Annotated in this window: 59 protein-coding genes and 1 tRNA gene (2 of these 60 running past the window's edge); 40 read left to right on the plus strand and 20 right to left on the minus strand. The window is 67.2% G+C overall.

The window, feature by feature from the left end; all coding sequences use genetic code 11:
* Positions 1–110, plus strand: partial view of an ABC transporter ATP-binding protein gene (locus ACF8ML_RS23640; RefSeq protein WP_034363473.1) — the 3' end only. The gene continues 649 nt to the left of window position 1, outside the view; only the last 110 of its 759 coding nucleotides appear in the window; the start codon falls outside the window, past its left edge; its stop codon occupies positions 108–110.
* Between the two features lie 81 nt (positions 111–191).
* On the opposite strand, the gene queA is transcribed toward ACF8ML_RS23640, so the two are convergent.
* Positions 192–1292 carry a tRNA preQ1(34) S-adenosylmethionine ribosyltransferase-isomerase QueA gene (gene queA, locus ACF8ML_RS23645; RefSeq protein WP_016449150.1) on the minus strand — a complete coding sequence of 367 codons (1101 nt, stop codon included), beginning with the start codon at positions 1290–1292 and terminating at the stop codon, positions 192–194.
* A 97-nt stretch (positions 1293–1389) separates the two neighbouring features.
* Entirely contained in the window at positions 1390–2643 is a 1254-nt protein-coding gene (locus ACF8ML_RS23650; RefSeq protein ID WP_209669997.1) for an HD-GYP domain-containing protein, read from the minus strand.
* 184 nt (positions 2644–2827) lie between these two features.
* Here ACF8ML_RS23650 and recG point away from each other — a divergent pair, with 184 nt between their 5' ends.
* From recG to ubiA, 6 genes are all read left to right on the plus strand, one after another.
* Positions 2828–5092: an ATP-dependent DNA helicase RecG gene (recG, locus tag ACF8ML_RS23655; protein WP_061287265.1), complete on the plus strand. Its 2265-nt coding sequence runs from the start codon at positions 2828–2830 to the stop codon at positions 5090–5092.
* A 342-nt stretch (positions 5093–5434) separates the two neighbouring features.
* Positions 5435–6208 (plus strand): MHYT domain-containing protein, encoded by a 774-nt coding sequence (locus ACF8ML_RS23660; protein WP_043789162.1) that lies wholly within the window; start codon positions 5435–5437, stop codon positions 6206–6208.
* Between the two features lie 226 nt (positions 6209–6434).
* The gene (locus ACF8ML_RS23665) at positions 6435–7400 is read left to right on the plus strand and encodes a LysR substrate-binding domain-containing protein (RefSeq protein WP_016449154.1); all 966 of its coding nucleotides are present in this window, start codon (positions 6435–6437) and stop codon (positions 7398–7400) included.
* A gap of 120 nt (positions 7401–7520) precedes the next feature.
* Entirely contained in the window at positions 7521–8108 is a 588-nt protein-coding gene (locus tag ACF8ML_RS23670; protein WP_392408157.1) for a Dps family protein, read from the plus strand.
* 47 nt (positions 8109–8155) lie between these two features.
* Complete coding sequence (locus ACF8ML_RS23675; protein WP_126311171.1) at positions 8156–8953, plus strand: phosphatase PAP2 family protein; 798 nt, start codon at positions 8156–8158, stop codon at positions 8951–8953.
* A gap of 126 nt (positions 8954–9079) precedes the next feature.
* Complete coding sequence (ubiA, locus tag ACF8ML_RS23680) at positions 9080–9949, plus strand: 4-hydroxybenzoate octaprenyltransferase (RefSeq protein WP_047326327.1); 870 nt, start codon at positions 9080–9082, stop codon at positions 9947–9949.
* A 73-nt stretch (positions 9950–10022) separates the two neighbouring features.
* Here ubiA and proC read toward each other — a convergent pair whose 3' ends face one another.
* The 4 genes from proC to ACF8ML_RS23700 all read right to left on the minus strand — a co-directional run bounded on the left by proC (position 10023) and on the right by ACF8ML_RS23700 (position 14504).
* Entirely contained in the window at positions 10023–10862 is an 840-nt protein-coding gene (proC, locus tag ACF8ML_RS23685; RefSeq protein ID WP_047326326.1) for a pyrroline-5-carboxylate reductase, read from the minus strand.
* 32 nt (positions 10863–10894) lie between these two features.
* The gene (locus ACF8ML_RS23690) at positions 10895–11686 is read right to left on the minus strand and encodes a VOC family protein (protein ID WP_047326325.1); all 792 of its coding nucleotides are present in this window, start codon (positions 11684–11686) and stop codon (positions 10895–10897) included.
* A gap of 38 nt (positions 11687–11724) precedes the next feature.
* Positions 11725–12741, minus strand: a complete 1017-nt coding sequence (locus ACF8ML_RS23695; protein WP_016449160.1) for a tripartite tricarboxylate transporter substrate binding protein — start codon at positions 12739–12741, stop codon at positions 11725–11727.
* A gap of 65 nt (positions 12742–12806) precedes the next feature.
* Positions 12807–14504: a thiamine pyrophosphate-binding protein gene (locus tag ACF8ML_RS23700; RefSeq protein WP_017406108.1), complete on the minus strand. Its 1698-nt coding sequence runs from the start codon at positions 14502–14504 to the stop codon at positions 12807–12809.
* Positions 14505–14599: 95 nt separating this feature from the next.
* On the opposite strand from ACF8ML_RS23700, the gene ACF8ML_RS23705 reads away from it, so the two are divergent.
* Positions 14600–15295 (plus strand): GntR family transcriptional regulator, encoded by a 696-nt coding sequence (locus ACF8ML_RS23705; RefSeq protein ID WP_016449162.1) that lies wholly within the window; start codon positions 14600–14602, stop codon positions 15293–15295.
* A gap of 7 nt (positions 15296–15302) precedes the next feature.
* On the opposite strand, the gene ACF8ML_RS23710 is transcribed toward ACF8ML_RS23705, so the two are convergent.
* From ACF8ML_RS23710 to ACF8ML_RS23720, 3 genes are all read right to left on the minus strand, one after another.
* Positions 15303–16460 carry an esterase-like activity of phytase family protein gene (locus ACF8ML_RS23710; protein ID WP_047326323.1) on the minus strand — a complete coding sequence of 386 codons (1158 nt, stop codon included), beginning with the start codon at positions 16458–16460 and terminating at the stop codon, positions 15303–15305.
* Between the two features lie 11 nt (positions 16461–16471).
* A complete protein-coding gene (gene glpK / locus ACF8ML_RS23715; RefSeq protein WP_047326322.1) occupies positions 16472–17968 on the minus strand; it encodes a glycerol kinase GlpK in 1497 nt (498 codons plus the stop codon).
* Between the two features lie 73 nt (positions 17969–18041).
* Entirely contained in the window at positions 18042–18806 is a 765-nt protein-coding gene (locus ACF8ML_RS23720; RefSeq protein WP_016452008.1) for a DeoR/GlpR family DNA-binding transcription regulator, read from the minus strand.
* Between the two features lie 278 nt (positions 18807–19084).
* Between ACF8ML_RS23720 and ACF8ML_RS23725 the strand changes: the two genes are divergently transcribed.
* The 25 genes from ACF8ML_RS23725 to ACF8ML_RS23845 all read left to right on the plus strand — a co-directional run bounded on the left by ACF8ML_RS23725 (position 19085) and on the right by ACF8ML_RS23845 (position 36955).
* Positions 19085–20164, plus strand: coding sequence for an ABC transporter ATP-binding protein (locus tag ACF8ML_RS23725; protein ID WP_047326321.1), 1080 nt, complete (start codon positions 19085–19087; stop codon positions 20162–20164).
* A gap of 1 nt (position 20165) precedes the next feature.
* The gene (locus ACF8ML_RS23730) at positions 20166–21248 is read left to right on the plus strand and encodes an ABC transporter ATP-binding protein (RefSeq protein ID WP_016449167.1); all 1083 of its coding nucleotides are present in this window, start codon (positions 20166–20168) and stop codon (positions 21246–21248) included.
* The gene (locus ACF8ML_RS23735) at positions 21245–22138 is read left to right on the plus strand and encodes a carbohydrate ABC transporter permease (protein WP_047326320.1); all 894 of its coding nucleotides are present in this window, start codon (positions 21245–21247) and stop codon (positions 22136–22138) included. Before ACF8ML_RS23730 ends, ACF8ML_RS23735 begins: the two co-directional genes overlap by 4 nt.
* A gap of 76 nt (positions 22139–22214) precedes the next feature.
* Positions 22215–23030 carry a carbohydrate ABC transporter permease gene (locus ACF8ML_RS23740; RefSeq protein WP_013804448.1) on the plus strand — a complete coding sequence of 272 codons (816 nt, stop codon included), beginning with the start codon at positions 22215–22217 and terminating at the stop codon, positions 23028–23030.
* A gap of 174 nt (positions 23031–23204) precedes the next feature.
* Complete coding sequence (locus tag ACF8ML_RS23745; RefSeq protein WP_392408158.1) at positions 23205–23513, plus strand: DUF2160 domain-containing protein; 309 nt, start codon at positions 23205–23207, stop codon at positions 23511–23513.
* A 100-nt stretch (positions 23514–23613) separates the two neighbouring features.
* A complete protein-coding gene (locus ACF8ML_RS23750) occupies positions 23614–25347 on the plus strand; it encodes an ABC transporter substrate-binding protein (RefSeq protein WP_016449170.1) in 1734 nt (577 codons plus the stop codon).
* A gap of 344 nt (positions 25348–25691) precedes the next feature.
* A complete protein-coding gene (locus ACF8ML_RS23755; protein ID WP_043789181.1) occupies positions 25692–27281 on the plus strand; it encodes a glycerol-3-phosphate dehydrogenase/oxidase in 1590 nt (529 codons plus the stop codon).
* Between the two features lie 679 nt (positions 27282–27960).
* A complete protein-coding gene (rplN, locus tag ACF8ML_RS23760; RefSeq protein ID WP_016449173.1) occupies positions 27961–28329 on the plus strand; it encodes a 50S ribosomal protein L14 in 369 nt (122 codons plus the stop codon).
* Positions 28330–28339: 10 nt separating this feature from the next.
* Entirely contained in the window at positions 28340–28660 is a 321-nt protein-coding gene (gene rplX / locus ACF8ML_RS23765; protein ID WP_016449174.1) for a 50S ribosomal protein L24, read from the plus strand.
* Between the two features lie 10 nt (positions 28661–28670).
* Complete coding sequence (gene rplE / locus ACF8ML_RS23770; RefSeq protein WP_016449175.1) at positions 28671–29210, plus strand: 50S ribosomal protein L5; 540 nt, start codon at positions 28671–28673, stop codon at positions 29208–29210.
* Positions 29211–29218: 8 nt separating this feature from the next.
* The gene (rpsN, locus tag ACF8ML_RS23775; protein WP_012202967.1) at positions 29219–29524 is read left to right on the plus strand and encodes a 30S ribosomal protein S14; all 306 of its coding nucleotides are present in this window, start codon (positions 29219–29221) and stop codon (positions 29522–29524) included.
* Positions 29525–29544: 20 nt separating this feature from the next.
* Positions 29545–29940: a 30S ribosomal protein S8 gene (rpsH, locus tag ACF8ML_RS23780; RefSeq protein ID WP_016449176.1), complete on the plus strand. Its 396-nt coding sequence runs from the start codon at positions 29545–29547 to the stop codon at positions 29938–29940.
* Positions 29941–29964: 24 nt separating this feature from the next.
* A complete protein-coding gene (gene rplF / locus ACF8ML_RS23785) occupies positions 29965–30498 on the plus strand; it encodes a 50S ribosomal protein L6 (protein WP_016449177.1) in 534 nt (177 codons plus the stop codon).
* Between the two features lie 11 nt (positions 30499–30509).
* The gene (rplR, locus tag ACF8ML_RS23790; protein WP_012202970.1) at positions 30510–30875 is read left to right on the plus strand and encodes a 50S ribosomal protein L18; all 366 of its coding nucleotides are present in this window, start codon (positions 30510–30512) and stop codon (positions 30873–30875) included.
* 15 nt (positions 30876–30890) lie between these two features.
* The gene (gene rpsE / locus ACF8ML_RS23795) at positions 30891–31412 is read left to right on the plus strand and encodes a 30S ribosomal protein S5 (protein WP_016449178.1); all 522 of its coding nucleotides are present in this window, start codon (positions 30891–30893) and stop codon (positions 31410–31412) included.
* A 14-nt stretch (positions 31413–31426) separates the two neighbouring features.
* Complete coding sequence (gene rpmD / locus ACF8ML_RS23800) at positions 31427–31609, plus strand: 50S ribosomal protein L30 (protein WP_012202972.1); 183 nt, start codon at positions 31427–31429, stop codon at positions 31607–31609.
* An 11-nt stretch (positions 31610–31620) separates the two neighbouring features.
* Positions 31621–32052, plus strand: a complete 432-nt coding sequence (rplO, locus tag ACF8ML_RS23805; protein WP_016449179.1) for a 50S ribosomal protein L15 — start codon at positions 31621–31623, stop codon at positions 32050–32052.
* 24 nt (positions 32053–32076) lie between these two features.
* Positions 32077–33396 (plus strand): preprotein translocase subunit SecY, encoded by a 1320-nt coding sequence (gene secY, locus ACF8ML_RS23810; RefSeq protein WP_012202974.1) that lies wholly within the window; start codon positions 32077–32079, stop codon positions 33394–33396.
* 132 nt (positions 33397–33528) lie between these two features.
* Positions 33529–33642, plus strand: a complete 114-nt coding sequence (gene rpmJ / locus ACF8ML_RS23815; RefSeq protein WP_003050535.1) for a 50S ribosomal protein L36 — start codon at positions 33529–33531, stop codon at positions 33640–33642.
* 22 nt (positions 33643–33664) lie between these two features.
* Complete coding sequence (gene rpsM / locus ACF8ML_RS23820) at positions 33665–34030, plus strand: 30S ribosomal protein S13 (protein WP_012202975.1); 366 nt, start codon at positions 33665–33667, stop codon at positions 34028–34030.
* An 18-nt stretch (positions 34031–34048) separates the two neighbouring features.
* The gene (gene rpsK / locus ACF8ML_RS23825) at positions 34049–34453 is read left to right on the plus strand and encodes a 30S ribosomal protein S11 (protein ID WP_012202976.1); all 405 of its coding nucleotides are present in this window, start codon (positions 34049–34051) and stop codon (positions 34451–34453) included.
* 90 nt (positions 34454–34543) lie between these two features.
* A complete protein-coding gene (rpsD, locus tag ACF8ML_RS23830; protein ID WP_012202977.1) occupies positions 34544–35167 on the plus strand; it encodes a 30S ribosomal protein S4 in 624 nt (207 codons plus the stop codon).
* Between the two features lie 112 nt (positions 35168–35279).
* Positions 35280–36278: a DNA-directed RNA polymerase subunit alpha gene (locus ACF8ML_RS23835; protein ID WP_012202978.1), complete on the plus strand. Its 999-nt coding sequence runs from the start codon at positions 35280–35282 to the stop codon at positions 36276–36278.
* A 186-nt stretch (positions 36279–36464) separates the two neighbouring features.
* The gene (rplQ, locus tag ACF8ML_RS23840; protein WP_012202979.1) at positions 36465–36857 is read left to right on the plus strand and encodes a 50S ribosomal protein L17; all 393 of its coding nucleotides are present in this window, start codon (positions 36465–36467) and stop codon (positions 36855–36857) included.
* Positions 36858–36878: 21 nt separating this feature from the next.
* A tRNA-Met gene (locus ACF8ML_RS23845) sits at positions 36879–36955 on the plus strand.
* Between the two features lie 82 nt (positions 36956–37037).
* Here the strand turns inward: ACF8ML_RS23845 and ACF8ML_RS23850 are convergent.
* Positions 37038–37355, minus strand: coding sequence for a hypothetical protein (locus tag ACF8ML_RS23850; protein WP_016449180.1), 318 nt, complete (start codon positions 37353–37355; stop codon positions 37038–37040).
* 294 nt (positions 37356–37649) lie between these two features.
* Between ACF8ML_RS23850 and ACF8ML_RS23855 the strand changes: the two genes are divergently transcribed.
* Positions 37650–39155 (plus strand): DASS family sodium-coupled anion symporter, encoded by a 1506-nt coding sequence (locus tag ACF8ML_RS23855; protein WP_016449181.1) that lies wholly within the window; start codon positions 37650–37652, stop codon positions 39153–39155.
* A gap of 12 nt (positions 39156–39167) precedes the next feature.
* Here the strand turns inward: ACF8ML_RS23855 and ACF8ML_RS23860 are convergent, their stop codons facing one another.
* The 7 genes from ACF8ML_RS23860 to ACF8ML_RS23890 are packed head-to-tail and all read right to left on the minus strand — an operon-like array spanning position 39168 to position 46857.
* Positions 39168–39755: an alkylhydroperoxidase domain protein gene (locus ACF8ML_RS23860; protein WP_016449182.1), complete on the minus strand. Its 588-nt coding sequence runs from the start codon at positions 39753–39755 to the stop codon at positions 39168–39170.
* The gene (locus ACF8ML_RS23865) at positions 39752–40447 is read right to left on the minus strand and encodes a CMD domain protein (RefSeq protein ID WP_392408161.1); all 696 of its coding nucleotides are present in this window, start codon (positions 40445–40447) and stop codon (positions 39752–39754) included. The genes ACF8ML_RS23860 and ACF8ML_RS23865 overlap by 4 nt, the downstream gene beginning before the upstream one ends.
* Positions 40444–41556 (minus strand): putative FMN-dependent luciferase-like monooxygenase, encoded by a 1113-nt coding sequence (locus ACF8ML_RS23870; RefSeq protein ID WP_392408162.1) that lies wholly within the window; start codon positions 41554–41556, stop codon positions 40444–40446. The genes ACF8ML_RS23865 and ACF8ML_RS23870 overlap by 4 nt, the downstream gene beginning before the upstream one ends.
* Entirely contained in the window at positions 41537–43228 is a 1692-nt protein-coding gene (locus tag ACF8ML_RS23875; RefSeq protein WP_392408163.1) for a dipeptide ABC transporter ATP-binding protein, read from the minus strand. Before ACF8ML_RS23875 ends, ACF8ML_RS23870 begins: the two co-directional genes overlap by 20 nt.
* Positions 43225–44211, minus strand: a complete 987-nt coding sequence (locus ACF8ML_RS23880) for an ABC transporter permease (RefSeq protein WP_392408164.1) — start codon at positions 44209–44211, stop codon at positions 43225–43227. The genes ACF8ML_RS23875 and ACF8ML_RS23880 overlap by 4 nt, the downstream gene beginning before the upstream one ends.
* A complete protein-coding gene (locus ACF8ML_RS23885) occupies positions 44208–45155 on the minus strand; it encodes an ABC transporter permease (protein WP_012202987.1) in 948 nt (315 codons plus the stop codon). Before ACF8ML_RS23885 ends, ACF8ML_RS23880 begins: the two co-directional genes overlap by 4 nt.
* A 28-nt stretch (positions 45156–45183) precedes the next feature.
* Positions 45184–46857: a TIGR04028 family ABC transporter substrate-binding protein gene (locus ACF8ML_RS23890; protein WP_392408166.1), complete on the minus strand. Its 1674-nt coding sequence runs from the start codon at positions 46855–46857 to the stop codon at positions 45184–45186.
* Positions 46858–47074: 217 nt separating this feature from the next.
* Between ACF8ML_RS23890 and ACF8ML_RS23895 the strand changes: the two genes are divergently transcribed.
* The 3 genes from ACF8ML_RS23895 to ACF8ML_RS23905 all read left to right on the plus strand — a co-directional run bounded on the left by ACF8ML_RS23895 (position 47075) and on the right by ACF8ML_RS23905 (position 49897).
* The gene (locus ACF8ML_RS23895) at positions 47075–47659 is read left to right on the plus strand and encodes an OsmC family protein (protein WP_016450733.1); all 585 of its coding nucleotides are present in this window, start codon (positions 47075–47077) and stop codon (positions 47657–47659) included.
* A 25-nt stretch (positions 47660–47684) separates the two neighbouring features.
* The gene (locus ACF8ML_RS23900) at positions 47685–48524 is read left to right on the plus strand and encodes a VOC family protein (protein ID WP_126311194.1); all 840 of its coding nucleotides are present in this window, start codon (positions 47685–47687) and stop codon (positions 48522–48524) included.
* 116 nt (positions 48525–48640) lie between these two features.
* Positions 48641–49897: an Hsp70 family protein gene (locus ACF8ML_RS23905; RefSeq protein WP_151021309.1), complete on the plus strand. Its 1257-nt coding sequence runs from the start codon at positions 48641–48643 to the stop codon at positions 49895–49897.
* 167 nt (positions 49898–50064) lie between these two features.
* Here ACF8ML_RS23905 and rsmI read toward each other — a convergent pair whose 3' ends face one another.
* Complete coding sequence (gene rsmI / locus ACF8ML_RS23910) at positions 50065–51006, minus strand: 16S rRNA (cytidine(1402)-2'-O)-methyltransferase (RefSeq protein WP_012202992.1); 942 nt, start codon at positions 51004–51006, stop codon at positions 50065–50067.
* Here rsmI and ACF8ML_RS23915 point away from each other — a divergent pair.
* From ACF8ML_RS23915 to ACF8ML_RS23925, 3 genes are all read left to right on the plus strand, one after another.
* Complete coding sequence (locus tag ACF8ML_RS23915) at positions 51006–51422, plus strand: YraN family protein (protein ID WP_017406037.1); 417 nt, start codon at positions 51006–51008, stop codon at positions 51420–51422. The two genes, rsmI and ACF8ML_RS23915, sit on opposite strands and share 1 nt — an antisense overlap.
* 73 nt (positions 51423–51495) lie before the next feature.
* Positions 51496–52104 carry an SIS domain-containing protein gene (locus ACF8ML_RS23920; protein ID WP_016451992.1) on the plus strand — a complete coding sequence of 203 codons (609 nt, stop codon included), beginning with the start codon at positions 51496–51498 and terminating at the stop codon, positions 52102–52104.
* The gene (locus ACF8ML_RS23925) at positions 52101–52832 is read left to right on the plus strand and encodes a BON domain-containing protein (RefSeq protein WP_016451991.1); all 732 of its coding nucleotides are present in this window, start codon (positions 52101–52103) and stop codon (positions 52830–52832) included. The genes ACF8ML_RS23920 and ACF8ML_RS23925 overlap by 4 nt, the downstream gene beginning before the upstream one ends.
* A 214-nt stretch (positions 52833–53046) precedes the next feature.
* On the opposite strand, the gene ACF8ML_RS23930 is transcribed toward ACF8ML_RS23925, so the two are convergent.
* Together ACF8ML_RS23930 and ACF8ML_RS23935 are read right to left on the minus strand one after the other, a co-directional pair.
* On the minus strand, positions 53047–53958 hold the full coding sequence (locus ACF8ML_RS23930) for an NAD(P)-dependent oxidoreductase (protein ID WP_016450726.1): 912 nt from the start codon (positions 53956–53958) through the stop codon (positions 53047–53049).
* 100 nt (positions 53959–54058) lie between these two features.
* Positions 54059–54704: the 3' portion of a PilT/PilU family type 4a pilus ATPase gene (locus ACF8ML_RS23935; RefSeq protein ID WP_016450725.1), read on the minus strand. Its footprint extends 491 nt past the window's final position; 646 of the gene's 1137 nt are visible here — the last part of the coding sequence; its start codon lies beyond the right edge, outside the window; it ends in the stop codon at positions 54059–54061.

The following is a 54704-nucleotide window of genomic DNA, read 5'->3' on the forward strand; positions in this document are numbered from 1 at the left end:
CGGGCACGCCGGCCGAGGTCGTGCAGGACGAGGTCCTCAGCACCCTCTACGGCATCCCCGTCAGCGTGCACGAGGTCAAGGGCCGCAGGCTCTGCCATTACTTTGGCTGAACATGCGGTGTTTCGGGCTTGGCGCTTGAACCTGGCGCGGCCTGAGGCGAGGGACACCAAGCAAGGGCCTAAGCCGGCCGCTCAGGGGGTGCTTTTCTTCTTCAACAGCATGGAGTCGCCATAGCTGAAGAAGCGGTACTCCTGCGCGATCGCATGGCGGTACAGCGCCATCACCTGCTCGTAGCCGGCGAAGGCGCTGACCAGCATCATCAGCGTGCTCTTGGGCAGGTGGAAGTTGGTGATCAGCAGATCGACCACCTGGTACTCGAAGCCCGGTGTGATGAAGATGCGCGTATCGCCTGAGAAGTTGCCCGTCTGGGCCCAGGACTCCAGCGTGCGCACCGTGGTCGTGCCCACGGCGATGATGCGGCCGCCGCGCTGGCGGCAGCGTTCCAGCGCGGCCAGGGTGGCCAGCGGGATTTCGTACCACTCGCTGTGCATCTGGTGGTCGGCCAGGTTCTCGGTCTTCACGGGCTGGAAGGTGCCGGCGCCCACGTGCAGCGTGACGCTGGCGCGTTCGATGCCGCGCTCGGCCAGGCGGGCCAGCACGGCGTCGTCGAAGTGCAGGGCGGCCGTGGGTGCGGCCACGGCGCCGGGGCGGGCCGCGAAGACGGTCTGGTAGCGCTCGCTGTCTTCGGCGGCATCGGGGTCGTTGCCGGTTTCCTGGTGGCGCTCGATGTAGGGCGGCAGCGGCAGATGGCCGAAGCGCTCCATCAGCTCATGGGGCGTCTCGCCGCGCGGGCCTTCAAAGCTCAGGTGGAACAGCGGGCCGTTCTCGTCGGGCCAGCGGCCACGCAGCACGGCGTCGAAGCCGCCACCGTTCTTGCCGCCGCACAGGTGGATGCGCGAGCCGGGCAGGGGCTTCTTGCTGACGCGCATGTGGGCCACGACGTCGTTGCCTTCCAGTACGCGCTCGACCAGCAGCTCCAGCCGGCCGCCGCTGGCCTTCTCGCCGAAGATGCGCGCCTTGATCACGCGCGTGTCGTTGAACACCAGCAGGTCGCCGGGCTGCAGCAGATCGGGCAGCTCGTGGAAGATGCGGTCGGCGGGCGGGTTGGCATCGTCGCGGCCGTCGAGCAGGCGCGAGGCACTGCGCTGGGCGGCAGGATGCTGGGCAATCAGCTTCTCGGGAAGCTCGAAGTCGAAATCGCTGAGCGAGAACACACGGGACAGGGAGGACATGCAGTGCTTGAGGGCCGGACATGGCCCGTTCCAAGTTCGTTGAACGGAAGCTGGCAATTGTCGCAAACCCTGGGGTCATCCCCGGAATTGCCGGCGATCACCTGGCCATGGCGGCCTGGGGCTGGCGCTCGAACTCCAGCCACAGCGATTCCAGATCGGGGAAGTCCCAGTCCGCAGGGTCTTCGCGCGCGATGATGCGGTCGTTGCCCTGGCTTTCGGACAGGTCCTCGATCTCCGGCGTGATGCGGCAGGACTGGCGCAGCGAATAGAAGACCTTGACGCGCGGCGCCAGCAGGCTGGCCGGCGAGGCATCGACCACCACCGCCAGACGCTGCGAATGCAGGCGCACCAGCGAGCCCAGCGGGTAGATGCCCACGGTCTGCACGAACTGCTCGAACAGCCGCTTGTCGAAATGGCGCGGACTCCACTCGGCCATGCGACGCAGCGCCTCCGAAGGCGGCCAGCCCTTCTTGTAGGGCCGGTCCGAGGTGATGGCATCGTAGACGTCGCAGATCGCCGTCATGCGCGCCAGCAGGCCGATGTCGCCCTGCTGCAGCCCGTCGGGGTAGCCGCTGCCGTCCACCTTTTCATGGTGGTGCAGGCAGGCATCGATGACCTCGTCGTCCAGGCCCAGCGGGCGCAGCAGCTGCTCGCCGTGGCGTGGATGGGCGCGCATCAGCGCCCATTCGGCGTCGTCCAGCGGGCCGGGCTTGTTGAGCACGGCTACCGGAATGGCGGTCTTGCCCAGATCGTGCATGAGGCCGGCCATGCCGGCCTTGCGCAGGCTGTGGTCGTCCAGGCCCATGCGCTTGGCCAGGGCCACCATCAGCGCGCACACGGCCAGACTGTGCATGTAGGTGTAGTCGTCGGCGGTCTTCAGGCGGGCCAGGCCGATCAGCGCATGGGGATTGCGTGCCACGGAGGCCGTCACATCGTCCACCAGCTGTCCGGCGGCCGAGGCGTCCACGGGCCGGCCCAGCCGCGCATCGCTGAACAGGCGGCTCAGCAATTGCCTGGCCTGGGCGCAGGTCTGGGCCGCGCGGCGCAGCTCGGTGGCGGTGGAGATGGGGGCCGTGCTCTGCTCGGACGCAGGGCGGGCGTTGTCGGGGATCTGGTGGCGAAGCTCGTCCTGCGGGTCGAAGCGCAGGCAGGGCACCTGCACGCCCACGTCCAGGCCTTTGCGCACATCGATCCAGACCTCCTGGATGGAGGTGGCGCGCAGACGCTGGAGATCGGCCTCGGAGCGAAGCAGGAAACGGGTTCGCCAAAAGGGATGCTCCATCCAGGAGCCGCAGAACTCGTGCAGGAACATGCCCAGAGTGACATGCTGGACATTGATACGCTTCAACATGGCATTCGGTGGCGGGGTAACACTACGTAACGTCAGCGTGCATGGTAGCGGCTTCCCCAGAGACCCGGGGCGTCAAGGGTGCTTTGGGCAGGGCCGGCCGGCATGAACGTGGCGTGTTGCCTACACCTGTATATTCATACACTATGCTGCCAGCCAACGCGCATGTTCTGAAACAGGAAAGCCCATGCCCCTGAACGTCTCCTCTGCCTTTCCCGACCTGGGGCGCGACGCCCCTGGTGGCAAGGCCGCGCGCGCCGGCAAGGCAAAGGCTGGCGCAGGCAAGGGCGGCGCCAGGAAGGCCGGCAAGGCCTCGGCCACTTCGGGCGACAAGGCCGCCACGCCTGCACAGTCCGCTGCCAGGCCTGCCGCCAGTCCCGCGCAGAAGGCGCTGCAGAAAATGGGACTGGTGCGCGACATCGACCTGGCGCTGCACCTGCCGCTGCGCTATGAGGACGAGACCCGCATCACCGCGCTGCGCAATGCGCGCGAAGGCGATACGGTGCAGATCGAGGCCACGGTCACCCACAGCGAAGTGCAGCTGCGCCCTCGCCGCATGCTCAAGGTCACGGTGGACGACGGCACGGCCGAATGCGTGCTGACCTTCTTCAGCTTCTACCCTTCGCACCAGAAAACCCTGTCCGTGGGCGCGCGGCTGCGCATACGCGGCGAGGTCAAGGGCGGCTTCTGGGGACGGCAGATGCTGCACCCCGCGTTCCGCGCGGCCGGGGGGGATCTGCCCACGGCGCTCACGCCCGTCTATCCGGTGGCGGCAGGACTGCCCCAGGCCTATATCCGCCGCGCAGCGGCCACGGCGATGCTGCGGGCCGACCTCTCCGATACGCTGCCCGCAGGAGAGCACCCGCCCGTGGCCCATTTCCACGGCAACGGCGGGCTGCCGCCGCTGTTCAGCCTGCGTGACGCGCTGCAGTTCCTGCACCATCCCACGCCCGATGTGGCCCTGGCCACGCTGGAAGACCATTCGCATCCGGCCTGGCAGCGCCTGAAGGCCGAGGAACTGCTGGCCCAGCAACTGTCGCAATACGAGGCCAAGCGCGAGCGCGCGCGGCTCAGGGCGCCCGTGCTGCGCGCATTGCCCATGGACAGCGCCCAGGGACTGGCGCGCCAGTTTCTCGACCAGTTGCCCTTTGGCCTGACCGGTGCCCAGCAGCGCGTGGTGGGCGAGATCCTCGCCGACATGCAGCGCCGCATGCCCATGCACCGGCTGCTGCAGGGCGATGTGGGATCGGGCAAGACGGTGGTGGCGGCGCTGTCGGCCGTGGCCTGCATCGAGGCCGGCTGGCAGTGCGCGCTGATGGCGCCCACCGAAATCCTGGCCGAGCAGCATTTCGGCAAGCTGGTCGGCTGGCTGGAGCCGCTGCTGGCTCCGCTGGGCAAGCGCGTGGCCTGGCTGGCCGGCGCGCAGAAGAAGAAGGAGCGCACCGCCATGCTGGAGCTGGTCCGCAGCGGCGAGGCGGCCCTGGTGGTGGGCACGCATGCCGTCATCCAGGACCAGGTGGAGTTCAAGAACCTGGCGCTGGCGGTCATCGACGAGCAGCACCGCTTCGGCGTGGCCCAGCGGCTGGCGCTGCGCCAGAAACTCGCAGCCTCGGGCATGGAGCCCCATCTGCTGATGATGAGCGCCACCCCGATCCCGCGCACCCTGGCCATGAGCTACTACGCCGACCTGGATGTCTCCACCATCGACGAGCTGCCGCCTGGGCGTACGCCCATCGTCACCAAGCTCATTGCCGACAGCCGCAAGGACGAAGTCATCGAACGCATCGGCGCCCAGGTCGCCCAGGGGCGCCAGGTCTACTGGGTGTGTCCGCTGATCGAGGAAAGCGAGGCGCTGGACCTGTCCAACGCCACGGCCACCCACGCCTACCTCAGCGAGATGCTGCCCGATGTCATGGTCGGCCTGCTGCATTCGCGCATGCCCACGGCCGAGAAGAAGGCGGTGATGGAGCTGTTCTCGGCCGGCGTCATGGGCGTGCTGGTCTCCACCACGGTGATCGAAGTGGGCGTGGATGTGCCCAATGCCTCGCTCATGGTGATCGAGCATGCGGAGCGCTTTGGCCTGTCGCAGCTGCACCAGCTGCGCGGGCGCGTGGGACGGGGCGCTGCAGCTTCGGCCTGCGTGCTGCTGTATTCGGTGGGAGACAGCGGCCGCCTGGGCGAGACGGCCAAGGACCGGCTGCGTGCCATGGCCGAAACCAACGACGGCTTCGAGATCGCGCGGCGCGACCTGGAGATTCGCGGTCCGGGCGAATTCCTGGGTGCGCGCCAATCAGGCGCTCCCATGCTGCGCTTTGCCGATCTGGAGCAGGACCTGATGCTGCTCGACTGGGCCCGCGAGCTGGCGCCTCGCATGCTGGAGCAGCACCCGCAACTGGCCCAGCGGCATGTGGACCGCTGGTTGGGCGGCAAGGCCGAATTCCTCAAGGCCTGATGGGCCGGCCCCTGCTTGCGGGATGTTCCTGTTACGTATTTTTACGCGCACGGGCGCTGCCTGGTGGCGGCCTGCTCCGCAGGCCCGCAGCCCGCGCCAGGCAAGGTTTGCGTGTGCGTTGTAGCTGTCGGTAGGGAGCGCTTTATGCGGTCCTGGCGGTGACATCTGCGCGCGGCGACGGCATTGAGTATTTGTGACATTTTGGTACATTGAGTCGCAAAAAACAGGGTAGGTCCATCCGGGAGGGATGGCCTGCCACTCCTCCCCACGCTTCCCCACGGGGAGGACGGCCGTGATCACTCTTGTGTTGTCCCATCTTTCTGAGAATGAGGAGCCGTCCACATGAATGAAGCCGTTCAAGCGAATGAACTCGTCGAGACCTCCTGGCGCATGGGCCTGGTGGCCCTGTCCTATGGCATTGCCGTGCTGGGCTCCTTCGTGGCCCTCACGGCGGCGCAGCGCATTCGCGGGCGCACGGGAATCAGCTGGCTGAATCTGCTGGCGGCCGGCACGGCGCTGGGCGGCATAGGCGTGTGGTCCATGCATTTCACGGGCATGCTGGCGCTGAACCTGGGCATGGGCTCGGGCTACTCCATGGTCGAAACCCTGGTGTCCCTGGTGGCTGCCGTCGCTGCGACCTCGGTGGCGCTGGCCTTTGTCGCGCGGCGGCCCGAAAGCGGGTTGCGCGTGCTGGGCGCCGGCACCCTGCTGGGCCTGGGCGTGGCCTTCATGCATTACCTGGGCATGTACGGCATGCGCTTTCCGGGCTTCATCGTCTGGTCCGTTCCCACCGTGGTGCTGTCCGTGGCCATTGCCGTGGTGGCGGCCAGCGCCGCTCTTTGGCTGTCGTTTCGCACCGGCTCGCTGGGCATGCGGGCGCTGGCGGCTGCCGTGATGGGGGCGGCAGTATGCTCCATGCATTACACGGGCATGGCCGCAGCAGACTTTGTATGCATTTCCGAGACACAGCGGTATGCTCGGCCGCAAGGTTTTGCCGTGATCAGCGCTTTGGACCTTCCCGTCTTTACCGTGATCGTGGCCATAGGCCTGGCAGCATTGATAGGCATGGACCAGCTCATGCAGCAGCGCGACCGGATGCGCCGGCCGCTGCACTAGGTGGATAAATGCAAAAAGCCGGCAGGTCGGGGAGCGCGCAGTGGTCATGCGTGGACGAGGACTGGCACAATCGAAATAGGACAAATCCTAGAGTCTGCACAGGAACTTTTGAGGGGAGCACCCCGGCAACCGGGCCGCAAGGCCTGGTTACACAAAGGTTTCGGCCCAGGTTCCAGGTCTAAGACCATCGTATTTCCCGAGGTTCCCTCCCAGACACAGCTCGCCAATGACACTTACCGAACTCAAATACATCGTGGCCGTGGCACGTGAAAAGCATTTTGGCCGCGCCGCCGAAGCCTGTTATGTGTCCCAGCCCACGTTGTCCGTGGCGATCAAAAAGCTGGAGGAGGAGCTCGATGTCAAGCTCTTCGAGCGCAGCGCCGGCGAAGTGTCGGTCACGTCGCTGGGAGAGGAGATCATCCGGCAGGCGCAAAGCGTGCTGGAGCAGGCCGCCGAGATCAAGGAAATCGCCAAGCGCGGCAAGGACCCGCTGTCGGGCGTGCTCACGCTGGGCGTGATCTACACCATCGGCCCCTACCTGCTGCCCGATCTGGTGCGCAACTCCATCCTGCGCACGCCGCAGATGCCGCTGATGCTGCAGGAGAACTACACCATCAAGCTGCTGGAGATGCTGCGCACGGGCGAGATCGACTGCGCCATCGTCGCCGAGCCCTTCCCCGACACCGGCCTGGCGCTGGCGCCGCTGTACGACGAGCCCTTCATGGCTGCCGTGCCCAGCACCCATGCGCTGGCCCAGAAGGACCATGTCTCCACCAGCGATCTCAAGAACGAGACCATGCTGCTGCTGGGCTCGGGCCACTGCTTCCGCGACCATGTGCTCCAGGTCTGCCCCGAGTTCGCACGCTATGCCAGCAATGCCGAAGGCATTCGCCGCACCTTCGAAGGTTCGTCGCTGGAGACCATCAAGCACATGGTGGCCGCCGGCATGGGCGTGACCCTGGTGCCGCGCCTGTCCGTGCCCGCCGATGCGCTGGAGACCACGGCGCGCCGCCGCAAGACCGACGAGCCGCACATCCGCTACCTGCCCATCCTCGAGGACGACGGCTCGGCCCCGCCCACGCGCCGCGTGGTCCTGGCCTGGCGCCGCAGCTTCACGCGCTACGAGGCCATCGCCGCCCTGCGCAACGCGGTCTACGCCTGCGCCTTGCCCGGCGTCAAACGCCTGTCCTGATGACTGCACCGCTGCGCGGGCCGTGCCTCCAGGGCCACCGCGCTTGCGTTATCGTTGCTTTCGGTCTCCGGGCGGTCTGCCCGGGGCATATTCCATCCGTACGAAGTTGAAAGGGATCCCATGGCCAAAAATGCCAGCAAAGACAAGTCCGGTGCAAAGAAGCCAGAGGCCGTGCAGGCCGCCAAGACCGTGCAGGCAGCGACGGCCGATGTCGCACCGGTGTCCGTGCGCTCCAGCGCCATCCACATCGGCATCAGCGACAAGGACCGTGCCGCCATCTCCAAGGGCCTGTCGGCCCTGCTGGCCGACACCTACACGCTCTATCTGACAACGCACAACTTTCACTGGAACGTCACGGGCCCGATGTTCAACACACTGCACACCATGTTCATGGGGCAGTACACGGAACTGTGGAACGCCGTTGATCCCATCGCCGAGCGCATCCGCGCCCTGGGCCATTTCGTACCGGGCTCCTATGCCGACTTCGGCAAGCTCACCAGCCTGGCCGACGTGCCCCACGATCCGCCCAAGGCCCTGGAGATGGTGCGCATCCTGGTGGCAGGCCATGAAGCCGTGGCACGGACGGCGCGCAGCCTCTTCCCGCTGGCCGACAAAGCCAGCGACGAGCCCACGGCCGACCTGCTGACCCAGCGCCTGACCGTGCATGAGCAGACCGCCTGGATGCTGCGTGCCCTGCTTGAAGAGTGATGCTGCACATGCCCCAAGCACCTACGGCCCGGGAGTGATGACCGCGCATGCTCCGGACCTGGATTGACGCACACGCCGCCACGAGCGGCCTGTGCCTGGTACTGGCCGCCTTGGGCGGCCTTTTTTTCTACCTGCGCCTGCCCGCCGCCGCGCGGCTGCGCCATGCAGGCCTGCCGATGCCACGCGCCGCATGGCAGGGCCTGGTTGCGGCGGGCCTGCTGGCCGCGCTGGCCCTGGGCGTGATGGTGCGCGACATGCTGGGCCTGGGCCAGCCCGCAGGCTGCGACTCCTGCACCGACTGGCCGGTGCTGGACGATGCCCTGCACCAGTGGCTTGCTGGCCATGCCACCGATGCCTGGGTGCGCCCCGTGGTCGCCTTCACCCAGCTGGGCCATGTGGGCTGGATGGTGTCGCTGTCTGTTGCCGTGCTGGCGCTGCTGCTGTGGCGCCGCGACTGGCTGCATGCGGCCGCCTGGGTGGTGGCCACGGCGGGAGTCGGCCTGTGGATACGCGCCATCAAGACCAGCGTGGGCCGCCCGCGCCCCGTGGGCGGCTGGGTGCCCGAGGGCGGCTTCAGCTTCCCCAGCGGCCACAGCGCCGGCACCTTCGTGCTCTATCTGATGCTGGCCTGGCTGCTGCTGCCGTACCTGCGGCCTGCCTGGCGCTGGTGCGTGGGCCTGGCGGCCCTGGCCGTTGCCCTGGGCGTGGGCGCCAGCCGCGTCGTGCTGCGCGTGCACTATGCCAGCGATGTGCTGGCTGGCTGGCTGCTGGGCCTGGCCTGGATGGCGCTGGTGATCTGTGCCGTGGAGTGGGCGCAAACCCGCGTTGCCGGCAGGCGCTGCTGAGGCGCGCCGCCGAGCCCGCCCGCCCAGCGGCGACAATGCGGGCATTTTCGAATGTGATGCGTGCGATGGTCGGCCCACGGCCGCCATCGGCGCCCAGACGCCATGCCTACCTCCTCCTCTACGCCCATGCCTGCGCCCCGGCGCAGCAAACTGTCGCTCTACCTGGACCTGGTCCGCTTCAACCGGCCGGCCGGCTGGCTGGTCCTGGTCTGGCCCACGCTGGCCGCACTGTGGGTGGCGGCGGGCGGGTTTCCGGGCTGGCATCTGCTGGTGGTCTTCGTGCTGGGCACGGTGCTGATGCGCAGCGCCGGCTGCTGCATCAATGACATCGCCGACCGCGACTTCGACCGCCACGTCAAGCGCACCACGCAGCGCCCCATCACCTCGGGACTGGTCTCGGTGAAGGAGGCCGCGCTGCTGGGCGCGGCCCTGGCCCTGGTCTCGCTGGGCCTGGTGCTGACCACCCGCTGGGAGGCCGTGGCCTGGTCCGTGCCCGCCGTGCTGTTCACCATCCTCTACCCGTTCACCAAGCGCTTCTTCGCCATGCCCCAGGCGTTTCTGGGCATCGCCTTCAATTTCGGCATCGTCATCGCCTTCGCCGCCGTGCAGGGGCAGGTGCCCGCCACGGCCTGGATTCTGTGGTTGGCCAACATGTTCCTGGTGCTGGCCTATGACACCGAATACGCCATGGTGGACCGCGACGATGACCTCAGGATCGGCATGAAGACCTCGGCCATCACCCTGGGCCGCTTCGACGTGGCGGCCGTCATGGGTTTCTTCGTGCTCTGCGGCCTGCTCACGGTCTGGGCGTTGGCGCCCTTCGGCCTGGCCTGGCCTTTCTGGCTGGGCCTGGCCGTGGCTGCGGCCCAGGTGATCTGGCACTTCACCCTGATCCGCCACCGCACGCGCGAAGGCTGCTTCGTCGCCTTCAGCAAGAGCCACTGGATCGGTGCCAGCCTGTTCGCGGGCGTGGCGCTGGGGTTTGCGCTGCGCTGAGGGCTCAGCGCTGAAAAAACAAGGGAGGCCGGTGCCTCCCTTTTGCATGGTGCCTGGGCGCGCTGCGTCGGGCTCAGCGGCCGAACTCGGCGGCCAGCTCCTTGGCCCGTGTTTCCGCCGCCCGCATGGCGGCCACGAAATGCTCGGGCACCTGTTGCGCCTGCATGTGGGTGATGGCGGCGTGGGTGGTGCCGCCCTTGCTGGTCACGCGCTGGCGCAGCACGTCGGCGCTTTCAGTGGAGCGGGCGGCCAGTTCCGATGCGCCCTGGAAGGTGGCCACGCCCAGGCGGTAGGACTGCTCGGCCGTGAGGCCCATGTCCACGCCGGCCTGTGTCATGGCTTCGAGGAACAGGAAGACATAGGCTGGGCCCGAGCCCGACAGTGCGGTCACGGCGTCCAGGTGCGCTTCCTGGTCGACCCAGACGAACTGGCCCGTGGTGGCAACGACCTGCTCGATGGCGCTCTTGCCTGCGGCATCGACCTGGGCGCATGCGAACAGGCCCGTCATGCCCTTGCCCACCAGGGCCGGCGTATTGGGCATGGCGCGCACGATGCGGCCCGTGCCAAGCCACTGGGCGATGGAGTCCGTGGGAATGCCGGCGGCAACGCTCAGGTGCAGGGCCTGGGCGGTGTGCGGCGCCACGGCCTGGGCGGCTTCCTTGAAGGTCTGGGGCTTGACGGCCCAGACCACGATGCCGGCACCGTCCAGCGCGCTGGCGGCGGCCGCGGCATCGGCATGTGCCGTGATGCCGAAGTTCGTGCGCAGCGCGTCGCGTGCAGCCTCGAAGGGTTCGACGACGACGATGCGGTCTGCGGATTGGCCCTGGCCGATCAGTCCGCCGATGATGGCGCTGGCCATGTTGCCGCCACCGATGAAGGCGATGACAGGGGAGGCTGTGGAAACGGTGTTCATGCTGGTGGCGGTGGAGAAGGAAAACGAAGAGTTTAGAGCGTGTTCCCACCGTGCCAGCGCATGTCCACGCCATGGCTGGCGGCCAGGTCCAGGGGCTGTGCCGGGGCGCCGGGCCGCTGGCGCAGGGTGAGCGTGCAAGGGCCCTCTCCGCGGGTGGCAAGGCGCTGGCGCAGTGCGTCGCAGGCCGCCAGTGCCTGCGCGCCTTGCAGCAGCAGGTCGAACCCCGGCAATGCCAGCCGCGCGCCCTGGTTGTCCAGCTTCTCCAGCGGCAGGCCCGGGCCCAGCAGCGCCCGGTAGCGGTCCAGGCTGGCGTCCAGATCGTGCACGGCGACGGTCAGCGAGGCTACGCCCAGCGCGCCGTTGGGATGCTCGCGCACGCTGCCTTCGGGCACGCGCAGCGCGCGCGGCGTGACGTCGCCGCACAGGAAGGGCAGGTCGGGCGTGGCGTGGCGCGCCGTCTGCCACAGCAGTTGCGCGCCATCGGGGCGCACGCGGCCTCCGTCCACGGGGCCGATCAGGGTGTCCAGCCCCCGCCCGCGCGCCTCGGCCAGGGCCTGGGAGGTGCTTTGGGGCAGCAGGGCGAAGTCCACCAGCCCTTCGCCATGGTCGCGCAGCGTGCGGTACCAGCGCTCTTCGGGCGCCGGGGCGGTCCAGGCAATGATCTCCAGGTAGGCGCCATCGGCAAACACGACCAGCGCGTTGTGCGAGGTGCGGCCCGGATGGCGGCCGCCGATGGCGACCTGGAAGCCCAGCGCGCGGTAGTCCGCCACGGCGGCCTCGAGGTCCTGCACGGCGATGACGATGTGGTCCAGCGGAAGTGCCATGAATGCTCCTGTGTTGTAAGGGGGTGCCGTCCGGATTCTCAGTCTTCGAGCTGGATCTTGTTGTCCCGCACGAAGCGGCCCCAGCGCTCATATTCCTGGCGCACCCAGCGGTCGAGGGCGGGTCCGTCCGTGGCCATGACTTCGAAGCCCGACTGCATGAGCTTGCTGCGGATGTCGGGCGTGTTCAGCGTGGCCTGGAAGTCTTCGGTGAGCTTGTGCACCGTGGCGGCCGGCGTGGCGGAAGGCGCGAAGACGCCGATCCACGAATAGGCCTCGAAGCCCGCAAAGCCCGATTCGGCCACGGTGGGCACGTCGGGCAGCTCGGGCAGGCGCTTGAGGCCGGTCACCGCCAGCGGCTTGATCTTGCCCGCCGAAATCTGGCCGCGCAGCGCCGCGTAGCTGAGCAGGGTGAGGTCGGACACATTGCCGAGCACGGCCTGCACGGCCGGGCCGCCGCCGCCGTAGGGCACATGCAGCACGTAGGTGCCCGAGCGGCGCTTGATGTCCTCCATCACCAGGTGGTTCATGGACCCCAGGCCGGTCGATGCGTAGCTGTATTTGCCCGGGTTGCGGCGCGCCAGCTCCAGGAAGCCGGCCAGGTCCTTGGCGGGCACCGAGGCCGAGGCGCCGATCACCAGCGGAAAGCGCAGCGCCAGCGACACGCCCGTGAAGTCCTTGAAGGTGTCGTAGGGCAGCCGGGACTTGGCGATGGGATTGATGGCATGGGTGTCGAAGCTGAACAGCAGGGTGTTGCCGTCCGGGGCCGACTTGGCCACGTACTGGGTGGCGATCTGGCTGGCGGCGCCGGGGCGGTTCTCCACGATCACCGACCGCCCGGCCACCTCGCCCAGGCGCGGCTGCAGTATGCGCGCGGCGATGTCGGTGCTGCCCCCTGGCGGGAAGGTGATGACCAGCTTGAGCGGGGCGGCACCCTGCGCGAACGCCGTGCCCGCCGGCCCCAGCAGGGATGCGGCGGCCATGGCCAGCAGCAGCTGGCGGCGGTAGAGGTGGCGTGAAGGGCTGCGTGAAGGGCTGCGTGTAGGGCGGCAGGGCATGGAAACTCCTTTTCAAGCGCATTGACGGGCAGAGGGGAGAGGGGGTCTGTGCGTGGGGCCTGGCGTCAACCCATCCATTGGCTCACCGGCACGGCCGTGTCCTGGAGCTCTTGCGAGATCACATCCACCAGCGCCGGGCCGTCGTGCATCAGCGCAGCCTTGAGCGCGGCTTCGAGGTCTGCCGGGTCCTCCACGCGCCATGCCTTGACGCCGAAGGCCTCGGCCACGCGGGCATGGTGGGTGCGGTTGAAGTCGACGGAGAAGTAGCGTTCATCGTAGCCGGACTTCTGGCTGGCCTTGATCCAGCCGAACACGCTATTGGAGAACACGATCATCTTCAGCGGCACGTTGCGGCGCACGATGGTTTCCAGCTCGCCGCAGGTGAAGCCGAAGCTGCCGTCGCCCATGACCGCGACCACCACGGAATCGGGCTGGCCGATGGCTGCGCCAAAGCCGGCGGACATGGCAAAGCCCAGCGCCCCGTGCGCGCGGTTGGTGATGAAGTGCCGGCCGGCCTGGGGCGCGTCGAAATAGGCCGTGAAGTAGGGGCAGGGCGTGCCGGGGTCGGCCACCACGATGGCGCGCGCGGGCAGCAGGCGGTTGAGCGTGTCCACCACGCGCTCGGGCTTGATGGGGCGCTCCAGCGAGGCGGCCAGTGGCGCGAAGAAGGCCTGCTTGGCGGCGCGCGCGGTGGCCGCCAGCGCGGCGCCGTCCGCGGCATCGGCGGGGCGGCGGGCGATGCGCTGCTGCACGGCCGCGTGCAGCGCCTGCAGGCCCAGCAGAGCGTCGCCCACCAGGGCCACGTCGGTGCGGTAGTTGGTGCCTATGGTCATGGCGTCCACGTCCAGATGGACGATGGTCACCTTGCGCGAGGGCATCTGCCAGTGCTCGGTGGTGGTGGAGCCGGCGCGTGCGCCGATGAACATCACCAGATCGGCCTGCGCCACCACGGCGCGCGTGGCCTCGACGCCGCCATTGGTGCCCACCACGCCGGCATTGAGCGGATGGCTGCCGGCAAGACTGCCCTGGCCGCTGACGCTGGAGCACACGGGCGCGTTGAGCAGGGTGGCCAGCGCATCCAGCGCGGCGCCGGCGCCCGCGATGAGCACGCCGCCGCCGCAGATCAGCACGGGGGAGCGTGCCGCCACCAGGCGGTCGGCTGCCTCGGCCACGGCCGCCGGATCGGGCGCGGACCGGTAGGCGGGATAGCGGTCATGGCCGGGCTGGGCCCAGACATCGGCCGGATCCAGCGCGTGCTTTTGCACGTCATAGGGCAGGCAGATATGGGTGGCGCCCGGCCGGCCCGTGGTCATGGCGCGAAAGGCGCTGCGCACGGCGTGCGGAATCTGGTCCACGCGGTCGATGGTGGTATTCCACTTGGTCAGCGGCCTGTACAGCGCCTGCTGGTCCAGTTCGGTCAGCGGGAACTTGCCGCGTGCGCCCACGGAGACGTCCGAGGTGATGCCCAGCACGGGCACCGAGGATTCGTTGGCCTCGGCCAGGCCGGGCAGCAGGTAGGTGGCGCCGCCGCCGCTGGGGCCTTCGCACACGCCCACCTTGCCTGTGACGCGCGCATAGGCGTCGGCCATGTAGCCGGCGCTGCGCTCGTCCCGCGTGAGGATGTGGTCCATGCCGTGGTCCAGCCGCGCCATGGCGTCGTAGAAGGGCAGGCTGGTGTCGCCGCACAGGCCGAAGATGTGCTTGACGCCGTTGAGCTGAAGCATGCGGACCATGGCGTCGGCGCCATTGAAAGCGGTGGTCATGTCGGGAGTCTCCGGGCAGGTTGGATGAGGGGTTTTTAAGAATCCATTTCAGTATACTTAAAAGTATCCAAAGCGCCAGAGGGCACAATGGCGCCATGAAAATCTCCAACATCCGCCACGAACGGGGCTCCAGCGTCTACAGCACGCTGCGTGACATGGCCATTTCCTACGAGTTCAAACCGGGCGAGCGCCTGAGCGAGAGCGAACTGGCGCTGCGCCTGGGCGTGAGCCGCACGCCCGTGCGCGAGGCACTGACGCGGCTGGTGGCCGACGGTTTTCTGCTGCCCGCCAGCCGCGGCTACATGCGGCGCGAACTGGACGTGAAGGAGTCACTGGACCTGTACGAGGCCCGCGTGGCCGTGGAGCGCGAATGCGTGCGCTTGGCCGTGGAGCGCGCCACCGATGCCCAGATCGACGAGGCGCGGGCCTATCTGGAGCAGAGCCAGCGCGTGGCCTCCGACACGCCGGTGCGGCAGCTGGTGGACCTGGACGAGGGATTCCATCTGCGCATTGCCGACATGGCTGGCAATGCCGAGCTGCGGCGCATGCTGGTGAGCCTGAACGAGCGCATCCGCTTCATCCGGTGGATCGACATGGAGAACGTGGGGCGCGCCTCCACCCAGCACGAGCACCTGGAAATCCTGCAGGCCTTGAGCGACCGCGACGCCCAGGCCAGCGAGCGCCTGATGGCCGAGCACATCGGCCTGCGGCGCGAGCAGATCGTGGAGGCGATTGCGCGCGGTCTGACGCGCATCTACCTGCCGCAGGAGCAGGTGCAGGCCACGCCCTGAAGCGCCTTCAGGGGGCGCAGGGCGTCGAGGGCCGGTAGGCGGTGACCAGGATCTGGTTGGCCTGCGCCGGGTTGAAGTTGTCGTCGCTGGCGAACACCAGCACGCGCGTGCCATCGGGCAGCGGCGGGCCCCAGGACATGGCCTCCATGTTGTCCAGCCGCCCGCGCTGAACCGTGGACAGGTCCGCAATCAGCTGCTTGGCTGCCACCTGCGGCGGGTTGCGCATGAAGCTGTCCATGGCCAGCGTATCGGTCGCTTGCAGGCCGATGCGGTACAGCCGCGCGCCAAAGCCGTGGCCCGGGCTGTAAGAGCGCTCCAGTACCAGCAGATGGTCGGGACCGTCCGGCAGGATTTCGCTGATGCCGTTGACCTCGCGCTGGGGCAGGGCCCAGCTGGCGGCCGGCACGGCATCGGGCTGGTAGGCGATCTGGCGCAGCAGCCGGCCGTCGTCCAGGCTGACCAGGCTGATGCGCACGGGCGCGCCTGCCGTGGCGGCGCTGGCGCGCGGGCCGTCCTGGCGCAGCGGCGCCTCCAGGGCCAGCCAGGCCTGCTGTCCGTCCGGCGTGACGGCCAGCCCCTCGAAGCCGAAGTTCGAGCGCAGGCCCGGCCTGCCGTCCTTGTCCTTGAATGCGTAGAACCACCGCGCGATCTGGCGGCCCGTGGCGTCGGTCCTCACCAGCGAGGTGCCAAAGCCCCGGCCCGGGTCGCCTTCGTCGGTCCACAGCAGGCCGCCGTCCGGCAGCAGGCGGATGGCTTCGGGGTCGGGCACGGGCTGGGTGGCGGGCGCGGCATGGCGCGGGCGCAGCCAGTGGCCTTCGGTATCCCGCAGCGGATGCACTTCGGTGACCTGCGCCTGCCAGGGGTTGGGGCCGGCGCGCTGGCCGGCGTCCAGCGGCTCCATGCGCAGGCGCATCCAGCGCGCGGGGCCGCGGGCCGAGCGGTCATCGCTGATGGCCACGTAGTCGCCGCGCTGCGCGTCGTAGTCCAGGCCCGAGATGCCGCCTGTGATGGCGCCGTCGATGGGCTCGTCCCGCGCAAGGGTGGTGCTGCCCAGCCATTGCAGGCGTGCGCAGGCGGTGGGCTGCGGGACCAGCAGCGCCTGCGGTGGCGCGGCACAGCCTGCCAGCCACAGGCCGCAAGCAACCAGGCTGGCAAGCCGGCGCAAGACAGTCAGCCTCAGGCCGCCAGCGCGGTCTGGGCCACCGCATGCTCCCAGCGTGCCATCAGCTCGTCGGCGCGGTGCTTGTCCAGCGTAGGAACGAAGCGGCGCTCGGCCTTCCACAGCGCCGACAGTTCCTCGGTGCTCTGGTACACGCCCGAGGACAGGCCCGCCAGGTAGGCCGCGCCCAGGGCCGTGGTCTCCACGCAGGCCGGGCGCACGACGGGAATGCCCAGCAGGTCGGCCTGGAACTGCATGAGCAGGTTGTTGACGCAGGCGCCGCCGTCCACGCGCAGTTCGCTCACCGGCGCGCCGCCGCTGGCCACCGCATCGCGGCTCATGGCCAGCAGCAGGGCGGCGCTCTGGAAGGCAATGGATTCCAGCGCGGCCCGCGCAATGTGGGCCATGGTGGTGCCGCGCGTCAGGCCCGTGATGGTGCCGCGCGCATCGGGCTTCCAGTAGGGGGCGCCCAGTCCGGTGAAGGCCGGCACCATCATCACGCCGCCCGAGTCGGGCACGCTCTCGGCCAGTTGCTGCACCTGGCCGCTGTGCTCGATGGCGCGCAGCCCGTCGCGCAGCCACTGGACCACGGCGCCGCCCACGAAGACGCTGCCTTCCAGCGCATAGGCCGGCGCAGCGCTGGGCTGTGCAGCAGCGGTGGTCAGCAGGCCGTTGGCGGAGGTCTGGAACACGCCGCCCGTGTGCATGAGCATGAAGCAGCCCGTGCCATAGGTGTTCTTGGCCATGCCGGCGGAAAAGCAGGCCTGGCCGAAGAGGGCGCTTTGCTGGTCGCCGGCCACGCCGCCGATGGCGATCTCGCCGCCCAGCACCTCGGCTGCCGTGCGGCCGAAATCGGCGGCGGAAGGCAGCACCTCGGGCATCAGCGCGCGCGGAATCTCCAGCAGCGCCAGCAGATCGTCGTCCCACTGGTTGGTGTGGACGTTGAACAGCATGGTGCGGCTGGCGTTGGAGACATCGGTCACATGGCGGCGCCCGCCCGTGAGCTGCCAGATCAGCCAGCTGTCCACGGTGCCGAAGGCCAGCTCGCCGCGCTCGGCGGCGGCGCGTGCGCCATTGACGTTGTCCAGGATCCAGCGCAGCTTGGTGCCCGAGAAATAGGCGTCGATCAGCAGGCCGGTCTTGCGCTGGATGGTGTCGGCATGGCCGGCCTCGCGCAGCTGGGCGCACAGCGGCTCGGCGCGGCGGTCCTGCCAGACGATGGCGTGATGCAGGGGCTGGCCCGTGGCGCGGTTCCAGACCACGGTGGTCTCGCGCTGGTTGGTGATGCCCAGGGCGCGGATGTCGGCCGCCGCCAGCCCGGCCTTGGCCAGGGCCTCGCGCGCCGTGGCCAGCTGGGTGCGCCAGATCTCGCGCGGATCGTGCTCCACCCAGCCGGGGCGGGGATAGATCTGCGGCAGCTCCAGCTGGGCAGAGGCCACGATGCGGCCCTGGGTGTCGAAGACGATGCTGCGCGAGCTGGAGGTGCCCTGGTCCAGGGCAAGCAGATAGGTCATGGTGCGGTATCCAGGAAAAGCAGGGCCGGTGCGCGTGTCCTGTGCGGGCGGTGGCGCAGCGGCTGCGGAAAACTTATTGCGCCACCACGCATTGCACCTCGGCTTCGCGAAGCAGTGCGTCGAAGGGCGCAGGGGGCGCGGTATCGGTGAACAGGCGGTCGATCTGGTCCAGGCGGGCCAGCTCCACCATGGCCTGGCGGTGGAACTTGCTGTGGTCGGCGGCCAGCCAGACCTCGCGCGACTGGGCAATGATGGTCTGGGCCACCTTGACTTCGCGCATGTCGAAGTCGCGCAGGCTGCCATCGGGCTCGATGGCCGAGATGCCGATCAGGGCGATGTCCACCTTGAACTGGCGTATGAAATCCACAGCGGCCTCGCCCACGATGCCCCGGTCGCGCGTGCGGACCACGCCGCCGGCCACGATGACCTCGCAGTCGGCGTTGGAGCTGAGGATGGCCGCCACGTTGAGGTTGTTGGTGATCACGCGCAGGCCCCGGTGCTTGAGCAGGGCCTGGGCCACGGCCTCGGTGGTGGTGCCGATGTTCAGGATCAGCGAGCAGCCGTTGGGAATGGCCTCGGCCACGGCGCGCGCAATGCGCGACTTGCCTTCGGCATGCAGCACCTGGCGCTGGGGGTGGCCCAGGTTCTCGACCGTGGCGCTGGGCACGCGCACGCCGCCGTGAAAGCGCACCATCAGCCCGGCATCTGCCAGCTTCTGAATGTCGCGGCGCACGGTCTGAAGCGTCACGCCCAGGATCTCGGCCAGCTGCTCCACCGTGGTGGACTGGCGGCTGCGGACTTCGTCCAGCAGCTGTAGTTGGCGGGGGTTGGTGTTCACGGCAAATCCATCGGAGGGGCGATCGGGGGGACGGGTGGATGGTCGGGCAGTCAATCGGGCCGGGCGACGGGTTTATAGCGCATTTGACGCGGCCAGCCGTGGGCTGGGGAACTTTAAAACGAAGAAAAAGGAACAGCACCTAGGGTATGTGTTGATGGGCTGCGATCCGGAAAGAACAAAAATGAAGACGTTCGGGCCTTCAAACGCGCTTTGGAGGCCCGCCTTTCTCCTTGTTCAAATGCTGCCCCGGTGGCGGCCTCGCCAAAAAGAGGGCAGTCGTGGAACTGGTGTTGGAGAGAATCAGCAAGCGTGTGGGCGGCCAGACCTGGCTGCACCCCATGCACCTGGAACTGGAAAGCCGCGCGGTGACCGTGCTGCTGGGCGCCACGCAGGCCGGCAAGACCAGCCTGATGCGCATCATGGCCGGCCTGGACGTGCCCACCGAAGGCCGGGTGCGCGTCGATGGCGTCGATGTGACCGGCATGCCCGTGCGCGAGCGCAACGTGGCCATGGTCTACCAGCAGTTCATCAACTATCCCTCGCTCACGGTGGCGGACAACATCGCCTCGCCGCTGAAGCTGCGCGGCGATCGCGACGTGGCGCAGCGCGTGCGCGCCCTGGCCGAGCGGCTGCACATCGAGATGTTCCTGGACCGCTATCCGGCCGAGTTGTCGGGTGGCCAGCAGCAGCGCGTGGCCCTGGCGAGGGCGCTGGCCAAGGGCGCTCCGCTGATGCTGCTGGACGAGCCCCTGGTCAACCTCGACTACAAGCTGCGCGAGGAACTGCGCGAGGAGCTGACCCAGCTGTTCGCCACCGGCAGCTCCACCGTGGTCTACGCCACCACCGAGCCCGGCGAGGCCCTGCTGCTGGGCGGCCACACGGCCGTGCTGCACGAGGGGGAGCTGCTGCAGTACGGCCCCACGGCGGAGGTGTTCCACCGACCCAATTCGCTGCGCGTGGCGCGGGCCTTCAGCGATCCGCCCATGAACCTGGTGCCCGCGCAGGCAGTGGACACCGGGTTGGAGCTGCCCGGCGGCGCGCGGCTGCCCATGGCGCTGCCGGTGGACCTGGCCGCTGCCGGCCCCCTGACCCTGGGCCTGCGCGCCAGCGCGCTGCGCCTGCAGGCCCGGCCCGGGGATGTGGCGCTGCAAGGCGTGGTGGAACTGGCCGAGATCTCGGGGTCGGACACTTTCGTGCATGCCACCACGCCCTGGGGCGAGCTGGTGGCCCAGGTCACGGGCGTGCACCACCTGGATCTGGGCAGCGCGGTCACGCTACACCTGGATCCGGCCCATGCCTACGTGTTCGGCACGGACGGCGCGCTGCTGCTGGCGCCGGCGCGGCCCGGAGGACGATGAGATGGCCCGCATAGAACTCGATCTGGCCCACTCCTACAAGCCGAACCCGCAGCAGGACAGCGACTATGCGCTGCTGCCGCTGAGCATGGTCTTCGAGGACGGCGGCGCCTATGCGCTGCTCGGCCCCTCGGGCTGCGGCAAGACCACCATGCTCAACATCATGTCGGGCCTGCTGGTCCCCTCGCAGGGCAAGGTGCTGTTCGACGGCCGCGACATGACGCGCGCCACGCCCCAGGAGCGCAACATTGCCCAGGTGTTCCAGTTCCCGGTGATCTACGACACCATGACCGTGGCCGAGAACCTGGCCTTTCCGCTGAAGAACCGCCGCATGCCTGCCGACCGCATCCGCGCCCGCGTGGGCCAGATCGCCGAGATGCTGGAGATGAGCGGCCAGCTCGACCAGCGCGCGGCGGGCCTGTCGGCCGACGCCAAGCAGAAGATCTCGCTGGGCCGGGGCCTGGTGCGGCCCGATGTCTCGGCCGTGCTGTTCGACGAGCCGCTCACGGTGATCGACCCCCAGCTCAAGTGGCAGCTGCGCCGCAAGCTCAAGCAGATCCACCATGAGCTGCGGCTCACGCTGATCTATGTGACGCACGACCAGGTGGAGGCCTTGACCTTTGCCGATCAGGTCGTGGTCATGACGCGTGGCCGTGCCGTGCAGGTGGGCACGCCCGCCCAGCTCTTCGAGCGGCCAAGCCATGCCTTCGTCGGCCACTTCATCGGCTCGCCGGGCATGAACTTCGTGCCGCTGCAGCAGGACGGCGGCCGGCTGCTGGCCGAGGGCCAGTACCTGTCCCTGCCCGCCGCACTGGCCAGCGTGGCGCCCGGCCTGCCCCTGAGCCTGGGCATACGCCCCGAGTACCTGGCACTGGCCTCGGCCGACGCGCCCGGCGCCGTGGCCTGCACGGTGGAGCGCGTGCAGGACGTGGGCACGCACCAGCTGCTGGTGGCGCGCCTGGGCGAGCGGCTTCTCAAGCTGCGCTGCGGCGCCGACGCCTTCCTGCCCGCCGCAGGGCAGACCGTCTGGGTGCAATTGCAGGGCCCCCACACCTGCTACTACGTCAACGAGGAGCTGCAGGCATGAGCCAGACCATCAAGCCCGTCAACCAGAAGGCCTGGCTGCTGATCCTGCCGGTCATCATCTGCGTGGCCTTCTCGGCCATCATCCCGCTGATGACGGTGGTGAACTACTCGGTGCAGGACATCATCAGTCCCGACCGGCGCGTGTTCGTGGGCACGGAATGGTTTGCCCAGGTCATGCGCGACGAGGAACTGCACTCGGCCCTGCTGCGCCAGATCGGCTTTTCGCTGGCCGTGCTGCTGGTGGAGATTCCGCTGGGCATCGCGCTGGCCCTGTCCATGCCGGCCCAGGGCTGGAAGGCCTCGGCGGTGCTGGTCGTGGTCTCGCTGTCGCTGCTGATTCCGTGGAACGTGGTCGGCACCATCTGGCAGATCTACGGCCGCGCCGACATCGGCCTGCTGGGCGCGGCGCTCAACACGCTGGGCGTGGACTACAACTACACGGGCAATGCCACCCATGCCTGGCTCACCGTGCTGGTCATGGATGTCTGGCACTGGACGCCGCTGGTGGCCCTGCTGTGCTACGCGGGCCTGCGCTCCATTCCCGACGCCTACTACCAGGCCGCGCGCATCGACGGCGCCAGCAAGTTCGCGGTGTTCCGCTACATCCAGCTGCCCAAGATGCGCGGCGTGCTGATGATCGCCGTGCTGCTGCGCTTCATGGACAGCTTCATGATCTATACCGAGCCCTTCGTGCTCACGGGCGGCGGGCCCGGCAATGCGACCACCTTCCTGTCGCAGTACCTGACGCAAAAGGCCGTGGGCCAGTTCGACCTCGGGCCGGCGGCGGCCTTCTCGCTGATCTATTTCCTCATCATCCTGCTGCTGTGCTTCATCCTCTACAACTGGATGCAGCGCGTGGGCACGGCAGACAAGGAAGGAGCAAGAGAATGACCCCCACGCTCCCTTCGTTCGCTGCCCCCTCGAGGGGTCTCGGCCTGCCTTGGGGCGGCCCTGCGGGAGGCCGGACATGACTGAAGACCGCCGTTTCCACAAGCGCACGCTGTTCCTCGTCGCCTACCTGCTGTTCGCCGTGCTGCCCATCTACTGGATGGTCAACATGAGCTTCAAGACCAACGAGGAGATCCTGTCGAGCTTCTCGCTGTGGCCCCAGCATTTCACCTGGGCCAACTACCAAACCATCTTCACCGACGCCTCCTGGTACTCGGGCTACATCAACAGCCTGATCTACGTGGCCATCAACACCGTGATCTCGCTGACGGTGGCGCTGCCGGCGGCCTATGCGTTCTCGCGCTACCAGTTCCTGGGCGACAAGCATGTGTTCTTCTGGCTGCTGACCAACCGCATGACGCCGCCGGCCGTCTTCCTGCTGCCCTTCTTCCAGCTCTACACCACGGTGGGCCTGATGGACACGCACATCGCCGTGGCCCTGGCCCACCTGCTGTTCAACGTGCCGCTGGCCGTCTGGATCCTGGAGGGTTTCATGAGCGGCATTCCGCGCGAGATCGACGAGACGGCCTATATCGACGGCTACTCCTTCCCGCGCTTTTTCCTCACCATCTTCCTGCCGCTGATCAAGGCCGGCGTGGGCGTGGCGGCCTTCTTCTGCTTCATGTTCAGCTGGGTGGAACTGCTGCTGGCGCGCACGCTGACCAGCGTGAACGCCAAGCCCATCGTGGCGACCATGACGCGCACCGTCTCGGCCTCGGGCATGGACTGGGCGACGCTGGCGGCGGCCGGCGTGCTGACCATCGTGCCGGGCGCCATCGTGATCTGGTTCGTGCGGCATTACATCGCCAAGGGTTTCGCCATGGGGAGGGTGTGAGGCACCCCCTGAGTCGCTTGCGCGCCTTCCCCCCGTGGCACGGCGCCTCTCTACCCGCTTCGCGGGGGAGGGGGACGACAGCCTCGCGGCGGGGCGGCCCTTGCTTGCTGTCCCTCGCTTGGGGCCGCGCCAGTTTCGACGGGCAGTGGTTTTTGTTTCTGAAAGGACTCGTCAATGTTTTCCTGGATGGCCTGGACGCTGCCGGTGGCGGTGTTCTTCAGTTGCATCGTGCTGATGCTGGTGGGCATGACGCTGTGGGAGTTGCGCAGCCCGACCTTGATGCGCAAGGGCTGGCTGCCGATGGCGACGACGCGCGGGGACCGGCTGTTCATCGGGCTGCTGCTGGCGGCCTATGTCAATCTGGCCTGGGTGGGGCTGGGCGAGAAGATGGCGCAGTGGTTCTCGCTGGAGGCCGAGCCTTCGGTGTGGATCAGTTTCGTGCTGTCCATGCTCGTGCTGGCCGTCGTGATGCGCAAAGGCTGATCACTTCATTCCATTTATCGACAGCCGGGTCCGAAGCTCCCCCGGGGCCCGCTGGTGCATGTGCATGTCGGGGAGACAGCAAGAATCTAGGAGACGGCAGATGAAACAACGACTTCACACCATCGCCCTCGCGGCGGCCCTGCTGGCGGCGGGGCAGGCGGCCTGGGCCGGAGAGGCGGAAGCCAAGAAGTGGATCGACGCGGAGTTCCAGCCCAGCACGCTGTCCAAGGACCAGCAGATGGCCGAGATGAAGTGGTTCATCGAGGCGGCCAAGAAGCTGCAGGCCAAGGGCGTCAAGGAGATCGCCGTGGTCTCCGAGACCATCACCACGCACGAGTACGAGAGCAAGACGCTGGCCAAGGCCTTCACCGAGATCACGGGCATCACCGTCAAGCACGACCTGATCCAGGAAGGCGACGTGGTCGAGAAGCTGCAGACCTCGATGCAGTCGGGCAAGTCCATCTATGACGGCTGGATCTCCGACTCCGACCTGATCGGCACGCACTACCGCTACGGCCGCATCATGAGCCTGACCGACTACATGGCCGGCGCCGGCAAGGACTTCACCAATCCGGGCCTGGACATCAAGGACTTCATCGGCACTAGCTTCACCACCGCGCCCGACGGCAAGCTCTACCAGCTGCCCGACCAGCAGTTCGCCAATCTCTACTGGTTCCGCGCCGACCTGTTCGAGCGCAAGGACCTCAAGGACAAGTTCAAGGCCAAGTACGGCTACGAGCTGGGCGTGCCGCTGAACTGGAGCGCCTACGAGGACATCGCCGAGTTCTTCACCAACGACGTCAAGCAGATCGACGGCAAGCCTGTCTACGGCCACATGGACTACGGCAAGAAGGACCCCTCGCTGGGCTGGCGCTTCACCGATGCCTGGCTGTCCATGGCCGGCGCGGCCGACAAGGGCATTCCCAACGGCATGCCCGTCGATGAATGGGGCATCCGCGTGGCCGACGACAAGTGCACGCCCGTGGGCGCCTCTGTCTCGCGCGGGGGCGCCACCAACTCGCCGGCCGCCGTGTTCGCGCTCACCAAGTACGTGGACTGGATGAAGAAGTACGCGCCCAAGGAAGCCATGGGCATGACCTTCGGCGAGTCCGGCCCCGTGCCGGCCCAGGGCCATATCGCGCAGCAGATCTTCTGGTACACCGCCTTCACGGCCGACATGACCAAGCCCGGCCTGCCCGTGGTCAATGCCGACGGCACGCCCAAATGGCGCATGGCGCCCGGCCCCAACGGGCCGTACTGGAAGGACGGCATGCAAAACGGCTACCAGGACGTGGGCAGCTGGACCTTCTTCAAGGACCATGACGCCAACCGCACGGCCGCCGCCTGGCTCTACGCGCAGTTCGTCACCGCCAAGACCACCAGCCTCAAGAAGACCATCGTCGGCCTGACGCCCATCCGCGAAAGCGACATCCGCTCCAAGGCCATGACGGACATGGCGCCCAAGCTCGGCGGCCTGGTCGAGTTCTACCGCAGCCCCGCCCGCGTGGCCTGGACGCCCACCGGCAACAACGTGCCCGACTATCCCAAGCTGGCACAGCTGTGGTGGAAGAACGTGGCCCAGGCCGTCACCGGCGAGAAGACGCCCCAGGGCGCCATGGACAACCTGGCCGAGGAAATGGACCAGGTCATGGCCCGCCTGCAGCGCGCAGGCATGGCGCACTGCGCGCCCAAGCTCAACCCCAAGGGCGACCCGGCCAAGTGGCTCAGCGACAAGCAGGCGCCGTGGAAGAAGCTGGCCAATGAAAAGCCCAAGGGCGAGACGATTGCGTATGACACGCTGCTCAATGCCTGGAAAAACGGCAAGGTGCGTTAGCACCCCCTGAGGCGCTTGCGCGCCTTCCCCCTCTCTACTTGCTTCGCAAGGGAGGGGGACGACGCCCTCGCCGCGAGGCGGCTCTTGCTCGGCGTCCCTGAGTTGGGCCGTGTCGGCTTTGGACAACATGCCCTGTGCTGGTCTCCCGGCCTATCGCCAAATTCGTTGACTGCAAAAAACACGAAACGAAAGATAGCGAAGAAAAAAATACAAAAACGAGCGAAAATAGCGGAAAACCCGATTCCGTCCCCTTCGCATTGGGCGCAGGCGTGGCGTCCCGGGTGCTGACATGGCGGCTACATGGCGCCCTGTTAACTTGCCCCACATTCCTTCGTCGAAGATCCATGTCCCTCGCTGCTTCCCCTCTGCCCACCGGCCGCGCCGCCCTGCTGGAACGCCTGGCCCAGCCTGAAACCTACGATCTGGCCATCATCGGCGGCGGTGCCACCGGCCTGGGCGTGGCCCTGGACGCGGCGGCGCGCGGGTTCAAGGTCGTGCTGGTGGAGTCGCATGACTTCGCCAAGGGCACGTCCTCGCGTGCCACCAAGCTGGTCCATGGTGGCGTGCGCTACCTGGCGCAGGGCAACATCGCCCTGGTGCGGGAAGCGCTGCATGAGCGCACCACGCTGCTGCACAACGCGCCCCACCTGGCGCAGCCGCTGGCCTTCGTCATGCCGTCCTACAAGCTGCTGGACACGCCGTTCTACGGCATCGGCCTCAAGATGTATGACGCGCTGGCCGGCAAGGCAGGCCTGGGCGCCACGGAATTCCTCTCGCGCTCCAGCACCGTGAAGTGCCTGCCCACCGTGCGGCAGCAGGGCCTCAAGGGCGGCGTCAAATACTGGGACGGCCAGTTCGACGATGCCCGCCTGGCGCTGGCGCTGGCCCGCACGGCCGCTGCCAAGGGCGCGCTGCTGGTCAACTACTGCCCCGCACGTGAACTGCTGCACGAAGGCGGCAAGGTCGCCGGCCTGATCTGCGAAGACTCGGAATCCGGCCAGCGCTTCACGCTGCGCGCCAAGTGCGTGGTCAACGCCACCGGCCCCTGGGTGGACCTGTTTCGCCAGCAGGACGCCGAGGCCCAGGGCCGTCCCGTCAAGCCCATGGTCGCGCCCAGCCAGGGCGTGCACGTGGTCGTGGACCGCGACTTCCTGCCCAGCGACCATGCCCTGCTCGTGCCCAAGACGGCCGATGGCCGCGTGCTCTTTGCCGTGCCCTGGCTGGGCAAGGTCATCCTGGGCACCACCGACACGCCGCGCAACGACCTGGCGCGCGAACCCCTGCCTTTCCCCGAAGAACTGGACTTCATCCTCACCGAGGCAGGCCGCTACCTCACCCGCCAGCCCACGCTGGCCGACGTGCGCAGCATGTGGGTGGGCCTGCGCCCGCTGGTCAAGCCCCAGGACGACGATGGCGAAAACACCAAGAAGATCAGCCGCGAGCACACCGTCATGTCCAGCCGCACCGGCCTGGTGACCGTCACGGGCGGCAAGTGGACCACCTACCGCGCCATGGCCGAAGACGTGCTCTCCGAATGCTTTGCCATCGGCCGCCTGCCGCACCGCCCCGGTGGTGTCACGGCCCGCCTGCCGCTGGCCGGCGCCCCGGCCGAGTCCGCCGTGCACCACCGCATGAACCAGATCCAGGGCCTGCATTCCTACGGCACGGAAGCCTCGGCGGTGCAGGCGTTGCCGGGCAACGACGAATGGCTGGCCGACGGCCTGAACGAAGCCATGGTGCGCTTTGCCGCGCGCTTCGAGTACGCGCGCACCGTGGAAGACGTGCTGGCGCGCCGCAGCCGCCTGCTGTTCCTCGACGCGCGCAAGGCCGCCGAAGTGGCCCCGCGCGTGGCGGCCATCCTCCAGGAGGAGCTGGGACACGACGCCGGCCTGGCGGACTTCATGCCGCTGGCGACGCAGTACCTGCCTGCCTGATCCTGTCCATCTCCATGCACAACGCCCTGCAACGCAGGGCGTTGTGCTTTCTGCGTAAGACGATTGCGCCACGCGTGATTGTCAAAATTGATGAATATATGTAATCGATTGGTTTTATGAATGAGAATGCAGTTCATGGCGCCCAGCTTCAGTGCCAGTGAACAGCAGCCAGCACAAGGCTGACGAGGGAGGGAAGCAAAAAAGAAAGCGCTTGAAAGTGCGTTTTCCGCAGGGCAAGGGCCGCGCCCAAGCCCGACGCGGTGGCCCCAAAGCCGCTGCGCGGTCTGTGCCGTCGTCGGCGCGGTCCGTCCGCAGCCAACAATTGCGTTGAGTCTGCCACCCTTTGCCGAGCCCGCGTGGCTCGGCTTTTTTATGGGCGTCTCCGGTGGCATGGGCCGAGCGGGAGGCCCGGGCGGCCCCTCGGTTGCCGGCGCCCTTGTGGGCGTTGCGCAACGCTGCCGGGCAGGGGCGGGAAAAGTCGCTAAGGGTTTGACGCGCAAAGGAATTTCTGGGACAATCCCATGCTTCACGTGAAAATCGTGAAGTTATCTGCCCAGTGGAAGCGCCGAGAAATGGTTTTCGGCGTGGACGACGGGCCCAAGACTGACTGGCTGCTCGCGGCCCTTGAGAAGACTCTGGGGCTGTCGGGTGTTTGCTGGAGCAAGTTGGGAATATTGAAATGATCCAAACAGAATCTCGGTTAGAGGTTGCCGACAACACCGGCGCGAAGTCTGTTCAGTGCATCAAGGTGCTGGGCGGTTCTCATCGTCGCTATGCGAGTGTTGGTGACATCATCAAGGTGAGCATCAAGGAAGCTGCACCGCGTGGACGCGTCAAAAAAGGCGAGGTCTACAGCGCGGTCGTGGTGCGCACGGCGAAGGGTATTCGCCGCGCTGATGGCTCGCTCGTCAAGTTCGACGGCAATGCCGCCGTGCTGCTGAACGCCAAGCTGGAGCCTATCGGCACCCGCATCTTTGGCCCCGTGACTCGTGAACTGCGCAACGAAAAGTTCATGAAGATCGTGTCCCTGGCACCTGAAGTTCTCTAAAGGAAGCACCATGAACAAGATTCGCAAGGGCGACCAAGTCATCGTGCTGACCGGCCGTGACAAGGGCAAGCAAGGCGTGGTCTCGGCTCGCAAGGACGACTCCCACCTGCTGATCGACGGCATCAACCTGGTGAAGAAGCACGTCAAGCCGAACCCCATGAAGGGCACCACCGGCGGCATCGTGGAAAAGGCCATGCCTATCCACCAATCCAACGTGGCCATCTTCAATGCAGCGACCGGCAAGGCCGATCGCGTGGGCATCAAGGTGCAAGCCGACGGCACGCGCGTTCGCGTGTTCAAGTCCAACGGCGCCGAAATCAAGGCGGCCTAAGGGGTAACACATGGCACGACTGCAAAAACTTTATCGCGAAAAGATCGCGGCTGAACTGAAGGAAAAGTTCGGCTACACCTCCACCATGGAAGTGCCCCGCCTGACCAAGATCACCCTGAACATGGGTGTGAGCGAAGCCGTGGCCGACAAGAAGGTGATGGACAACGCCGTGGCCGACCTGACCAAGATTGCTGGTCAGAAGCCCGTGGTGACCAAGGCCAAGAAGGCTATCGCCGGCTTCAAGATCCGCGAAGGCCAGGCCATCGGCTGCATGGTGACCCTGCGTGGCGTTCAGATGTATGAATTCCTGGATCGTTTCGTCACCGTGGCTCTGCCCCGCGTGCGTGACTTCCGTGGTATCTCCGGCCGTTCGTTCGACGGTCGCGGCAACTACAACGTCGGCGTCAAGGAACAGATCATCTTCCCCGAAATCGAGTACGACAAGGTGGACGCTCTGCGTGGTCTGAACATCAGCATCACGACTACGGCAAAGACCGACGACGAGTGCAAGGCACTGCTCGCCGCTTTCCGTTTCCCCTTCAAGAACTGAGGTGGCGCATGGCTAAAGTTGCATTGATTCAGCGCGAACTCAAGCGCGAAAAGCTGGCGGCCAAGTACGCTGCCAAGTACGCAGAACTGAAGGCAATCGCCGCTGACGCAAAGCGCAGCGACGAAGAGCGCGACGCCGCTCGCCTGGGCCTGCAGAAGCTGCCCCGTAACGCGAACCCCACTCGCCAGCGCAACCGCTGCGAGATCACGGGTCGTCCCCGTGGCACCTTCCGTCAATTCGGTCTGGGCCGCGCCAAGATCCGTGAACTGGCCTTCGCTGGCGACATCCCCGGTGTCACCAAGGCCAGCTGGTAAGCAAGCAGGAGAGATTAAACATGAGCATGAGTGATCCCATCGCTGACTTGCTGACCCGCATCCGCAATGCACAAATGGTCTCCAAGACCACCGTGACGGCTCCTTCCTCCAAGGTCAAGGTTGCCATCGCCCAGGTGCTGAAGGATGAAGGCTACATCGACGGCTTCCAAGTGAAGACCGACGCTGGCAAGTCCGAACTCGAAATTACCCTGAAGTACTACGCCGGCCGTCCGGTGATCGAGCGCATCGAGCGCGTGAGCCGTCCCGGCCTGCGCGTGTACAAGGGCCGCGACGCAATCCCCCAGGTCATGAACGGTCTGGGCGTGGCCATCGTCACCACTCCCAAGGGCGTGATGACGGATCGCAAGGCACGCGCCACCGGCGTGGGCGGCGAAGTGCTGTGCTACGTGGCCTAACGGACATTAAGGAGAAATACTGAAATGTCTCGCGTAGCAAAGACTCCCGTGGCCATCCCCGCAGGCGTGGATGTGTCCATCAAGGCTGACCAGATCAATGTGAAGGGCACCGGCGGCACGCTGTCGCTGGCCCAGAACGTTCTGGTGAAGATCTCCAACAACGAAGGCAAGCTGTCTTTCGAGCCCGTCAACGACTCGCGCGAAGCCAACGCCATGAGCGGCACCATGCGTCAGCTGGTGAACAACATGGTGGTGGGCGTGAGCAAGGGCTTCGAGAAGAAGCTGTCGCTGGTCGGCGTGGGCTTCAAGGCTTCGGCCTCTGGCGCCAAGCTGAACCTCGCGATCGGCTATTCGCACCCGGTGAACTTCGAAATGCCGGCCGGCATCACTGTTGCCACCCCCACGCCCACGGAAATCGTGGTCAAGGGTGCTGACCGCCAGGCCGTTGGCCAACTGGCTGCTGAGATCCGTGCCGTTCGTCCTCCCGAGCCCTACAAGGGCAAGGGCATCCGTTACTCGGATGAGAAGGTCGTGATCAAAGAGACCAAGAAGAAGTAAGGAGCTGCATTATGTTGACCAAGAAAGAGCAGCGTCTCCGTCGTGCCCGCCAGACCCGCATCCGCATTGCACAGCAAGGCGTGGCACGTCTGAGCGTGAACCGTACGAACCTCCACATCTACGCAAGCGTGGTGTCGGAAGACGGCACCAAGGTGCTGGCTTCGGCCTCGACTGCCGAAGCCGAAGTGCGCACCCAACTGGGCGCCATCGGCAAGGGTGGCAACGTGGCTGCCGCTACGCTGATCGGCAAGCGCATTGCCGAGAAGGCCAAGGCTGCAGGCGTGGAGAAAGTGGCTTTCGATCGCGCTGGTTTCGCATACCACGGCCGCGTGAAGGCTTTGGCAGAAGCCGCTCGTGAAGCCGGCCTGCAGTTCTAAGCGGAGCGGATAGAAATGGCAAAGTTTTCTCCCAAGGTGCAAGACGAAGGTCGTGACGACGGTCTGCGCGAAAAAATGATCGCGGTGAACCGCGTCACCAAGGTTGTGAAGGGCGGTCGTATCCTCGGCTTCGCTGCACTGACCGTGGTTGGCGACGGTGATGGCCGTGTTGGCATGGGCAAGGGCAAGTCCAAGGAAGTGCCTGCAGCCGTGCAAAAGGCGATGGAAGAATCCCGTCGCAACATGATCAAGGTGTCCCTGAAGAACGGCTCGATCCATCACACCGTGATGGGTCAGCATGGCGCAGCATCCGTGATGCTGAACCCCGCTCCCAAGGGTACCGGCATCATCGCCGGCGGCCCGATGCGCGCCGTCTTCGAAGTGCTGGGCATCACCGACATCGTGGCCAAGAGCCATGGCTCGTCGAATCCCTACAACATGGTCCGCGCGACTTTTGACGCTCTGAAGAACTCCACGACCCCTTCGGAAGTGGCAGCCAAGCGCGGCAAGTCGGTTGAAGACATCTTCACCGCCTGATCGGAGTCAATCACATGACAACGCAACAAACCGTGAAGGTGCAACTGGTGCGCAGCCCCATTGGCACCAAGGAATCGCACCGCGCCACCGTCCGTGGCCTGGGCCTGCGCAAGCTGAATAGCATCAGCGAACTGCAGGACACGCCTGCTGTGCGCGGCATGATCAACAAGATCAGCTATCTGGTCAAAGTCCTCTGAAAGGATTGATGATGGAACTCAATAGCATCAAGCCTGCAGCAGGTGCCAAGCATGCCAAGCGCCGTGTCGGCCGCGGCATCGGCTCCGGCCTGGGCAAGACTGCCGGCCGTGGTCACAAGGGCCAGAAGTCGCGTTCGGGTGGCTACCACAAGGTGGGCTTCGAAGGCGGTCAAATGCCTCTGCAGCGCCGTCTGCCCAAGCGTGGCTTCAAGTCGCATCTGCTGAAGTTCAACGCAGAAGTGACCCTGTCCGCTCTGGAACAGCTGGGCCTGGCCGAAGTCGATCTGGCAGCTCTGAAGCAAGCCGGTCTGGTTGGTGAAATCGCAAAGGTGGTCAAGATCATCAAGAGCGGTGAAATCAGCAAGGCTGTCAAGCTCAACGGCATCGGCGCTACCGCCGGCGCCAAGGCTGCCATCGAAGCTGCCGGCGGCAGCATCGCCTGATTAATGATCTGAAAGAAGACATCCGTGGCTACTAGCGCAGCTCAAATTGCAAAAACCGGAAAATTCGGCGATCTTCGCCGCCGTCTGGTTTTTCTGTTGCTCGCGCTGGTCGTTTACCGCATCGGGGCTCATATCCCCGTGCCGGGCATCGATCCAGCGCAGCTGCAGCAGCTGTTCAATGGCCAGCAGGGCGGCATTCTCAATCTGTTCAACATGTTCTCGGGTGGGGCGCTGTCGCGCTTCACGGTGTTCGCACTGGGGATCATGCCGTACATCTCGGCATCGATCATCATGCAGCTCATGACCTACGTGGTCCCTACATTCGAGCAGCTGAAAAAGGAAGGTGAATCGGGTCGTCGCAAGATCACCCAGTACACCCGCTATGGCACTCTGGGCCTGGCGATTTTTCAGTCCCTGGGAATTGCCGTGGCTCTGGAAAGCTCCGCAGGTCTGGTTCTGAGCCCCGGTTTCGGCTTCCGCCTCACGGCGGTGGTCAGCCTGACGGCCGGCACCATGTTCCTGATGTGGCTCGGTGAACAGATCACGGAACGTGGTCTGGGCAACGGCATCTCGATCCTCATCTTTGGAGGTATCGCCGCAGGTCTGCCGAGCTCCATCGGTGGTCTGCTGGAGCTGGTGCGCACCGGTGCCATGAGCATCCTGGCCGCGATCTTCATCGTTCTCGTGGTGGCAGCCGTGACGTACTTCGTCGTGTTTGTCGAGCGGGGACAGCGCAAGATCCTGGTGAACTATGCGCGTCGTCAGGTGGGTAACAAGGTGTATGGCGGTCAGTCTTCGCACTTGCCGCTGAAGCTGAACATGGCGGGGGTCATTCCTCCCATCTTCGCTTCCTCGATCATCTTGCTGCCGGCGACCGTTGTGAACTGGTTCAGTGCAGGGGAATCCATGCGCTGGCTGAAGGACATTGCTAGCACGCTGACCCCCGGTCAGCCGATCTATGTGATGCTCTACGCCACCGCCATCATCTTCTTCTGCTTCTTCTACACGGCCCTGGTGTTCAACAGCCGGGAAACCGCCGACAACCTGAAGAAGAGTGGTGCCTTCATCCCCGGGATCCGTCCCGGTGACCAGACGGCCCGCTACATTGACAAGATCCTGGTTCGCCTGACCCTGGCTGGTGCGGTGTACATCACATTCGTGTGCTTGTTGCCCGAGTTCCTGATCCTGAAGTACAACGTCCCGTTCTACTTCGGTGGTACATCACTGCTGATTATTGTGGTGGTGACCATGGACTTCATGGCCCAGGTGCAGAACTACATGATGTCGCAACAGTACGAATCGCTCCTCAAAAAGGCGAACTTCAAAGCGACACTTGGCAATTGAACTAAGTGATGGGCCTGGCCGGCGGTGCCGGCGGGTCCAGTAAGAGTTAGTAGACGCCCATTCGATCTATCCATCGCGGGCATGTTTCCCGGTCGATAGGCCGTAACGGATGTAGAGTTTTAGGAGAATGAAATGAGAGTTTCGGCTTCGGTCAAAAAAATCTGCCGTAACTGCAAGATCATCCGCCGCAAGGGTGTGGTGCGAGTGATCTGCACGGACCAGCGCCACAAGCAGCGCCAGGGTTGATAGGAAAGTTTGAGGACGAATAATGGCACGTATCGCTGGCATTAACATCCCGCCGCATCAGCACGCTGAAATCGGCCTGACCGCTATCTATGGGATCGGTCGCACCACTGCACGCAAGATCTGCGAAGCCGCTGGCATCGCATATTCCAAGAAAATCAAGGAACTGACTGACGGCGATCTGGAAAAGATCCGCGATCAGCTGACTTCCCTGACGCTGGAAGGTGATCTGCGTCGCGAAACAACGATGAACATCAAGCGTTTGATGGACATCGGTTGCTATCGCGGTTTCCGTCATCGTCGTGGCCTGCCCATGCGTGGTCAGCGTACCCGCACGAATGCACGTACCCGCAAGGGTCCGCGCAAGGGTGCCGCGGCTTTGAAGAAATAAAGAGATTGAAAGATCACTATGGCTAAGTCTCCCGCAAACAACGCTGCACAGCGCGTTCGCAAGAAAGTCCGTAAGAACATTTCGGACGGCATTGCCCACGTGCACGCTTCGTTCAACAACACGATCATCACCATCACCGACCGCCAAGGCAACGCTCTGTCGTGGGCCTCGTCGGGTGGCCAGGGCTTCAAGGGTTCGCGCAAGTCGACTCCCTTCGCTGCCCAGGTGGCTTCGGAAGTGGCTGGTCGTGCTGCCATCGAACAGGGCATCAAGAACCTGGACGTCGAAATCAAGGGTCCCGGTCCCGGCCGTGAATCCTCGGTTCGCGCCCTGGGCGCCCTGGGCATCCGCATCACTTCCATCGCGGACGTGACGCCGGTTCCCCACAACGGCTGCCGCCCTCAAAAGCGCCGTCGTATCTAAGCTTTTTCACCAAGCCCACCGCCGCCCAGATGTGTAACATCGCGGGCGGCTCCCGTGCTTGTGCACGGCAGATGACACAAAGGAAATCAAGTGGCACGCTATATCGGCCCCAAGGCCAAACTCTCCCGCCGTGAAGGCACTGACCTGTTCCTGAAGAGCGCACGTCGCTCGATCGCCGACAAGTCCAAGTTCGACACCAAGCCCGGTCAGCACGGCCGCACTTCCGGTCAGCGTACTTCCGACTTCGGCCTGCAGCTGCGTGAAAAGCAGAAGGTCAAGCGCATGTACGGCGTGCTGGAAAAGCAATTCCGCCGCTACTTCGAAGCCGCCGACAAGAAGAAGGGCAACACCGGTGCCAATCTGCTGTCGCTGCTGGAGTCGCGTCTGGACAACGTGGTGTACCGCATGGGCTTCGGCTCGACCCGCTCGGAAGCGCGTCAGCTGGTGTCGCACAAGGCCATCACGGTCAACGGCCAATCCGTCAACATCCCTTCCTACATGGTGAAGGTGGGTGACGTGGTCGCCGTGCGTGAAAAGTCCAAGAAGCAGGCCCGCATCGTCGAAGCCCTGCAACTGGCTGGTCAAGTCGGTTTCCCCGCATGGGTGGAAGTGTCGGCCGACAAGGCTGAAGGCACGTTCAAGAAGTCGCCTGACCGCGACGAGTTCGGTGCAGACATCAACGAATCCCTGATCGTTGAGTTGTACTCGCGTTAATTCCGCGCAGCGACATTTCTGTAAAACCGTCCCCCAGCCGCGAGGCATCGCGCTGGGGTGCTTCACCAGCCTTACCGGTGTAACGAGCCGGGGGTATTGAGAGGAAGTCTGCATGCAAACCAATTTGCTGAAGCCCAAGACGATCAATGTCGAGCAGCTTGGCCACAATCGCGCCAAAGTTGTTCTGGAGCCGTTTGAGCGTGGCTACGGCCATACGCTGGGCAATGCCCTGCGCCGTGTCCTGCTCTCGTCCATGGTGGGTTACGCAGCGACGGAAGTGACGATTGCTGGTGTGTTGCACGAGTACTCGTCCATTGACGGTGTCCAGGAAGATGTGGTCAACATCCTGCTGAACCTCAAGGGTGTGGTGTTCAAGCTGCACAACCGCGACGAGGTCACGCTCTCCCTGCGCAAGGATGGCGAAGGCGTCGTGACGGCGCGCGACATCCAGACGCCCCACGACGTGGAAATCATCAACCCTGATCATGTCATCGCCAACCTGTCGCAAGGCGGCAAGCTGGACATGCAGATCAAGGTCGAGAAGGGCCGCGGCTATGTGCCCGGCAATGTGCGCCGCTATGGCGACGAGTCCACGAAGTCGATCGGCCGCATTGTGCTGGACGCTTCGTTCTCGCCCGTCAAGCGCGTGAGCTACGCCGTCGAATCGGCCCGCGTTGAACAACGCACCGACCTCGACAAGCTGGTGGTGGAGATCGAAACCAATGGTGCGATCACTGCCGAGGACGCCGTGCGCGCATCCGCCAAGATCCTGGTGGAACAGCTCGCCGTGTTCGCTCAGCTGGACGGCGGCGATATCGCCAGCGTCTTCGATGCTCCGGCCGGTGGCCGTGGTGCCGCAACCGCCTTTGATCCCATCTTGCTGCGTCCCGTGGACGAGCTGGAACTCACCGTGCGTTCGGCCAACTGCCTCAAGGCAGAGAACATCTACTACATCGGCGACCTGATCCAGCGTACCGAAAACGAGCTGCTCAAGACCCCCAACCTGGGTCGCAAGTCGCTCAACGAGATCAAGGAAGTCCTGGCTTCCCGCGGTCTGACGCTGGGCATGAAGCTGGAGAACTGGCCGCCTGCTGGCCTGGAAAAGCGCTAAGCGCTATAATTGCGGGCTCTCCTTTTTGGAGAGCCTCAGTGCCTCGGGCAGTACCTGATACGGCTGCCCGAATTAATCAACAACTTGCGCAAATTCGGTTGAGGCAAGCTGCAGATCCGGTAACGGGTCCAGGCTTGCATCCTTGTTTGCACAAGCCCTAATTACATATTTTAGGAATAAAGCACCATGCGTCACGGTCACGGCCTCCGCAAACTCAATCGCACCTCTTCGCACCGCCTGGCGATGCTGAAGAACATGATGAATTCGCTCATCGAGCACGAAGCCATCAAGACCACCGTTCCCAAGGCCAAGGAACTGCGCCGCGTGATCGAGCCCATGATCACCCTGGCCAAGGTCGACACCGTTGCCAACCGCCGTCTGGCATTCGACCGCCTGCGCGACCGCGACAGCGTGACCAAGCTCTTCAACGAGCTGGGCCCCCGCTTCGCAAAGCGTCCTGGTGGCTACACCCGTATCCTGAAGATGGGCTTCCGCGTGGGCGACAACGCCCCCATGGCCTTCGTGGAACTGGTCGAGCGCGCTGAAGAAGGCGCCGCCGAAGCCAAGGCAGCTGAATAATCTGCTATAATTTTGGAATACCGCGCGATGGAGCAGTCTGGTAGCTCGTTGGGCTCATAACCCAAAGGTCGGAGGTTCAAATCCTTCTCGCGCAACCAAATTGAAAAGGGCTACGACAACTGTCGTAGCCCTTTTTTCATGCCCTCGCGCCAGGGCAAAGGCCAGGCAGACAGCCCGGCATCAGCCGCCCAGCTGGTTGCCGATGCGCTGGCCCAGCCGCAGGCGCACGCGGTGGGCGATTTCCTGGGCGGCATCGGGGCTGAGCACCTCGCTGATGTGCAGCAGCTCGGTGTAGTGCATGTACAAGAGGCCGCGCAGGGTCTTGAAAGCGGCCTCGTGGTCGCCGCCGCAGACGCTGGCGTCATCGGCCAGCACGCGCTCCACCACGCCGGCCTGCAGCAGCGGGATCTTGCAGATGACGGCGTGGCGGGCGATCTCCAGGTCGATCTCCTGGAGCCGGCATTCCCATTCCTCGGGCAAGAATCGGTTGGCTGGCATGTCGGCTTTTCTCCTTTTTTCACTGCATGGGTACACCGGGGCGAAAGGCACCCGGTCTGGGGATGCTGTCATGTGAGCGGGGCTCGGTGGCCTGGGTCGCCAGGTTTACTGGCCCGGCCTTGATGCCTGTCAAACTTCGGTGGCGCAGGCGCCCGCTGGAAGCCGGGCTCATGCTGCACTGCATCATGATGTCAGTCATGCGGCGCGGCCGCCAGTGCCCGTGCAGGCTGGTGGGCTTTTGCTCCCGGCAGGCCATGCTCTCTCGGCGCCGCTCCGGCAACGCAAAGGATCCACATGCTCGAGAAGATTGCCTCGCTGTTCCGCTACTTCAAGTCGGCCGTGCCGTTCCGGCTGGTGCCGGCGCTGATCGCCACCGCCGTGCTGTTCGGGCTGCTGCTGGTGCCCGTGCCCGAGGGGCTGACGCCCAAGGCCTGGCAGCTGGTGGCCATTTTCCTGACCACCATCGTGGCCATCATCCTCAAGGTCATGCCCATTGGCGTGATGGCCTTGATGGCCATCGTGATCGTCTCGCTGTCCCAGGTCACGTCTGGCTCGTCCAAGGGCGCAGTCACCGATGCGCTGAGCAGCTTTTCCAGCCCGCTGATCTGGCTGATCGTGGTGGCCATCCTGATCTCGCGCGGCCTCAAGAAGACGGGGCTGGGCAACCGCATCGGACTGATGTTCATCGCGCTGCTGGGCAAGCGGACCATCGGCATCGGCTACGGCCTGGCGATCTGCGAGCTGGTGCTGGCACCGTTCACGCCCAGCAACACGGCGCGCGGCGGCGGTATCGTGCACCCCATCATGAAGTCCATCGCCAATGCCTTCGAGTCGGACCCGGCCAAGGGTACGCAGGGCAAGGTGGGCACCTATCTGGCCCTGGTCAACTACCACGCCAATCCCATCACCTCGGCCATGTTCCTGACCGCCACGGCGCCCAATCCGCTGGTGGTGGACTTCGTGGCCAAGGCCACGGGCCAGGCCCTGCACCTGAGCTGGACCACCTGGGCGCTGTACATGCTGCTGCCGGGCCTGCTGTGCCTGCTGCTGATGCCGCTGGTGATCTACCTGCTGTCGCCTCCCGAACTCAAGGCCACGCCCAATGCCGTGGAGTACGCGCGCAGCGAGATGGCCCGCATGGGGCCGCTGTCGGGCAAGGAGCGCGTGATGCTGGGCACCTTCGGCCTGATGCTGCTGCTGTGGGCCAACGTGCCGCAGATGCTGTTCGGGCCTGCCTTCACGCTGGACCCGACGGTGGTCGCCTTCCTGGGCCTGTTCGTGCTGATCATCACGGGCACCATCGACTGGGATGACGTGCTGTCCGAGAAAAGCGCCTGGGACACGCTGGTGTGGTTCGGCGCCCTGGTCATGCTGGCCGAGCAGCTCAACAAGCTGGGCGTGGTGTCCTGGTTTGCCGTGGGTATGAAGAACGCCATCGTCGCCAGCGGCCTGGACTGGCTGCCGGTGGCGGCCATCCTGGTGGGCGTGTTCGTGTTCTCGCATTACCTGTTCGCCAGCACCACGGCCCACATCAGCGCCATGATGCTGGCGTTCCTGACCGTGGGCGCCCAGCTGATTCCTGCCGACTATGTCGTGCCCTTCATGCTGATGATGACGGCCGGCTCGGCCATCATGATGACGCTGACCCACTACGCCACCGGCACTTCGCCCATCATCTTCGGAAGCGGCTATGTCACGCTGGGCAACTGGTGGCGCGTGGGCGCGGCCATGTGCGTGATCGAGCTGCTGGTCTTTGCCGTGGTCGGCAGCGCCTGGTGGAAGCTGCTGGGCCTGTGGTGAGGGCGAAAGCCCTCATGCGGTGGTCCGTGGCTCGCCCAGCGACAGCATGAGCCGGTTGGCCCAGTTGAAGAAGGCCGTGCCGTGCAGCACATCGGAGATGGCGGCATCGTCCAGGCCGGCGGCGCGCAGCGCATCGATGTGGGCGGGCTCCAGCGCAGGCGGCGTCTGGGTCAGCGCCACGGCCGCCGTGACGATGGCGTTCCAGCGCGGCCCCAGGTCCGTGCCCGGACCCTCGTCGAGCAGGCGCTGCACGTCGCCGCCCCGGCGCGAGAAGTGCGTGGCAAAGCGCGCATGGACCGAGGCGCAGTAGATGCAGCCATTGGCGCGCGAGGTGGCAGCGGCCGCCAGCTCCCGCTCGGCACGCGGCAGGCCGGCGTCGGGGTTGTAGAAGATGTCCTTGTCGGTGCGCGTGCGTGCGCCCAGCGTGTCGGGGTCGCGCGCCAGCAGGCGGAAGTAGGGCGACTGCGCGCGTGAGGCATCGACCAGGCCTGCATGGTGGCGTTCGGTCAGCTCGCTTTCGTCCAGCGGCTCAATCCATGGCAGCCAGTCGAGCTGTTCCTGGGTGAAGACCTGGGGAGCGGCGGAGTTCGTTGAGGTCATGGCTGGGCTTGCAGGGTGGTGGGTTGATGGGCGGCCGGGGGCGCGGGGCGTGCAGCCAGCACGCGCAGCCCCGCGACCACGCGGATCTGGAAGGACAGGAAGGACGCCAGCTGGGACAGGATGACGATGTCCGTCTCGCTCCAGCCCGCCTGTTGCAGCGCCTGCAGGGCCCCGGCGCTGGCGTCGCGCGGGTGGTAGGCCAGCAGGTGGGCATGGGCCAGCGCCGCGGCCAGGCGCGCGCCCAGCAGCGCGGCATGGGCCGGGTCCACGGCATAGGCGGGGCCGCTCTGGTCTTCGCGGCTCAGCGGGCCTGCCGGGTAGCGGCCGTACGGCCCGTGCGGGCCGCTGCCGGGCTGAAGGCTTTGTGCACGGCCCCGCACGACTTCGGATGCCACGGCGGCAGCCAGTTCCGCATCTTCGGCCGCCAGCGCCTTCGCATAGAAGGCGGCGCTGCGCGGCTCGCCATGAAGCCCGGCCGTGAAGGCGGCCAGGGCCAGCCGCTCGCGCAGCGAGACCGTGCCGGGCACGGGCTCGGCGGGCGTGAACAGGGCGGCAAAACTCTGCTGGGCCTGCGTGCGCGCCTCGGTGCGGTGGCGGCGCACGCGGTCCAGGGCGCTGCCGGGGGTGATGCCGGCGAGGTGGTCGATGACGTCGTCCGGAAAACGGGGCTGTACGGTGGTGTTCATGGTCATGCGGCTTGCAGCAGTCCGGCCCGGGCTGCGGGGAGGGAAGAGGGTGCCTGCAGATCTGCACGGCGCCAGCCCAGGGCTGGTGCCACATGGGCGGCCGTCAGCTCGATGGAGCGCAGGATGGCGGCGTGCGGCGGGTCGATGGAATGCACCTGGAAGACGATGTCGCTCACGCGCGCCAGCGCCGTGTCGGCGCGCAGCGAGGCGATGACCTCGTCGGGCGTGCCCACATGCACGTCGTAGGCGGCGATGAGATCGGCCAGCGGCGCCTGTGGATCGACGCGGGCCGCCCACTGCGAGGGCCGGGCGGCATGGCGCCGGGCCACGCGGCGCAGGCCGGCCTCGGCCCAGCGCAGCGCCTCGTCTCGGCGGTCGGCAACGAACAGCGTGCGCGAGCCCAGGATGCGCGGCGCCCGCCCTGCGGGCAGGCGGGCGAGGTAGGCGTCGATGATGGGGTTCTGGATCTCGGACAGCGTGGCCTGCGGCGCGCCTTCGGGCCGTGGCTGGGTGCGCGACAGCATCAGGCCGTCGCCGTTGGCCCCGGCCCGCGCGCCGCCCTCGGCCGAGAACGTGGCCTGCCAGACGCGCTCCAGCAGCTGCGGCGCGGCCGGGTACAGGTGCACGCCACCGGCCAGCGCGCGCCCGGCCCAGGCGTCCTGCAGCACGCCGAAGTTGCGCGCGAAGACGGCGCCGCGCTCGGCGCCCTGCACGCCAAAGGCCTCGAAGGATTCGGCCGTGCCGCCCGTGCCCAGGCCCACCTCCAGGCGGCCGCCGGTCAGCAGGTCCAGCACGGCCGCATCCTCGGCCACGCGCAGCGCGTTTTCCAGCGGCAGCGTGATCACGCCCGTTCCGATGCGGATGCGCCGCGTGCGCGCCGCCACATGGGCCAGGAAGACGAAGGGCGAGGGCAGGCCGCCCTCGCTTTCATGGAAATGGTGCTGGGCTACCCAGGCCGAGTCGAAGCCCTGGGCCTCGGCATGGGCGATCTGCTCGGCCACCAGGCGGTAGCGCTCGCCGGCCGGCACATCGTCGAGCAGGCGGCTGAAGAAGCCCAGGCGCGGGCCGGTGCGGGAGCCGTGGCCACGGTTGGTATCAGGCGGGGTGAGGGACAAAATCAATGCTCCTTTTGCCGGGAATGGCGTCCATGAGTTCGCGTGTGTAGTCGCTGGTGGGGCGCTGGAACACTTCCTCCACGCTGCCCGCGTCCACCACCCGGCCCGCGCGCAGCACCGACACCGTGTCGGCGATCTGGCGCACCACGGCAAGGTCGTGCGAGATGAAGAGATAGGTCAGCCCCAGGTCCTGCTGCAGCTGGGCGAGCAGGGCGAGGATCTGCGCCTGCACCGTCACGTCCAGGGCCGAGACGGCCTCGTCCAGCACCAGGACCTGCGGCTGCAGCACCAGGGCGCGCGCAATCGCCACGCGCTGGCGCTGGCCGCCCGACAGCGCATGCGGGCGCCGCTGCAGCACGGCGGCCGGCAGGCCCACGCGCTCCAGCATGTCGTGCACGCGCCGGCGGCGCTCATCGGCCGGCAGCGGGTCGAAGTTCAGCAGGGGCTCCTCGATGATGTCGAACACGCTCTGGCGCGGGTCCAGAGAGCTGAACGGGTTCTGGTAGACCAGCTGCACGCGGCGGCGCAGCTGGCGCAGGGCCTCGCCGCGCAGGCCCGTGACCTCGGTGCCTTCGATGCGGATGCGGCCCGCCGTGGGCCGGCCCAGGCCCACGATGGCGCGGATGGTGGTGGTCTTGCCCGAGCCCGACTCGCCCACGATGGCATGCGTGCTGCCCCGGCGCACGCGCAGCGACACGCCGTCCACGGCACGGAAGATGCCGCGCCCGTGGGCGGAGGCATGGCCAGGCGCCGCGAACTCGTGCACCAGGTCCTCGACCTCGATGGCCCAGTCATCGGCCGTGGCGGGCCTGGGCGTGCGGCGCGGCGCGGGCGCCAGCGAAGGCGCATCGGCCAGCAGCCGCCGCGTATAGGCGCTTTGCGGATTGCGCAGCAGCTCCAGCGTGGGGCCCTGCTCCTGGATGCGGCCGCCCTGCATGACGACCAGGCGGTGCGAGCGGTCGGCCGCCACGCCCAGGTCATGCGTGACCAGCAGCACGGCCGTGCCGGTCTCGCGGCGCAGCGCGTCGATCAGGTCCAGGATGCGCCGCTGCACGGTCACGTCCAGCGCGCTGGTGGGCTCGTCGGCAATGATGAGGGCGGGCCGCAGCGCAATCGCAATGGCGATCAGCACGCGCTGGCGCATGCCGCCCGACAGTTCGTGCGGATACTGGCGTGCGCGCAGCGCGGGCTGGGACAGCCCCACGCGGGCCAGCAGCTCCAGCACGCGCGCCTGCACGGCCGTGCGGTCGCGCAGTCCGTGGATGCGCAGGATCTCGCCCACCTGGTCGCCCACCGTGCGCACGGGGTTCAGCGACATGGTGGGGTCCTGCGGCACCAGGCTGACCACGCGGCCGCGAACGGCGTTCCAGCGTGCGGCCGGCCACTCCGACACCTCGGTGCCCTGCAGGCGGATGCTGCCGTGCTCGCGCCGGCCGTTGTCGGCCAAAAGGCCGATCACGGCCTGGGCCGTGGTGGTCTTGCCCGAGCCCGATTCGCCGACCAGGGCCACCACCTCGCCCGGCGCCACGGAAAACGACACGCCGTGCACCACGCGCTGTGCCTGGCCTGCGGCATCGCGGTAGGCCACGGCCAGGTCCTGCACTTCGAGCACGGGGGCGGTGGTTGCCACCGCTGGTGCGGCGTGGATGCGTTCCTCGATGGCGGCGCTCATGCAGGCCTCCGTGCGAAGGCCGTGGCGATGCGGTTGGCCGCCAGCACCACGGCCACCACGATCAGGCCCGGCGCCGTGGTCAGCCACCAGGCGGTGGCGATGTAGTTGCGGCCCTCGGCGATCAGCAGCCCCCATTCGGGCGTGGGCGGCGGCGCGCCGTAGCCCAGAAAACCCAGCGTGGAAATCGCAAGGATCGCCGAGCCGAACTGCAGCGCCGCCATGGCGATGACCGACGTCAGCGAGTTGGGCAGCACATGGCGCCACAGCACGGCGGCAAAGCGCCCGCCGCAGCCAAAGGCGGCCTCCACGTAGTCGGAGCGGCGCACGCGCACCACCTCCGAGCGCACCAGGCGCGCGAAGCTGGCCACCGAGACCACGCCCACGGCAATGGCCGCGTTGATGGTGCCAAAGCCCAGCACGATGATGATGGTCAGCGACAGCAGCAGCGAAGGCACGGCCAGCAGCACATCGACCAGGCGCATCAGCGCATCTTCCGTGCGCCCGCCCGTGGCCCCGGCCAGCAGGCCGATCAGCGTGCCCACGGCCAGGCCCACGCCCACGGCCACGAAGGCGCCCGACAGCGAATGCACGGCGCCATGCACCACGCGCGCCCACAGGTCGCGCCCCAGCGCGTCCGTGCCCAGCCAGTGCGCGGCGCTGGGCGCCAGCAGCTGCTGGCCGGCCTGGCCCGCGATCGGATTCTGGTGGGCGAACCAGCCGGGCGCCAGCGCCCACAGCGCGGCCATGGCAATCACCAGCCAGGCCAGGGCCAGCGTGGGCGGCAGGCGTTTCAGGGATTGCAGGCGGGCCGGCAAGGCGAAGCTGCGGCGCGGGGCGGCTGGCGCAGGGGCCAGGGACGATGCTGGCAGCGCCGTGGGAATGGGAATGGGAATGGGAATGGGAGTGGGAGTGGGAGTGGCAGTGGCGGGCGCGGCCTGGGCATCCAGGGCCGGGGAAAGAGCGCTTGAGACGGCAGTGTTCATGGCCGGTTCTCCACGGAATGGCGCAGGCGTGGATCTAGCAGCGGGTACAGCAGGTCCACGGCGAGGTTGATGAGGACGAAGGCGGCGGCCGAGACGACCACCACGGCCTGGAGCACGGCCGTGTCCTGGTTGCCCACGGCCTGCTGGGTCAGCGTGCCCAGGCCGTTGAGGCCGAACACGGCCTCCGTCACCACGGCGCCGGCCAGCAGCTCGCCGAACAGCACGCCGGCAATGGTCAGCGTGGGCAGCAGGGCATTGCGCGCCACATGGCGCAGCAGCACCCAGCGGCGCGAGGCGCCCTTGGCCCGCGCCACGGCCACGAAGGGCTGGGCCAGCACGGCGTCGATATTGCGCAGCAGCACCTGGGCCAGCGGCGCCGAGATCGGCACGGCCAGGGTCAGCGTGGGCAGCACCAGTCCTTCCCAGGGGCCGGGATTGATCACGGCGATCCAGCCCAGGCGGAACGACACCACCTGGATCAGCATGATCCCCAGCCAGAACACGGGTACCGAGACAAAGACCGAGGGCAGCGAATACAGCGCGTTGCGCAGCCAGGCAAAGGGCGCCAGGCTGGCGGCCGCCGCCAGCGCCACGGCCAGCAGCGCGGCTGCGGCAAAGCCCAGGGCCGCGAGCTTGAGCGTGGGCGGCAGGCTGGTGGCCAGGCCCTGGCTCACCGGCACGCCGGCCTGCAGCGAATAGCCGAAATGGCCCGTGAGGAACTGGCCCAGTGTATGCAGGTACTGCTGCCACACGGGCTGGTCCGAGCCGTAGGCGGCGCGGATGTCGGCGATCTCCTGCGGGCCCAGGCCCAGCTCGGGGTTCAGGAACTTGATCAGCACGGCGTCGCCCGGCAGCAGCTGCAGCAGGATGAACGAGACCGTGAAGGCCGCCCACAGCACCAGGGCGGCCTGTGCGATGCGGCTGAGCAGATAGCGGCGCGGCATGGGAGCGGTTCCTCAGGGAGCGTTCCGGTCAGCGCCTGGCCAGCCAGGTGCTGTAGAAGCTGGGCCGGCCCACGGCCTCGAAGCCCACGTCACGCACCCAGCCTGCGCCCGCAAAGGCCTGGGGTTCCTCGAAGATGGGGATCACATAGGCCTGGTCGATCAGGTAGTTCTGCACCTCGCCGGCCAGCGCCAGGCGCCTGGCGGCATCGGTCTCGGCCGCGATGGCGTCGAACAGGCCGTTGAGCTTGGTGTCCTCGAAGGACTTGACCTTCTGGCTCACGCCGCCTTTTTGCAGCAGCACGTTGCGGTTGGTCGGGTAGTAGTTGCTCTTGATCACGTCGGGATCGGCGCGGCCCACCATGCCGGGCAGCACGCCGGTCTTGTCGGGGTCCAGCGTGTCCACGGCGCGGCTGCCCGCGTCGCCCGACAGCACGTTGAGCTTGACGCCGATGCGCGCCCACTGCTGGGCCACGAGCTGCAGCGTCTCCTTGTTCTGCGGCTGGGGCAGGGACTCGTAGGTGGACAGCACGAAATCGCGGCCGTCCTTCTGGCGCAGGCCGTTGGCGCCCAGCGTCCAGCCGGCCTCGTCCAGCAGCTGTTTCGCCTTGGCCTCGTCATAGGCCAGCTTGGCCGACAGGTCCACGAAGCCGGCCGCAGTGGAGGCAATCACCGAGCGCGCCTGCGGATAGCGCGGCGAGAACAGCGTCTCCACGATCTCCTTGGCATTGGTGCCGTGCAATAGGGCCTGGCGTACCTTCAGATCGGCCACCAGGGCGTTGTCGGGGCGGATGGCCACGCTGTTGTTCACGCCGCGCGTAGGCGGGGCGTAGATGCTGAACTTCTGGTCCTCGACGCGCTTTTCGTCGTAGGCCTGGATCTGGCGGATCAGCCCGGCCTGGCCGGCCAGCAGCGCGCCGATGCGCACGCTGTCCTCGGGCGTGACGATGAACTTCACCTCGTCCAGCCGCGCGCGGCCCTGGTGGGCCAGCTTGGCGGGACCCCAGGCGTAGTCCTTGCGCACCTTGAGCACCAGCTCCTTGCCCAGCGTTTCGCTGGCCACCACGAAGGGGCCGGAGCCGATGATGCGCGTGGCATCGCCCAGCTCCTCGAAGGGGCGGTCCAGCGTGGCCGGCGAGACCAGGCCCGAGCCGATCACCGAGGTGCCCTGCAGGAAGCCCGGCGAAGGCTTCCTGAAGAAGAACTTCACCGTCAGCGGATCGACCACCTCGCTGCGCTCGTAGTTGTTGATCACCTCGGACACGGGCTGCTTGAGCGCCTTGTTGCCCAGGCCATAGGTGTCGAAGTTGCGCGCCACGGCCGCTGCGTCCAGCGGCGTGCCGTCGGAGAAGGTCACGCCGGGGCGCAGCTTGAAGCGGTACTCGGTGGCGTCGGCATTCACGGTCCAGGACTCGGCGATCCAGGGCTGGATCTCCAGCGTCTTCGGGTCCTGGTAGGTCAGCTTGTCGGTGATCTGGTTGAGCACGCCGCCGTTGGGATAGAAGCCCCCGGCCGGCGGATAGAGGTTGGTATGGGCCTGCTGCTCCAGGTAGACCAGGGTGCCGCCTTCCACGGGGCCGGCAGCCGCGCCCGCCTGGGCCGTATCGGCCTGCCTGGAGCACGCCGCCAGCAGCAGGCTGCTGCCCGCCAATACCGCTATCGCGGCCTTCCATGCCGCCTGACCCGCCTTCGATTGGGAAAACACGTTCGTACCTCGCCGCCGCTGGGGCGCTGAAAAACAAGACTGCCGGCCACAGGACCGGCTCCATGTTTTTCATGCTATCGATGGCAAATATTTGCGCTCATATATCGAGTTGCATCGTTATTTGGAAAACGACTAAGGGATGGGGGCACCGCATATCTGCCCAGTGCATAAGCGCAGACGGATTCGTTTGTTTGCCGCGCATGCGGCGGTCCCAACAATGGGCTGGTACTTCTTCACCGAAAGCCAGTCCATGAGCCATCTCAACGAATACCTCGCCGAAAAACGCGCCGCCGTGCTCGCCCGCAGCGCCGCCGTCGCGGCCGGCACGGCCCAGCCCGCCCACCTCAAGGCCCATGTGCGCGCCGAGGGCCGCAGCGGCGTGCGCCGCCTGCGCATACGCGAGCACCAGGTCATCAGCGACAGCCCACCCGACTTCGCGGGCTACAACCTCGGCCCCAGCTCGCCCGAGCTGCAGCTGGGCGTGCTGGGCACCTGCGTCACCCACATCTTTCTGATCCAGGCGGCCGAGCGACAGGTGCCGGTGGAGAGCCTGGAGGTCGAGGTCACGGGCATCATCGACCCGCGCGGCGGCAGGCCCGGCCACGAGGCCACGCCCATCTGGCCGCACGAGATCGGCTACACCGTGCACATCGACTCGCCCGCCAGCCGCGCCGAGATCGATGCGCTGTTCGAGGCCGTGGAGCGCACCTGCCCCATCCTCAACCTGCTGCGCAATCCGCAGAACATCCGCGCCGAAGTGCGCCACACCGACTCCAGCGCCGCCGCGCGCCTGGCGGCCTGAACACCGTGCGGAAAGCACCCCTGCCATGACCCTGCCACTCGACCACATCGTCATCGCGGTCCAGGACCTGGAACGCACCATTGCCGACTACACCGCGCTGGGCTTCAACGTGCTGCGCGGCGGCGAGCATCCGGGCCGCTCCACGCACAACGCCCTGGTGGTGTTTGCCGACGGCGCCTACTTCGAACTCATCGCCTGGCGGGCGCCCGCGCCCGAGGAACGCTGGTGGCAGCAGCTGCAGCGCCATGGCGAGGGCATTGTCGATTTCGCGCTGCTGCCCACCGAGACCGGCGCCGTGGTCGCCGCAGCCCAGGCGCGCGGGCTGGACTACGAGGCGCCCTACGAAGGCGGCCGCCTGCGCCCCGACGGCGCGCAGCTGCGCTGGCGCAACGCACGCGCCCGCAGCCAGGACCTGCCCTTTCTCTGCGGCGACCTCACGCCGCGCGCCCTGCGCGTGCCTGAGGGCGATGCGCGCGTGCATGCCAACGGCGCCACCGGCGTGGCCCGGCTGCACGTGGCCGTGCATGACCTGCGGGCCAGCCTGGCGCGCTGGCGCGCGCTGCTGGGCGAGGGCGCCGACATCGGCGAGGCCCGCCTGTCGGCCGATGGCGGCGCCTACCGCGCCTCGCTGAAGCTGGGGGGCTCGGGGCCGGGCGCCACCGAGCTGGTGCTGTCTGCCCCAGCCCAGGGCGTGGCCACGGGCGCCCTGGGCCACCGGCTGGCCACGCGCGGCGAAGGCCCTTATGCGATCGGGCTGGACGTGCGGCGGCCCGCGCCTGCACGGGCACTGGACGAGGCCGCCACGCATGGCGTGCGCATCGTGCTCGCCCAGGATTCCCTGCCCCGGGAAACCGCTGCCGCCTAGGCGCAATGCGCGGGCGATAGAATGGCGCCCCGCTGACACCCATGCCCACTCCGGTGGGCGTTTTCGTTGCAGCCGCTGCAGCCTTCGCAGGTTGCCGTGGCGCGGCGCCGCTTGCCATGACGACTGCTTCCTCTCCTGCCACGCTGGGCATAGATTTCGGTACCTCCAACTCCGCCATGGCCTGGCGCGCGCCCGGCCAGCCCGCACGCCTGCTGCCGCTGGAAGGCGATGCCTGCGGCATGCCCACGGCGCTGTTCTTCCATACGGATGAGCACAGCACGCATTTCGGGCGCGACGCCATGGCCCAGTACCTGGATGGCGAGCCGGGCCGGCTCATGCGCTCGCTCAAGAGCCTGCTGGGCAGCGCGCTGCTGCAGGAAAAGACGGCCGTGCACGACCAGCTGGTCAGCTACCAGGATGTGATCGGACTGTTCCTTCGCCGCGTGGCCGACCGGGCGCGTGCCTCGCTGGACGGGCGCCTGCCCGAGCGCGTGGTGCTGGGCCGGCCCGTGCACTTCGTGGATGACCATCCCGAGCGCGACCGCCAGGCCCAGCAGGCCCTGGCCGACGCCGCGCGCGCCGCCGGCCTGGGCGAAGTGGATTTCCAGATGGAGCCCATCGCCGCCGCGCTGGACTACGAGCAGCGCCTCACGCAGGAATCCGTGGTGCTGGTGGTGGACATCGGCGGCGGTACCTCCGACTTCACCGTCGTGCGCCTGGGGCCCGAGCAGGCCGGCCGCCGCGACCGCCGCGACGACATCCTGGCCACCAGCGGCGTGCACATCGGCGGCACGGACTTCGACCACCGGCTCAACCTGGCCCAGCTCATGCCGCTGCTGGGCTACCGCCACACCGGCCCCAGCGGCCGCGAAGTGCCCAGCCGCGTGTTCTTCGACCTCTCGACCTGGCACCTGATCCAGTGGCTGTACTCGCCCAAGGCCCTGGCCGAGGCGCGCAACCTGCGCACCGACTACAGCGACCAGCGCCTGCACAAGCGCCTGATGGACGTGCTGGAACTGCGCGAAGGCCACCGCCTGGCCGCCGTCGTGGAGCAGGCCAAGATCGAGGCTTCCACGCGCCATGCCGAGTCGCCCATCGAGCTGGGCTGGCTGGAATCGGGCCTGTCCGCCGCCATCTCGCCCGAGGTGCTGCACGAGCAGCTGCAAGGCCCCCTGCAACAGGTCGTGGCCTGTGCCCAGGATTGCCTGCGCCTGGCCGGCGTGGCGCCCCAGGCGCTGGACGCCATCTACCTCACGGGCGGCTCGTCGGCCCTGCGCACGCTGCGCGATGCGCTGCGCGAGGCCTTCCCCGGCGTGCCGCAGGTCGAGGGCGACCTGTTCGGTGGCGTGGCCACCGGCCTGGCGTATGCATAAGTCCCCCTGAGCGGCTGCGCCGCTTCCCGTTGCACGGCGCCCCCTCTCGCTACGCGGGGGACGTACGGGCAACCGGCGACACCCTCGCGGCGGGGCGGCGCGGCCGGCGTAGGCCCTTGCTCGGTGTCCCTGAGGGTGAAGGCCACTGTGGTGCTGCCGCCTTGGGCTTAATCCTCTATCGGGTCCTCCTCGGCGGCCTGCTTGATCGCCAGCGCGGCGTCATAGAGGCGGTTGCGCGGTGCGCCCGTGATCTCGGCGGCCAGGCGCACGGCCGTCTTGGTGGGCAGCTCGGCCAGCAGCAGGCGCAGCACGCGCAGGGCGTCGGCGTCGGCCTCATCGCCACCCAGGGCCACCGGGTGCAGCACCACGGCGAACTCGCCCTTGCTGCGCTGGGGCACGGCCTGCAGCCAGGCCGGCAGCGCGCTGGCGGGCATGGTGGCAATGTCCTCGAACTGCTTGGTGATCTCGCGCGCCAGCGTCACCGGGCGCTCGCCAAGCGTGGCCAGGGCGGCGGCCAGGTCGGCAATGCGGTGCGGCGCCTCCAGCAGCACGGTGCAGCGCGGCTGCAGGGCCAGTTGCTGCACGGCAGCCAGGCGCTCGGCCGACTTGGTGGGCAGAAAGCCTGCGAAGACGAAACCTCCCTCGCCCTGCGAAGGCGTGACCGCGCCGGCCACGCTGATGGCGGCCGTGATGCTGCTGGCGCCGGGCAGCGGAATGCAGCGCAGGCCCGCGGCCTGCACGGCTGCGCACAGGCGTGCGCCGGGGTCGCTGACGCCGGGCGTGCCCGCATCGCTGACATAGGCGATGCGCTGGCCCTGCTGCAGCCGCGCCACGATCTGCTGGGCCGCCTCGGCCTCGTTGTGCTGGTGCACGGCCAGCAGCTGGCTGCCGGGCCGGTCCAGTCCATAGGAGCGCAGCAGGCCCTGGGTGTGGCGCGTGTCCTCGCAGGCCACGCAGTCCACCAGCTGCAGCACATGCAGGGCGCGCAGGCTGATGTCGGCCAGGTTGCCGATGGGAGTGGCCACCACGTAGAGGGCGCCCTGCGGATAATGCTGGGATGCCGCAGCATCCTTGGCTGCGCCCAGCGCGGTGGCGAAAGAGGTAGTCAATGGGTTTCCTTGCGAAAAAGCCGGCAGGCGCGGGGCCGTCTGCCCTCACGACCCGGCACCGGGGCCAGCAGGCCGAGGATGCGGCGCTGGCCCATCTGCAGGCGGCCGGCCTGCGTCTGGTCGAGCGCAATTATCGGACGCCGGGGCGCGGCGGCGGCGAGATCGACCTCATCGTGCAGGCGCGCGACGGCACCGTGGTCTTCGTCGAGGTGCGCAGCCGCGGCACGCGCGCCTTCGGCGGTGCCGGCGCCAGCATAGGCGCCACCAAGCAGCGGCGCATCGTGTTTGCCGCGCGCCACTACCTGATGCGATGGACCGCGCCGCCGCCGTGCCGCTTCGACGTGGTGCTGGTCGAGCCTGGCGCCGGGCCTGCCGTGCAGTGGCTGCAGGCCGCCTTTGATGCCGAAGGCGCCTGATCCGTTACCGCTGCAGCACAAATAACGCCTGGCTACGAAAGACTTCAGGGGCGGCAGTTATCATCGGGCCTCCATGCTTGAGCAACGTATCCAACAGCATTTCATCGACAGCGCCGACCTGAAATACCAGGCCGCCCAGGCGCTGAGCCAGCCCATTGCGTCAGCGGTACAGGCCATGCTGGCCTGCGTGACCAGCGGCGGCAAGGTCCTGGCCTGCGGCGCTGGCGCCTCGGCCAGCGACGCCCAGCTCTTCGCCGCCCTGTGCGTGGCCGGTTTCGAGCGCGACCGGCCCGAGCTGGCCGCCGTGGCCCTGGTGTCCGACGGCGGCCTGCTGGGCACCGTGGGCGCCACGGGCTCGGGTGGCAACGCCACCCAGTACCTGGCGCGCCAGATACGCGCCCTGGGCCAGCCCGGCGACCTGCTGCTGGTGCTGTCCGCCACGGGCAACGACGTGGCCGTGCTGGAGGCCCTGGATGCCGCCCATGAGCGCGACATGATGGCCGTGGTGCTGACCGGCCGCACGGGCGGCTCCCTGGCCGGCCGCGTGCGCGAGACCGATGTTCTGATCTGCGTGCCGCATGACCGTGCGGCGCGCGTGCGCGAAACCCATACGCTGGTGCTGCACTGCCTGTGCGACGGCGTGGATGCCCAGTTACTTGGTGAACAGGAGATGCCTCTATGAAGTTCCGTTGGTCCCGCGCCGCCTGCGGTGTGCTCGCCGTTGCGTCCCTGGGCGCCGCCCTGTCGGGCTGCGTCGCCCTGGTGGGCGGCAGCGCCGTGATGGCCGGCATGTCGGTGGCGGACCGCCGCACCACCGGCACCCAGGTGGAAGACCAGGGCATCGAGCTGCGCGCCAACAACCGCATCTCCGAAGTGCTGGGCGACAAGGCCCATGTCAACGTCACCAGCTACAACCGCCAGGTGCTGCTGACCGGCGAGGCCGGCAACGAGGCCGACCGCCAGACCATCGAGAAGCTCGTGCGCGAGCAGCCCACGGTGCGCAATGTCTTCAACGAAGTGGTGGTGGCGCCCTTCACCTCCACGCTGAGCCAGCGCTCCAAGGACACCCTGATCACCACCCAGGTCAAGGCCAGCCTGCTGGACGCCAAGGACATCCAGGCCTCGGCCTTCAAGGTCGTGACCGAGAACAAGGTCGTCTTCCTGATGGGCATCGTCACCCCGCGCGAAGCCAAGCGCGGCGCCGAGATCGCCCGCGGCATCAACGACGTGACCAAGGTCGTGCGCGTGGTGGAAGTCATCTCCGAGGACGAACTGGCCCGCATGCAGCCGCAGTCCGCCCCCGTGGTCACCGACGACTCCGGCAAGGCCGCCGCAGCCAGCGCTCCCACCAGCCTCTCGGAAAGCAGCCTGTCCACCCCCGCAGGCGCCACCGCCACCCCGGTGAAGTGATCACCGCCGCCTGAAAGCAAAAGCCGGAACATGTTCCGGCTTTTTGTTTTGGACATAGGAAGATCTCGTTCCTCAGGGCATAGCACTTGAATCTGGCAGGGCCTAAAGCCAGGGACACCAAGCAAGGGCCGCCCCGCAGCGATGGTGTCGTCCCCCTCCCTTGCGAAGCAAGTAGAGAGGCGCCGTGCAACGAGGGGGAAGCGGCGTAAGCCGCTCAGGGGGTGAGCCTCTTGATGAGGCTGGAGGTATCCCAGCGCCTGCCCCCCATCTGCTGCACATCGGCATAGAACTGGTCCACCAGGGCCGTGACGGGCAGGCGGGCGCCGTTGCGCTGGGCCTCGGCCAGCACCAGGCCCAGGTCCTTGCGCATCCAGTCCACGGCAAAGCCGAAGTCGAACTTGCCTTCGGCCATGGTGCGGCCGCGATTGTCCATCTGCCAGCTCTGGGCTGCGCCCTTGCCGATGACGTCGAGCACGGCGGGAATGTCCAGGCCCGCGTGCTGGCCGAAGGCGATGGCCTCGGACAGGCCCTGGACCAGGCCTGCGATGCAGATCTGGTTGACCATCTTGGTGAGCTGGCCGGCGCCGCTGTCGCCCATCAGCGTGCAGGCGCGCGAGAAGGCCATGGCCACGGGCTGCATGGTGGCGAAGGCGGCCTCGTCACCGCCGCACATCACGGTGAGCTGGCCGTTCTGGGCGCCTGCTTGGCCGCCCGAGACGGGCGCGTCGATGAACTGCAGGCCCAGCTCCAGCCCGGCCGCATGCAGCTCGCGCGCCACTTCGGCCGATGCCGTCGTGTGGTCGGCAAAGATGGCGCCGCGGCGCATGCCCGCGAAGGCGCCGTCCGGCCCCAGCACGACCGAGCGCAGGTCATCGTCATTGCCCACGCAGCTGAACACGATGTCGGCGCCGGCCACGGCCTCGCGCGGCGTGGCCGCATGGCCGCCGTTGAACTCCTCGCACCAGGCGCGGGCCTTGGCCTGCGTGCGGTTGTAGACCGTGACGCGGTGGCCTGCCGTGGCCAGGTGGCCGGCCATGGGATAGCCCATGACGCCCAGCCCCAGGAAGGCTACGGAGAGGGGAGCGATGGCCGCATAGCTGCGGGCGGCGATGGAGGAGTCGGACATGGGGGATTCCTGAGAGGTGGTGGGAGCGGGTGGCGCAGGGGCGCGCGGTGTGCGGCCCTGGAAGGAGCCGGTGTCCCGGCTCGGCGCGCTGAAGGCGCGTTCAGACGATGGCGAAATGCTCGGTGCCCGCCGCCAGGTCCAGCGACTTGGCGCGCTGGCTGCCCAGCTTGATCTGCAGCCGCAGGTCGTTGACCGAGTCCGCATTGCGCAGGGCATCCTCGTAGGTGATGAGGTTGGACTCGAACAGGTCGAACAGCGCCTGGTCGAAGGTCTGCATGCCCAGGTTGCGGCTTTTCTTCATGATCTCCTTGATCTCGGTGACTTCGCCCTTGAAGATCAGGTCGGAGATCAGCGGCGAGTTGAGCATCACCTCGATGGCGGCCACGCGCCCCTTGCTGTCTTGCTTGGGCAGCAGGCGCTGGGAGACCATGGCGCGCAGGTTCAGCGACAGGTCCATCAGCAGTTGCGGGCGGCGCTCTTCGGGGAAGAAGTTGACGATGCGGTCCAGCGCCTGGTTGGCGCTGTTGGCGTGCAGCGTGGCCAGGCACAGGTGGCCGGTTTCCGAGAAGGCGATGGCGTGCTCCATGGTCTCGCGGTCCCGGATTTCGCCCATGAGGATCACGTCCGGTGCCTGGCGCAGGGAGTTCTTGAGCGCTGCTTCCCAGCTGTCCGTGTCCAGGCCCACCTCGCGCTGCGTGACCACGCAGTTCTTGTGCGGGTGCACGAATTCGATGGGGTCCTCGATG

It is taken from the genome of Delftia sp. WSY_10 (assembly GCF_043104705.1).
Taxonomy (GTDB): domain Bacteria; phylum Pseudomonadota; class Gammaproteobacteria; order Burkholderiales; family Burkholderiaceae_C; genus Comamonas; species Comamonas tsuruhatensis.

Bases quoted from the DNA above. Each gene is read 5' to 3' on its own strand.
- rplX (WP_016449174.1), top strand. From the start codon at position 28,340: ATGAACAAGATTCGCAAGGGCGACCAAGTCATCGTGCTGACCGGCCGT.
- queA (WP_016449150.1), bottom strand. From the start codon at position 1,292: ATGTCCTCCCTGTCCCGTGTGTTCTCGCTCAGCGATTTCGACTTCGAG.
- ACF8ML_RS23705 (WP_016449162.1), top strand. From the start codon at position 14,600: ATGAAAATCTCCAACATCCGCCACGAACGGGGCTCCAGCGTCTACAGC.
- ACF8ML_RS23835 (WP_012202978.1), top strand. From the start codon at position 35,280: ATGCAAACCAATTTGCTGAAGCCCAAGACGATCAATGTCGAGCAGCTT.
- ACF8ML_RS23730 (WP_016449167.1), top strand. From the start codon at position 20,166: ATGGCCCGCATAGAACTCGATCTGGCCCACTCCTACAAGCCGAACCCG.
- ACF8ML_RS23690 (WP_047326325.1), bottom strand. From the start codon at position 11,686: ATGGCACTTCCGCTGGACCACATCGTCATCGCCGTGCAGGACCTCGAG.
- glpK (WP_047326322.1), bottom strand. From the start codon at position 17,968: ATGACCTATCTGCTTGCCCTGGACCAGGGCACCTCCAGCTCGCGCAGC.
- rpsK (WP_012202976.1), top strand. From the start codon at position 34,049: ATGGCTAAGTCTCCCGCAAACAACGCTGCACAGCGCGTTCGCAAGAAA.
- ACF8ML_RS23925 (WP_016451991.1), top strand. From the start codon at position 52,101: ATGAAGTTCCGTTGGTCCCGCGCCGCCTGCGGTGTGCTCGCCGTTGCG.
- proC (WP_047326326.1), bottom strand. From the start codon at position 10,862: ATGAACACCGTTTCCACAGCCTCCCCTGTCATCGCCTTCATCGGTGGC.
- ACF8ML_RS23920 (WP_016451992.1), top strand. From the start codon at position 51,496: ATGCTTGAGCAACGTATCCAACAGCATTTCATCGACAGCGCCGACCTG.
- ACF8ML_RS23670 (WP_392408157.1), top strand. From the start codon at position 7,521: ATGGCCAAAAATGCCAGCAAAGACAAGTCCGGTGCAAAGAAGCCAGAG.
- ACF8ML_RS23650 (WP_209669997.1), bottom strand. From the start codon at position 2,643: ATGTTGAAGCGTATCAATGTCCAGCATGTCACTCTGGGCATGTTCCTG.
- ACF8ML_RS23850 (WP_016449180.1), bottom strand. From the start codon at position 37,355: ATGCCAGCCAACCGATTCTTGCCCGAGGAATGGGAATGCCGGCTCCAG.
- ACF8ML_RS23660 (WP_043789162.1), top strand. From the start codon at position 5,435: ATGAATGAAGCCGTTCAAGCGAATGAACTCGTCGAGACCTCCTGGCGC.
- rplF (WP_016449177.1), top strand. From the start codon at position 29,965: ATGTCTCGCGTAGCAAAGACTCCCGTGGCCATCCCCGCAGGCGTGGAT.
- recG (WP_061287265.1), top strand. From the start codon at position 2,828: ATGCCCCTGAACGTCTCCTCTGCCTTTCCCGACCTGGGGCGCGACGCC.
- ACF8ML_RS23665 (WP_016449154.1), top strand. From the start codon at position 6,435: ATGACACTTACCGAACTCAAATACATCGTGGCCGTGGCACGTGAAAAG.
- ACF8ML_RS23755 (WP_043789181.1), top strand. From the start codon at position 25,692: ATGTCCCTCGCTGCTTCCCCTCTGCCCACCGGCCGCGCCGCCCTGCTG.
- ubiA (WP_047326327.1), top strand. From the start codon at position 9,080: ATGCCTGCGCCCCGGCGCAGCAAACTGTCGCTCTACCTGGACCTGGTC.
- rpsE (WP_016449178.1), top strand. From the start codon at position 30,891: ATGGCAAAGTTTTCTCCCAAGGTGCAAGACGAAGGTCGTGACGACGGT.
- rplR (WP_012202970.1), top strand. From the start codon at position 30,510: ATGTTGACCAAGAAAGAGCAGCGTCTCCGTCGTGCCCGCCAGACCCGC.
- rpmJ (WP_003050535.1), top strand. From the start codon at position 33,529: ATGAGAGTTTCGGCTTCGGTCAAAAAAATCTGCCGTAACTGCAAGATC.
- ACF8ML_RS23675 (WP_126311171.1), top strand. From the start codon at position 8,156: ATGCTCCGGACCTGGATTGACGCACACGCCGCCACGAGCGGCCTGTGC.
- ACF8ML_RS23900 (WP_126311194.1), top strand. From the start codon at position 47,685: ATGACCCTGCCACTCGACCACATCGTCATCGCGGTCCAGGACCTGGAA.
- ACF8ML_RS23885 (WP_012202987.1), bottom strand. From the start codon at position 45,155: ATGCCGCGCCGCTATCTGCTCAGCCGCATCGCACAGGCCGCCCTGGTG.
- ACF8ML_RS23735 (WP_047326320.1), top strand. From the start codon at position 21,245: ATGAGCCAGACCATCAAGCCCGTCAACCAGAAGGCCTGGCTGCTGATC.
- rplQ (WP_012202979.1), top strand. From the start codon at position 36,465: ATGCGTCACGGTCACGGCCTCCGCAAACTCAATCGCACCTCTTCGCAC.
- ACF8ML_RS23855 (WP_016449181.1), top strand. From the start codon at position 37,650: ATGCTCGAGAAGATTGCCTCGCTGTTCCGCTACTTCAAGTCGGCCGTG.
- ACF8ML_RS23930 (WP_016450726.1), bottom strand. From the start codon at position 53,958: ATGTCCGACTCCTCCATCGCCGCCCGCAGCTATGCGGCCATCGCTCCC.
- rpsM (WP_012202975.1), top strand. From the start codon at position 33,665: ATGGCACGTATCGCTGGCATTAACATCCCGCCGCATCAGCACGCTGAA.
- ACF8ML_RS23905 (WP_151021309.1), top strand. From the start codon at position 48,641: ATGACGACTGCTTCCTCTCCTGCCACGCTGGGCATAGATTTCGGTACC.
- rpsN (WP_012202967.1), top strand. From the start codon at position 29,219: ATGGCTAAAGTTGCATTGATTCAGCGCGAACTCAAGCGCGAAAAGCTG.
- rpmD (WP_012202972.1), top strand. From the start codon at position 31,427: ATGACAACGCAACAAACCGTGAAGGTGCAACTGGTGCGCAGCCCCATT.
- ACF8ML_RS23860 (WP_016449182.1), bottom strand. From the start codon at position 39,755: ATGACCTCAACGAACTCCGCCGCTCCCCAGGTCTTCACCCAGGAACAG.
- ACF8ML_RS23875 (WP_392408163.1), bottom strand. From the start codon at position 43,228: ATGAGCGCCGCCATCGAGGAACGCATCCACGCCGCACCAGCGGTGGCA.
- ACF8ML_RS23695 (WP_016449160.1), bottom strand. From the start codon at position 12,741: ATGCCCTGCCGCCCTACACGCAGCCCTTCACGCAGCCCTTCACGCCAC.
- rpsH (WP_016449176.1), top strand. From the start codon at position 29,545: ATGAGCATGAGTGATCCCATCGCTGACTTGCTGACCCGCATCCGCAAT.
- ACF8ML_RS23880 (WP_392408164.1), bottom strand. From the start codon at position 44,211: ATGAACACTGCCGTCTCAAGCGCTCTTTCCCCGGCCCTGGATGCCCAG.
- ACF8ML_RS23740 (WP_013804448.1), top strand. From the start codon at position 22,215: ATGACTGAAGACCGCCGTTTCCACAAGCGCACGCTGTTCCTCGTCGCC.
- rplE (WP_016449175.1), top strand. From the start codon at position 28,671: ATGGCACGACTGCAAAAACTTTATCGCGAAAAGATCGCGGCTGAACTG.
- ACF8ML_RS23700 (WP_017406108.1), bottom strand. From the start codon at position 14,504: ATGACCACCGCTTTCAATGGCGCCGACGCCATGGTCCGCATGCTTCAG.
- ACF8ML_RS23750 (WP_016449170.1), top strand. From the start codon at position 23,614: ATGAAACAACGACTTCACACCATCGCCCTCGCGGCGGCCCTGCTGGCG.
- rplN (WP_016449173.1), top strand. From the start codon at position 27,961: ATGATCCAAACAGAATCTCGGTTAGAGGTTGCCGACAACACCGGCGCG.
- ACF8ML_RS23915 (WP_017406037.1), top strand. From the start codon at position 51,006: ATGGGTTTCCTTGCGAAAAAGCCGGCAGGCGCGGGGCCGTCTGCCCTC.
- ACF8ML_RS23895 (WP_016450733.1), top strand. From the start codon at position 47,075: ATGGGCTGGTACTTCTTCACCGAAAGCCAGTCCATGAGCCATCTCAAC.
- rplO (WP_016449179.1), top strand. From the start codon at position 31,621: ATGGAACTCAATAGCATCAAGCCTGCAGCAGGTGCCAAGCATGCCAAG.
- ACF8ML_RS23745 (WP_392408158.1), top strand. From the start codon at position 23,205: ATGTTTTCCTGGATGGCCTGGACGCTGCCGGTGGCGGTGTTCTTCAGT.
- ACF8ML_RS23865 (WP_392408161.1), bottom strand. From the start codon at position 40,447: ATGACCATGAACACCACCGTACAGCCCCGTTTTCCGGACGACGTCATC.